The 57,671-nt window shown below is 43.4% G+C and carries 53 protein-coding genes and 1 pseudogene (2 of these 54 cut by a window edge); 27 read left to right on the plus strand and 27 right to left on the minus strand.

The window, feature by feature from the left end:
• Positions 1–3, minus strand: partial view of a YndM family protein gene (locus CW370_RS04910; RefSeq protein ID WP_024573197.1) — the beginning only. Its footprint begins 447 nt before the window's first position; only the first 3 of its 450 coding nucleotides appear in the window; the start codon lies at positions 1–3; its stop codon lies beyond the left edge, outside the window.
• A gap of 206 nt (positions 4–209) precedes the next feature.
• Here CW370_RS04910 and fosM point away from each other — a divergent pair, with 206 nt between their 5' ends.
• The gene (fosM, locus tag CW370_RS04915; protein WP_024573196.1) at positions 210–644 is read left to right on the plus strand and encodes a FosM family fosfomycin resistance protein; all 435 of its coding nucleotides are present in this window, start codon (positions 210–212) and stop codon (positions 642–644) included.
• A pseudogene (locus CW370_RS21470) lies at positions 553–895 on the plus strand (hypothetical protein). The gene fosM and the pseudogene CW370_RS21470 overlap by 92 nt, the downstream one beginning before the upstream one ends.
• A gap of 286 nt (positions 896–1,181) precedes the next feature.
• Here the strand turns inward: CW370_RS21470 and lexA are convergent.
• Entirely contained in the window at positions 1,182–1,799 is a 618-nt protein-coding gene (lexA, locus tag CW370_RS04925; RefSeq protein WP_024573195.1) for a transcriptional repressor LexA, read from the minus strand.
• Between the two features lie 149 nt (positions 1,800–1,948).
• On the opposite strand from lexA, the gene yneA reads away from it, so the two are divergent.
• The 6 genes from yneA to CW370_RS04955 all read left to right on the plus strand — a co-directional run bounded on the left by yneA (position 1,949) and on the right by CW370_RS04955 (position 6,310).
• Complete coding sequence (yneA, locus tag CW370_RS04930; protein ID WP_003231598.1) at positions 1,949–2,266, plus strand: cell division suppressor protein YneA; 318 nt, start codon at positions 1,949–1,951, stop codon at positions 2,264–2,266.
• 18 nt (positions 2,267–2,284) lie between these two features.
• Positions 2,285–2,938 carry a YneB family resolvase-like protein gene (locus CW370_RS04935; RefSeq protein ID WP_024573194.1) on the plus strand — a complete coding sequence of 218 codons (654 nt, stop codon included), beginning with the start codon at positions 2,285–2,287 and terminating at the stop codon, positions 2,936–2,938.
• A gap of 63 nt (positions 2,939–3,001) precedes the next feature.
• Positions 3,002–3,235: a DUF896 domain-containing protein gene (locus CW370_RS04940; protein ID WP_024573193.1), complete on the plus strand. Its 234-nt coding sequence runs from the start codon at positions 3,002–3,004 to the stop codon at positions 3,233–3,235.
• 168 nt (positions 3,236–3,403) lie between these two features.
• Positions 3,404–5,407 (plus strand): transketolase, encoded by a 2,004-nt coding sequence (gene tkt, locus CW370_RS04945; protein ID WP_003231593.1) that lies wholly within the window; start codon positions 3,404–3,406, stop codon positions 5,405–5,407.
• A 152-nt stretch (positions 5,408–5,559) separates the two neighbouring features.
• Positions 5,560–6,006: a sporulation inhibitor of replication protein SirA gene (sirA, locus tag CW370_RS04950; RefSeq protein WP_003231591.1), complete on the plus strand. Its 447-nt coding sequence runs from the start codon at positions 5,560–5,562 to the stop codon at positions 6,004–6,006.
• Positions 6,007–6,091: 85 nt separating this feature from the next.
• Entirely contained in the window at positions 6,092–6,310 is a 219-nt protein-coding gene (locus CW370_RS04955; protein WP_003221221.1) for a YneF family protein, read from the plus strand.
• A gap of 73 nt (positions 6,311–6,383) precedes the next feature.
• Here CW370_RS04955 and ynzD read toward each other — a convergent pair whose 3' ends face one another.
• The gene (gene ynzD, locus CW370_RS04960) at positions 6,384–6,557 is read right to left on the minus strand and encodes an aspartyl-phosphate phosphatase YnzD (RefSeq protein ID WP_010886518.1); all 174 of its coding nucleotides are present in this window, start codon (positions 6,555–6,557) and stop codon (positions 6,384–6,386) included.
• Between the two features lie 219 nt (positions 6,558–6,776).
• Between ynzD and ccdA the strand changes: the two genes are divergently transcribed.
• The 3 genes from ccdA to CW370_RS04975 all read left to right on the plus strand — a co-directional run bounded on the left by ccdA (position 6,777) and on the right by CW370_RS04975 (position 8,505).
• Positions 6,777–7,484 (plus strand): cytochrome c-type biogenesis protein CcdA, encoded by a 708-nt coding sequence (gene ccdA / locus CW370_RS04965; protein WP_024573192.1) that lies wholly within the window; start codon positions 6,777–6,779, stop codon positions 7,482–7,484.
• Positions 7,485–7,572: 88 nt separating this feature from the next.
• Positions 7,573–7,935: a response regulator gene (locus CW370_RS04970; RefSeq protein WP_003245707.1), complete on the plus strand. Its 363-nt coding sequence runs from the start codon at positions 7,573–7,575 to the stop codon at positions 7,933–7,935.
• Between the two features lie 78 nt (positions 7,936–8,013).
• Complete coding sequence (locus tag CW370_RS04975) at positions 8,014–8,505, plus strand: CcdC family protein (protein ID WP_072174017.1); 492 nt, start codon at positions 8,014–8,016, stop codon at positions 8,503–8,505.
• Positions 8,506–8,535: 30 nt separating this feature from the next.
• Here CW370_RS04975 and yneK read toward each other — a convergent pair whose 3' ends face one another.
• The 4 genes from yneK to sspO all read right to left on the minus strand — a co-directional run bounded on the left by yneK (position 8,536) and on the right by sspO (position 9,997).
• On the minus strand, positions 8,536–8,964 hold the full coding sequence (gene yneK, locus CW370_RS04980; protein WP_003231580.1) for a DynA interaction protein YneK: 429 nt from the start codon (positions 8,962–8,964) through the stop codon (positions 8,536–8,538).
• 235 nt (positions 8,965–9,199) lie between these two features.
• Positions 9,200–9,592 (minus strand): outer spore coat protein CotM, encoded by a 393-nt coding sequence (cotM, locus tag CW370_RS04985; protein ID WP_015251997.1) that lies wholly within the window; start codon positions 9,590–9,592, stop codon positions 9,200–9,202.
• 80 nt (positions 9,593–9,672) lie between these two features.
• On the minus strand, positions 9,673–9,819 hold the full coding sequence (locus CW370_RS04990; RefSeq protein ID WP_003221237.1) for a small acid-soluble spore protein P: 147 nt from the start codon (positions 9,817–9,819) through the stop codon (positions 9,673–9,675).
• Between the two features lie 31 nt (positions 9,820–9,850).
• Complete coding sequence (gene sspO, locus CW370_RS04995) at positions 9,851–9,997, minus strand: acid-soluble spore protein SspO (protein ID WP_003244839.1); 147 nt, start codon at positions 9,995–9,997, stop codon at positions 9,851–9,853.
• 227 nt (positions 9,998–10,224) lie between these two features.
• Here sspO and acnA point away from each other — a divergent pair, with 227 nt between their 5' ends.
• From acnA to CW370_RS05030, 7 genes are all read left to right on the plus strand, one after another.
• On the plus strand, positions 10,225–12,954 hold the full coding sequence (gene acnA, locus CW370_RS05000) for an aconitate hydratase AcnA (RefSeq protein ID WP_003231573.1): 2,730 nt from the start codon (positions 10,225–10,227) through the stop codon (positions 12,952–12,954).
• A gap of 71 nt (positions 12,955–13,025) precedes the next feature.
• Complete coding sequence (locus CW370_RS05005) at positions 13,026–13,538, plus strand: redoxin domain-containing protein (RefSeq protein WP_024571428.1); 513 nt, start codon at positions 13,026–13,028, stop codon at positions 13,536–13,538.
• Positions 13,539–13,618: 80 nt separating this feature from the next.
• Positions 13,619–13,744: an FbpB family small basic protein gene (locus CW370_RS05010; protein WP_003244964.1), complete on the plus strand. Its 126-nt coding sequence runs from the start codon at positions 13,619–13,621 to the stop codon at positions 13,742–13,744.
• Positions 13,745–13,808: 64 nt separating this feature from the next.
• Positions 13,809–13,955: an acid-soluble spore protein SspN gene (gene sspN / locus CW370_RS05015; RefSeq protein WP_003231569.1), complete on the plus strand. Its 147-nt coding sequence runs from the start codon at positions 13,809–13,811 to the stop codon at positions 13,953–13,955.
• A gap of 36 nt (positions 13,956–13,991) precedes the next feature.
• Positions 13,992–14,243, plus strand: coding sequence for a small acid-soluble spore protein Tlp (gene tlp / locus CW370_RS05020; protein ID WP_003231568.1), 252 nt, complete (start codon positions 13,992–13,994; stop codon positions 14,241–14,243).
• 84 nt (positions 14,244–14,327) lie between these two features.
• Positions 14,328–14,744: a YbgC/FadM family acyl-CoA thioesterase gene (locus tag CW370_RS05025; RefSeq protein WP_017696516.1), complete on the plus strand. Its 417-nt coding sequence runs from the start codon at positions 14,328–14,330 to the stop codon at positions 14,742–14,744.
• 15 nt (positions 14,745–14,759) lie between these two features.
• A complete protein-coding gene (locus tag CW370_RS05030; RefSeq protein ID WP_024571429.1) occupies positions 14,760–15,059 on the plus strand; it encodes a hypothetical protein in 300 nt (99 codons plus the stop codon).
• A 30-nt stretch (positions 15,060–15,089) separates the two neighbouring features.
• Here CW370_RS05030 and CW370_RS05035 read toward each other — a convergent pair whose 3' ends face one another.
• Positions 15,090–15,377, minus strand: coding sequence for a HesB/YadR/YfhF family protein (locus CW370_RS05035; RefSeq protein WP_003231562.1), 288 nt, complete (start codon positions 15,375–15,377; stop codon positions 15,090–15,092).
• 87 nt (positions 15,378–15,464) lie between these two features.
• Positions 15,465–16,046: a glycerol-3-phosphate 1-O-acyltransferase PlsY gene (plsY, locus tag CW370_RS05040; RefSeq protein ID WP_003231560.1), complete on the minus strand. Its 582-nt coding sequence runs from the start codon at positions 16,044–16,046 to the stop codon at positions 15,465–15,467.
• Positions 16,047–16,215: 169 nt separating this feature from the next.
• On the opposite strand from plsY, the gene CW370_RS05045 reads away from it, so the two are divergent.
• From CW370_RS05045 to parC, 3 genes are all read left to right on the plus strand, one after another.
• A complete protein-coding gene (locus CW370_RS05045) occupies positions 16,216–16,623 on the plus strand; it encodes a CoA-binding protein (protein ID WP_003245606.1) in 408 nt (135 codons plus the stop codon).
• Positions 16,624–17,021: 398 nt separating this feature from the next.
• Complete coding sequence (parE, locus tag CW370_RS05050; protein WP_003231552.1) at positions 17,022–18,989, plus strand: DNA topoisomerase IV subunit B; 1,968 nt, start codon at positions 17,022–17,024, stop codon at positions 18,987–18,989.
• 3 nt (positions 18,990–18,992) lie between these two features.
• On the plus strand, positions 18,993–21,413 hold the full coding sequence (gene parC / locus CW370_RS05055; protein ID WP_014479945.1) for a DNA topoisomerase IV subunit A: 2,421 nt from the start codon (positions 18,993–18,995) through the stop codon (positions 21,411–21,413).
• Between the two features lie 46 nt (positions 21,414–21,459).
• Here the strand turns inward: parC and CW370_RS21710 are convergent, their stop codons facing one another.
• Together CW370_RS21710 and CW370_RS05060 are read right to left on the minus strand one after the other, a co-directional pair.
• A complete protein-coding gene (locus tag CW370_RS21710) occupies positions 21,460–21,585 on the minus strand; it encodes a hypothetical protein (RefSeq protein WP_003231548.1) in 126 nt (41 codons plus the stop codon).
• A gap of 25 nt (positions 21,586–21,610) precedes the next feature.
• Entirely contained in the window at positions 21,611–21,964 is a 354-nt protein-coding gene (locus tag CW370_RS05060; protein WP_003245190.1) for a hypothetical protein, read from the minus strand.
• A gap of 509 nt (positions 21,965–22,473) precedes the next feature.
• Here CW370_RS05060 and CW370_RS05065 point away from each other — a divergent pair.
• From CW370_RS05065 to CW370_RS05075, 3 genes are all read left to right on the plus strand, one after another.
• Positions 22,474–23,871: an alanine/glycine:cation symporter family protein gene (locus tag CW370_RS05065; protein ID WP_101169511.1), complete on the plus strand. Its 1,398-nt coding sequence runs from the start codon at positions 22,474–22,476 to the stop codon at positions 23,869–23,871.
• 302 nt (positions 23,872–24,173) lie between these two features.
• Positions 24,174–25,673: an endo-1,4-beta-glucanase EglS gene (eglS, locus tag CW370_RS05070; RefSeq protein WP_024573166.1), complete on the plus strand. Its 1,500-nt coding sequence runs from the start codon at positions 24,174–24,176 to the stop codon at positions 25,671–25,673.
• Between the two features lie 66 nt (positions 25,674–25,739).
• Positions 25,740–26,003, plus strand: coding sequence for a YnfE family protein (locus CW370_RS05075; protein WP_024573167.1), 264 nt, complete (start codon positions 25,740–25,742; stop codon positions 26,001–26,003).
• Between the two features lie 266 nt (positions 26,004–26,269).
• Here CW370_RS05075 and xynC read toward each other — a convergent pair whose 3' ends face one another.
• Together xynC and xynD are read right to left on the minus strand one after the other, a co-directional pair.
• On the minus strand, positions 26,270–27,538 hold the full coding sequence (gene xynC, locus CW370_RS05080; RefSeq protein WP_101169512.1) for a glucuronoarabinoxylan endo-1,4-beta-xylanase XynC: 1,269 nt from the start codon (positions 27,536–27,538) through the stop codon (positions 26,270–26,272).
• Between the two features lie 132 nt (positions 27,539–27,670).
• Positions 27,671–29,212: an alpha-L-arabinofuranosidase gene (gene xynD, locus CW370_RS05085; protein ID WP_101169513.1), complete on the minus strand. Its 1,542-nt coding sequence runs from the start codon at positions 29,210–29,212 to the stop codon at positions 27,671–27,673.
• A 632-nt stretch (positions 29,213–29,844) separates the two neighbouring features.
• On the opposite strand from xynD, the gene CW370_RS05090 reads away from it, so the two are divergent.
• The 3 genes from CW370_RS05090 (at position 29,845) to CW370_RS05100 (ending at position 31,860) form a co-directional block, all read left to right on the plus strand.
• Complete coding sequence (locus CW370_RS05090) at positions 29,845–30,291, plus strand: GtrA family protein (RefSeq protein WP_046381058.1); 447 nt, start codon at positions 29,845–29,847, stop codon at positions 30,289–30,291.
• A gap of 6 nt (positions 30,292–30,297) precedes the next feature.
• A complete protein-coding gene (galU, locus tag CW370_RS05095; RefSeq protein ID WP_014479952.1) occupies positions 30,298–31,191 on the plus strand; it encodes a UTP--glucose-1-phosphate uridylyltransferase GalU in 894 nt (297 codons plus the stop codon).
• Positions 31,192–31,263: 72 nt separating this feature from the next.
• Complete coding sequence (locus CW370_RS05100; RefSeq protein WP_003231529.1) at positions 31,264–31,860, plus strand: DedA family protein; 597 nt, start codon at positions 31,264–31,266, stop codon at positions 31,858–31,860.
• Positions 31,861–31,908: 48 nt separating this feature from the next.
• Here CW370_RS05100 and nrnB read toward each other — a convergent pair whose 3' ends face one another.
• The 14 genes from nrnB to ppsD all read right to left on the minus strand — a co-directional run.
• The gene (gene nrnB / locus CW370_RS05105; protein WP_024573526.1) at positions 31,909–33,108 is read right to left on the minus strand and encodes an oligoribonuclease NrnB; all 1,200 of its coding nucleotides are present in this window, start codon (positions 33,106–33,108) and stop codon (positions 31,909–31,911) included.
• A gap of 169 nt (positions 33,109–33,277) precedes the next feature.
• The gene (locus tag CW370_RS05110; protein ID WP_080263048.1) at positions 33,278–34,813 is read right to left on the minus strand and encodes an acyl-CoA carboxylase subunit beta; all 1,536 of its coding nucleotides are present in this window, start codon (positions 34,811–34,813) and stop codon (positions 33,278–33,280) included.
• 10 nt (positions 34,814–34,823) lie between these two features.
• Entirely contained in the window at positions 34,824–35,606 is a 783-nt protein-coding gene (locus CW370_RS05115; RefSeq protein WP_029946364.1) for an enoyl-CoA hydratase, read from the minus strand.
• 20 nt (positions 35,607–35,626) lie between these two features.
• Positions 35,627–36,526: a hydroxymethylglutaryl-CoA lyase gene (gene ldeG / locus CW370_RS05120; protein ID WP_017696501.1), complete on the minus strand. Its 900-nt coding sequence runs from the start codon at positions 36,524–36,526 to the stop codon at positions 35,627–35,629.
• 14 nt (positions 36,527–36,540) lie between these two features.
• Positions 36,541–36,762 carry an acetyl-CoA carboxylase biotin carboxyl carrier protein subunit gene (locus tag CW370_RS05125; protein WP_014476962.1) on the minus strand — a complete coding sequence of 74 codons (222 nt, stop codon included), beginning with the start codon at positions 36,760–36,762 and terminating at the stop codon, positions 36,541–36,543.
• A 14-nt stretch (positions 36,763–36,776) separates the two neighbouring features.
• Positions 36,777–38,111, minus strand: a complete 1,335-nt coding sequence (locus CW370_RS05130) for an acetyl-CoA carboxylase biotin carboxylase subunit (RefSeq protein ID WP_024573041.1) — start codon at positions 38,109–38,111, stop codon at positions 36,777–36,779.
• 9 nt (positions 38,112–38,120) lie between these two features.
• Positions 38,121–39,770, minus strand: coding sequence for an AMP-binding protein (locus tag CW370_RS05135; protein ID WP_029946365.1), 1,650 nt, complete (start codon positions 39,768–39,770; stop codon positions 38,121–38,123).
• A 43-nt stretch (positions 39,771–39,813) separates the two neighbouring features.
• A complete protein-coding gene (locus tag CW370_RS05140; RefSeq protein ID WP_024572330.1) occupies positions 39,814–40,956 on the minus strand; it encodes an acyl-CoA dehydrogenase in 1,143 nt (380 codons plus the stop codon).
• 90 nt (positions 40,957–41,046) lie between these two features.
• Positions 41,047–41,352 (minus strand): DUF5367 family protein, encoded by a 306-nt coding sequence (locus CW370_RS05145; RefSeq protein ID WP_024572329.1) that lies wholly within the window; start codon positions 41,350–41,352, stop codon positions 41,047–41,049.
• On the minus strand, positions 41,342–41,509 hold the full coding sequence (locus tag CW370_RS21185; RefSeq protein ID WP_032680566.1) for a hypothetical protein: 168 nt from the start codon (positions 41,507–41,509) through the stop codon (positions 41,342–41,344). The genes CW370_RS05145 and CW370_RS21185 overlap by 11 nt, the downstream gene beginning before the upstream one ends.
• A 108-nt stretch (positions 41,510–41,617) precedes the next feature.
• The gene (locus tag CW370_RS05150; RefSeq protein WP_024572328.1) at positions 41,618–43,150 is read right to left on the minus strand and encodes a glycoside hydrolase family 10 protein; all 1,533 of its coding nucleotides are present in this window, start codon (positions 43,148–43,150) and stop codon (positions 41,618–41,620) included.
• Positions 43,151–43,285: 135 nt separating this feature from the next.
• Positions 43,286–43,678, minus strand: a complete 393-nt coding sequence (locus CW370_RS05155; protein WP_014476970.1) for a DUF1360 domain-containing protein — start codon at positions 43,676–43,678, stop codon at positions 43,286–43,288.
• 107 nt (positions 43,679–43,785) lie between these two features.
• A complete protein-coding gene (gene ppsE, locus CW370_RS05160) occupies positions 43,786–47,625 on the minus strand; it encodes a plipastatin non-ribosomal peptide synthetase PpsE (RefSeq protein ID WP_080262617.1) in 3,840 nt (1,279 codons plus the stop codon).
• 7 nt (positions 47,626–47,632) lie between these two features.
• Positions 47,633–57,671, minus strand: the 3' portion of a protein-coding gene (gene ppsD, locus CW370_RS05165) for a plipastatin non-ribosomal peptide synthetase PpsD (RefSeq protein WP_101169514.1). The gene runs 761 nt beyond the window's last position; only the last 10,039 of its 10,800 coding nucleotides appear in the window; its start codon lies beyond the right edge, outside the window; the stop codon is at positions 47,633–47,635.

Here is a 57,671-nt window from a genome sequence, read left to right on the forward strand (position 1 = left end):
CATTTGACCACCTAAATTGTTATTTTTTGAAGAAAATTATTGGGCGTAAACAAACGATAAATAATGCAATTCAAAACCATTCATAATGGTCATGTTACTATTTTAAACAGTCCGTTTTTGTTTACACTGGTATTTTTTTCAGCTGTATGAATCTTTTTATGAAAAAAGTCGTATATGTGGATGATCAGCTACCAAGGGGGGAATGATTTGTGGAGATAAAAGGAATCAATCACTTGCTATTTTCAGTTTCGCATTTGGATACATCGATTGATTTTTATCAAAAAGTGTTTGGTGCAAAGCTTTTGGTAAAGGGAAGAACAACTGCATATTTTGATATGAACGGCATCTGGCTAGCTCTTAATGAAGAACCAGACATCCCGAGAAATGACATTAAGCTTTCTTATACCCATATTGCTTTTACAATTGAAGATCATGAATTTGAGGAGGTATCAGCTAAATTAAAAAGACTTCATGTCAATATTCTGCCTGGCAGAGAACGAGATGAACGCGATCGAAAATCAATTTATTTTACCGACCCTGACGGCCACAAATTTGAATTTCATACCGGAACCCTTCAAGACAGGCTTCGATATTACAAACAAGAAAAAACGCATATGCACTTTTATGATGAAACGGCCTTTTGATAGCACAACCATATTTCATATAAGGTTAAATTTAAAGAAGGGTGTTGGTGGAGACTTTATGTTTGGGGAAGGTTTCTACCCGACTTGTTCAACGATGCCATATATTTTGAACTGCACAAGTGATTGGGTGAAGGTGAAATTGAAATACACATTACATTTTATATGAAGAAAGCGAGCTGTTTTATCAGAATGTTGAACTAATTAAACTATGTACTAAATTTTCAGTATATTTCAATTGCTTCGCCCCTTAATAAATATAAAACCGCATCCTTCCACGACCTAAAAAATGAAACGTTTTTAAGAAGATAGCGTCTAATATTCTAAACGTTCATATTTTGATAAAAGTTTCCTGAAGGAAAGAAAATTTCTTGACTTCAACAATCTTTTGGTGGATAATTATGGTGTAAACATGATGTTCTTTTTCCTCCTATTCAGGCTCGCACCCAAAAGTCAGGGCGAGCCTGCTTTTTTTGAACAACAAACCCCCTCTCCGTAAAGGAAGAGGGGGTTATTTTATGCATCTGATAGATCAATAGATTAATGGACGGTTCTGAACACGCCAATCACTTTCCCTAGAATGCTGACATTCTGCAAAATGATAGGTTCCATCGTTGGGTTCTCAGGCTGCAAGCGAATGTGGGTATCCTCTTTATAGAATCGTTTTACAGTTGCTTCATCCTCTTCTGTCATCGCAACTACAATTTCCCCATTGTTCGCTGTGTTTTGCTGTTTAACGATGACATAGTCCTTATCGAGAATACCAGCATCTATCATACTGTCTCCCATAATCTCCAGCATAAATACATGCTCGTCTGGAGGAACCATGCGGTCAGGGAGCGGAAAATATTCTTCAATATTTTCTACTGCTGTAATAGGAGATCCCGCCGTGACTTTCCCGATGACCGGTACATTAACGACCTGGCTTTGCGGAATGTCTACTTCTTCATCAAGAATTTCTATTGCTCTTGGTTTTGTCGGATCTCGTCTGATCAGCCCTTTTGTTTCCAAACGGGCCAAATGGCCGTGGACAGTAGAGCTGGACGCAAGCCCGACAGCCTCTCCGATCTCTCTCACGGAAGGCGGATATCCTTTTGATTTAACCTCTGCTTTAATAAAACGGAGGATATCAAGTTGCCTTTTTGATAGCTTCGTCATTTTTCGCACCTCAAAACGTCGATTTTAAGAAGATTATAGCATGATTTTCCTTACAGTACAAACATAGGTTCGAAAAAACAATTGACAGAAACGTTTGTTCGTATATACTGAAATTATAAAAATGCGAACAAACATTCCTGTTGGAGGTTATGATCATGAGTAAAGAATCTATTATTTTTGTCGGTCTGTTCACAGTGATTTTGAGCGCGGTTATCCTTATGCTGTCATATACAAGCAGCGGCCAGGAGCTTAATCAGTATGTTAAAATAGAAGTCCAGCAAGGCGACACACTTTGGTCAATTGCTGATCAGGTAGCAGATACAAAAAAGATAAACAAAAATGATTTTATTGAATGGGTAGCTGATAAAAATCAACTACAAACATCTGATATCCAGCCGGGTGATGAGTTAGTGATCCCATTGAAAAAGAAGCATCAGGATGCATATGAATTGGCAACTGTAAGATAGAGAGGAAAGAGAGATAAAATGAAAGCACTCATTTATGCCCGTGTAAGCACAAATAAAGAACAGCAGGAAACGTCATTAAAGCGGCAGGAAGAGGAGCTTACGGCCATTGCTGCGGAGAACGGCATGGAAGTCGTCAAAGTGATTTCAGAAAAAGCCAGCGGATATGAAATGGATCGGGATGGTGTATTTGAGCTGCTTGATGAGATTAAGATCGCTGGAATTGATGTCATTTTGGTTCAGGACGAGACAAGGCTCGGGCGGGGAAACGCAAAAATCGCACTGCTTCATTGTATTTACAGAGAAGGTGTGAAAGTCTATACAACGGCTCACAGAGGTGAACTGGAGTTATCGGAGGCTGACTCAATGGTCTTGGAAATCGTCAGCATTGTGGAAGAGTATCAGCGAAAGATTCACAACATGAAAATCAGACGGGGAATGAAGCGTGCAGTAAAAAACGGTTTTAAACCGCAAAAAAACTTAAAAAACCAACATGAGAACAGTGGAAAAGAAAAAATAGAGGTGCCAATCTCTGAGATCGTCCGCCTAAGAGCGAATAAACTAACGTTTGCTGAAATCGCGGCTACCCTAAGAGGGTTTGGCTATGATGTCTCTAAAGCAACCGTTCACCGGCGTTTTCAGGAATACATAGAGAATGTAGAGACAGCAGAGTGAATCAGTTGTAAAACTTTTTTTGATCTAGTACTATATAGACAAAATGCAATAAAGGAGTTTAACATGATTTCAAACGCGAAAATTGCCAGAATTAATGAGCTTGCTGCCAAAGCTAAAGCTGGCGTTATTACAGAAGAAGAAAAAGCCGAACAGCAAAAGCTCCGTCAAGAGTACTTGAAAGGTTTTCGTTCTTCTATGAAGAACACGTTAAAAAGCGTGAAAATCATTGACCCAGAAGGCAATGATGTAACACCAGAAAAGCTAAAAAGAGAAAAAAGAAATAACAAACTTCACTAATATAAGAGGAATACGGCAATATCGTATTCCTCTTTTGCATATACTATAATCAAAACTCTTATGTGACAAAATTCAACAAGTTTCTCTCAAATTTAAGCTGAAACAGTTGAGAAAAAGTCGTCAGACATTTATGATGTAAGGGTACAACACATAAGGAAGGGGATTTTTATGGATACAATTGAAAAGAAATCAGTTGCTACCATTCGCACACTGTCAATAGACGCTATTGAAAAAGCAAATTCTGGTCATCCAGGGATGCCGATGGGAGCCGCTCCAATGGCATACACGCTGTGGACAAAATTTATGAACGTAAGTCCGGCAAACCCTGGCTGGTTTAACCGTGACCGTTTTGTTTTATCTGCTGGACACGGGTCAGCACTATTATACAGCATGCTTCATTTAAGCGGGTTTGATCTTAGTATTGAAGATCTTAAGGGATTCCGCCAGTGGGGCAGCAAAACACCTGGACACCCGGAATTCGGACATACTGCCGGTGTTGATGCTACAACAGGTCCGCTTGGCCAAGGAATTGCCATGGCAGTCGGTATGGCAATTGCTGAACGCCATTTAGCGGAAACATACAACCGCGATTCATTTAACGTAGTCGATCATTATACATACAGTATTTGCGGTGATGGTGATTTAATGGAAGGTATTTCTTCTGAAGCCGCTTCACTCGCAGGCCATCTTCAGCTTGGCCGTCTGATCGTACTATACGATTCTAATGACATCTCTCTTGATGGAGACCTCGACCGTTCATTTTCTGAAAACGTGAAACAGCGTTTTGAAGCAATGAATTGGGAAGTTCTTTATGTTGAGGATGGAAACAATATTGAAGAATTAACAGCGGCTATCGAAAAAGCACGCCAAAATGAAAAGAAACCTACATTAATTGAAGTGAAAACGACAATCGGATTCGGTTCACCTAACCGTGCCGGTACATCCGGTGTTCACGGTGCGCCGCTTGGTAAAGAGGAAAGCAAATTAACAAAAGAAGCTTACGCGTGGACATATGAAGAAGACTTCTACGTTCCGTCAGAAGTTTATGAGCATTTCGCTGCAGCTGTTAAAGAATCAGGTGAGAAAAAAGAACAAGAATGGAATGCTCAATTCGCTAAGTATAAAGAAGTTTATCCTGAACTTGCTGAACAGCTTGAACTGGCAATCAAAGGAGAGCTTCCGAAGGACTGGGATCAAGAGGTTCCTGTGTATGAAAAAGGAAGCAGCCTGGCATCCCGTGCATCTTCCGGTGAAGTTCTCAACGGACTTGCGAAAAAAATTCCTTTCTTTGTCGGAGGTTCTGCTGACCTAGCGGGATCGAACAAAACGACAATTAAAAATGCCGGTGATTTTACAGCGGTTGATTACTCAGGCAAGAACTTCTGGTTTGGTGTACGTGAATTTGCGATGGGTGCAGCCTTAAACGGTATGGCGCTTCATGGCGGTCTTCGTGTATTCGGCGGAACTTTCTTTGTCTTCTCTGATTACCTGCGTCCTGCGATTCGCCTTGCAGCGTTAATGGGCCTTCCTGTGACATATGTCTTCACACATGACAGTATTGCGGTTGGTGAAGACGGTCCGACGCACGAGCCTGTTGAACAGCTTGCTTCACTCCGTGCGATGCCTAATCTTTCTTTGATCCGTCCAGCAGACGGCAATGAGACAGCAGCAGCATGGAAGCTTGCAGTTCAAAGCACTGACCACCCAACAGCGCTAGTGCTTACACGTCAAAACCTTCCTACCATCGATCAAACATCTGAAGAAGCATTGGCAGGAGTAGAAAAAGGTGCATATGTCGTTTCTAAATCTAAAAACGAAACACCTGACGCTCTTCTCATCGCTTCCGGATCAGAGGTAGGTCTTGCAATTGAAGCGCAGGCTGAATTGGCAAAAGAAAATATTGATGTTTCTGTTGTCAGCATGCCTTCAATGGACCGTTTTGAGAAACAATCTGATGAATACAAAAACGAAGTCCTTCCTGCAGATGTGAAAAAACGTCTTGCAATTGAAATGGGCTCATCATTTGGATGGGGCAAATACACGGGGCTTGAAGGTGACGTTCTCGGCATAGACCGATTCGGTGCATCTGCTCCAGGTGAAACCATCATTAACGAATACGGCTTCTCAGTTCCGAACGTAGTGAATCGAGTTAAGGCATTAATCAATAAGTAAGCTTTTGAAAGAGGATGAGCCAAATCATCCTCTTTTTCTTGTTTATCCGACAAAAATAGTATTGGCTGTTTAACAGTAATAGACAATTCTTTCTTTTCTTCTTTTGTATAATAGAGAGCAAATGAAATGCTGCTGGAAAAGGGGATGAAAAGATGGAACGTCACTACTATACGTACCTTATCAAAGAGGAATTTGCCAATCACTATTTCGGCCGGGAATCGGTTATGTTTGAGCTGTTTCAAGACTATCATTGGACAAGCCTTGAAAAGCAGCAGTATGAAATGACAGAGAAACAGATTCAATATATTACACAACCAATCCCGATTTTACATATGCATCAGCGGTTAAAAATGAATTTAAACAAGACGGATTACAGGCAGCTGGATTATATTTATAGAATAGCTTTGCCGAAAGCAAAAGGCCACGCGACGTTTATGATGAAGGAGCACATGATAGAAATTGTGGCTTCGGGAGATTACGAGGCAGAAACGATATTCTTTGAAGTGTTAAGAAAAGTTAGCCCTTGCTTTTTAGCAATGGATTTCAATTCGAAGCGTTACGGATGGCTAAATCCGGTGAAAGAAAGAAATTTTGTCTAAAACCGAAGAAAAAGAGATGTAAATGTTGTATAATAGCTTTTGGTTTAGTACACTTTAAACTAGACAACATGAAGGAGGAAATAAAATGACTTTATGGGTTGGCATCCTAGTGGGCGTTGTTGCATTGCTCATAGGTGTTGCACTCGGGTTTTTTATTGCTCGTAAATATATGATGAGCTACCTGAAAAAGAATCCGCCTATTAATGAACAAATGTTACGCATGATGATGATGCAAATGGGAATGAAACCTTCTCAAAAGAAAATCAATCAAATGATGAAAGCCATGAATAATCAAACGAAATAATACGTAAAGATTATGATATAGAGAAACATGGTTATAAAATAAAAAACCCTTATACGGGTTTTTTATTTTGCGATCATTCATCACCCGCTACTGCTCGAAGGCGCTGCTTTTGATATTGTATGAGAAGATGGTCAAGCTCCTGACTGAGCTCTATCGTAATATGAGATGTCATTCCGTTCGCCATGACAATTTGCAGCAGCTCTGCTCTTTTTTTTTCAATTTCTTTTAATAGATGCTCTCTAATCACAGGGATGTATCCTTTCATACATTAGATCTTCAAAGTGAATGTTTATATTATATCCATATTTATACTAATTTTCAAATGAGAAGGAGTATAATGTCTCAATGTCAAATTAAATTATATAAGTTTTTTCTGAAAATAGAAATCCTTCAAGTGAAAGTGTTAAAAAAATGAAATGATTTTGTCATAACTTGAAGGAATGTCAAATCATGAAGGGATGATGACATGGGAGACGTGAATTATTTTTTGACATTCGGAGCGGGGTTTTTATCCTTTATTTCGCCTTGCTGCCTGCCGCTTTACCCAGCTTTTTTGTCATATATTACAGGGGTCAGCATGGACGATGTAAAAACAGAAAAGCTGCTGCTGCAGAAAAGAAGCCTGTTTCATACTTTGTGTTTTTTGCTTGGCTTTTCAGTCATTTTTATTGCTTTAGGCTATGGAACATCTTTTATTGGCAGCCTGTTTAGGGATTATCACGATGCGATTCGGCAAATTGGCGCGTTGCTTATTATTTTGTTCGGTTTCATTACACTCGGTGTGTTCCGGCCTGAGGCTATGATGAAAGAGCGGAGAATCCATTTTAAGCATAAACCAAGCGGGTTTTTAGGGTCGGTCTTAATCGGAATGGCATTTGCAGCTGGATGGACACCATGTACCGGTCCGATATTAGGTGCTGTTATCACACTTGCAGGCACCAATCCGGGCTCAGCAGTGCCATACATGATGTTATATGTACTCGGTTTTGCGATACCGTTTCTTTTATTGTCTTTTTTTATCACAAAGCTGAAGTGGATAAGGAAGAACCAGCTTTTAATTATGAAAGCTGGCGGCGTTTTGATGATTGTGATTGGTGTGCTGTTATTCTTTAATTGGATGAGCCTGATCATTATTTTGCTGTCAGATCTTTTTGGAGGCTTTACTGGTTTTTGACGGTAAATTACTTTCGTACTACTACTAATCCTTTTGTTTTTGGTACAATAAGACTATTATCTGTGGAAATCGATTGTTGGAGGGGAATATGACAAGAGTTTTAGTTGTAGACGACGCCAAGTTCATGAGAGTGAAAATCAGAGAGATCTTGGAAGAGGCAAATTACATAATCGCAGGCGAAGCGGCGGACGGTGAACAAGCAGCGGACCTGTATAAAAAACTGCGCCCGGACCTTGTGACAATGGATATTACAATGCCGGTGAAAAACGGCATAAAAGCGCTTCGTGATATCTTAACCTTTGATCCTAAAGCGAAGGTCATCATGTGCACCGCCATGCGCCAGCAAAGAATTGTAACGGAAGCAATTGAGCTGGGGGCAAAGGATTTTATTGTTAAGCCGTTTGAGGAAACAAAAGTGCTGGAAGCTGTAAGCCGCGTTATGGGACATTAAAGTCATTTCTTTTCAAAATGGTTTTTTTTATTGTTTTGGAGTATAGTATATAGTATCAACACTCCGAGAAACAAAGGAATGATAAGTATGATGATTATAGTTTCATCGATTATTGCTGTGTTAATGGCTGTAGCTGTGATGGTGGTCAGAATAAAGTCCTCTGACAAGCCTGTTTCACCAAAAAAAATCATTCTTCCGCCGATTTTTATGAGTACGGGAGCGTTAATGTTTTTATTTCCGGTATTTTGGGTAACTGGTGCAGAGTTTTTGGAAGCATTCACTTTAGGTGTGATTTTCTCTATTTTTCTAATCAAAACTTCTAAGTTCGAAATTAAAAATAATGAAATTTACATGAAACGCTCTAAAGCATTTGTTTTTATATTAGTCGGTCTTTTGGTGATCAGAATCGTGATGAAATCGATCTTGAGCACATCAATCGATTATGGTGCACTGAGCGGAATGTTTTGGATTCTGGCTTTCGGTATGATTGTGCCTTGGAGAATCGCCATGTATTTATCATATCGAAAACTTCATAACGAGCTGCAGTCAGCTAATATTCAAATGAATTAAAAAACCTTTCCTCTTGTCAGGAAAGGTTTTTTATTTGAGAAGGGTCTGATAAGGTTCCAAATCGATTTTTTTGTCCCGCAGATGCCTTTTTAAGAAGGTATGGTCTCTTTTAGGAGTTGCGAGAATATAGCCTTTGATCATAAGTTGCTGATCAATCTTTGCTACCTTTTCTTTTAATGCAAGCTCACCGATTTTGCCTGCGATTTTGGCTTTTGCTGCATCTCTGAACAGCTCTGGCACCGGCGCAGTCAATTCATCTAGAAACTGTTTGTTTTCATCGTTCCATAAATGTCTGCTGTTTTCAATATAGTAATCCTGCCAATCAAGCTCTGATCTGCCGTCCTCTTTTGGTAAACGCTTTAAAAACTTTCGAAACATGAAAAAACCGCCGATTGATAATAAGACTACCATCATGATCACCCAAAACAGAATAAACCATAAAAACCATCCTTCCAGCATCAATCATTCCCCCTTATTCTAACCATATTGTATACGAAGAGAGATTAGAAGAACACAGTAAAAAAAGAATAGAAAAAAGTGATAGACGTCTAGTCAAAAGAGATAGTAGATCATATTCTATTGTATAGTGAATCTGCTATTTGGCCATGGGAGAGTCACTAGAGGGTATTTGACGATAAATGGACGGAAAAAAAAAGTCACTTTCATAATAGGGGATGAAAGTGACTTTTTATGTTTAGCTGAGAGGAAATTGAAGAGAAAAAGAAGAGCCATCTTCTGTTTCTTTATTGACGGCGACTGTGAGTATTTGATTTTCGCATTCGGCTTGAATGGTTTTGTCATTAAAATAAAAAGGAAGCATCATTTGTTTTTCAAAAGTCTGTCCTGACGATTTGACAGTTAAGATGAACTCGCATCCAGAAAGGGTAACTGTTACTTGTGTAGGCTGTAAAAAAGTCAGATCCGCTTCTATAATATACTGCTGACTTGTTTCATATAAATCAATAGGCAATGTTTCGTCGTACCAGGCGAAGGGGTCTTCAAAAAATTGCCGAAGCCATTCATCCATACTATCGAAATCATTCGCATCGTTGCGTTTTGAATGGTTCATGGAAGCATTCCTCCACATATCAACCTTGCTTTACATCATATGCGGTGGATTATAAATGGGTGAACGCATAAAAAAACAGACACTAAGGTCTGCTTTTCTTACATATCATGGCTTGAGTTGTGCTTTTGTCTTGTATGGTTTCGGTTCTTTACTTTTTTGCTTCCGCTTAGAGGCTCAGGTTGGCCGGGATTGTGTCCTTTAGGGGCGTTTTTATGCATATCTTTACTTGTATTCTTATTGGTCATAAAATGAGAACCTCCTTAAAAGAGTTCGGTGTTATTGATTTGTTTTTCTTTTTTTGTTATTTTGGCGTTCTGCTTCAGTCAGTACAAGCTGGTCGTTTTCAATGTAGCCGGCGCCTTTGCCTTGGCTTTTTGCGTCATTCATTCCGTTAATGACGTGATTCGCTTTTCTTTTGACCATCATTATCACCTCAATCATAATATGGCTTCTTTTATTGTGTTATATGAGAGAGCGTAAACAGTAAAAATTACCGGTACATTTTTCTCATAAGTCGAACTTATTGTATTTAATAAAAACATTGATATTTACTTATGTATGATTTTGTTTTAATATGAAATTGTGAGAAAATTGTGATGGAATGTAATGTTCATCTGAGAATGATCTGATCTGAAGGGGGATTTTGGAGAATGGCAAACGAGCAAAAAACTGCAGCAAAAGACGTTTTCCAAGCGAGAAAAACGTTTACTACAAATGGGAAAACATATCATTATTACTCTTTAAAAGCGTTAGAAGATTCAGGTATAGGAAAGGTTTCGAAGCTTCCTTATTCCATCAAAGTTCTTTTAGAATCAGTATTGCGTCAAGTTGACGGATTCGTTATCAAAAAAGAACACGTGGAAAATTTGGCAAAATGGGGAACTGCCGAATTAAAGGATATCGACGTTCCGTTCAAACCATCTCGTGTTATTTTACAAGACTTCACAGGGGTTCCGGCAGTAGTAGATCTGGCTTCACTGCGTAAAGCAATGGCAGCTGTCGGCGGTGATCCTGATAAAATCAACCCTGAAATTCCTGTTGATCTCGTTATCGACCACTCTGTACAGGTAGATAAAGCGGGTACAGAAGATGCATTAGCAGTAAATATGGACTTGGAATTCGAAAGAAATGCAGAGCGCTACAAATTTTTAAGCTGGGCAAAGAAAGCGTTTAACAATTATCAGGCAGTGCCGCCTGCAACAGGTATTGTGCACCAGGTCAACCTTGAGTTCTTGGCAAGTGTTGTCCATGCCATTGAAGAAGACGGCGAGCTTGTAACGTATCCTGATACGCTTGTCGGAACAGACTCACACACAACAATGATTAACGGTATCGGTGTTCTCGGCTGGGGTGTCGGTGGAATTGAAGCTGAAGCGGGAATGCTTGGACAGCCTTCTTACTTCCCAGTTCCAGAGGTAATCGGCGCGAAACTTGTCGGCAAGCTTCCAAACGGAACAACAGCTACTGACTTGGCGTTAAAAGTAACACAAGTGCTGCGTGAAAAAGGCGTTGTCGGTAAATTTGTTGAATTCTTCGGACCGGGAATTGCTGAACTGCCGCTTGCAGATCGCGCAACAATTGCGAATATGGCTCCGGAATACGGTGCTACATGCGGATTCTTCCCAGTAGATGAAGAAGCGCTTAACTACCTGCGCCTGACAGGCCGTGATCCTGAACATATTGATGTTGTTGAAGCATACTGCAGAAGCAATGGCTTGTTCTACACTCCAGATGCGGAAGACCCTCAATTTACTGATGTGGTTGAAATTGACCTGTCTCAAATTGAAGCAAACTTATCGGGTCCAAAGCGTCCTCAGGATTTGATCCCGCTATCTGCTATGCAGGAAACGTTTAAAAAGCAATTAGTCAGCCCTGCAGGTAACCAAGGATTCGGTTTAAATGCTGAGGAAGAAAATAAAGAAATTAAGTTTAAACTCCTTAACGGCGAAGAAACAGTTATGAAAACGGGTGCGATCGCCATTGCTGCGATTACAAGCTGTACAAATACATCAAACCCATACGTTCTGATCGGCGCCGGACTGGTAGCGAAAAAAGCGGTTGAGTTAGGGCTTAAGGTGCCTAATTACGTGAAAACGTCACTTGCACCGGGTTCTAAAGTTGTTACAGGATATCTTGTGAATTCAGGCCTTCTTCCATACATGAAAGAGCTTGGCTTTAACCTCGTTGGGTACGGCTGTACAACATGTATCGGGAACTCAGGCCCGCTTTCACCGGAAATCGAAGAAGCGGTTGCGAAAAATGATCTTCTGATTACGTCTGTCCTTTCCGGAAACCGTAACTTTGAAGGACGTATTCACCCGCTTGTTAAAGGCAACTATCTTGCTTCACCGCCGCTTGTTGTGGCATATGCGCTGGCTGGAACGGTAAACATTAACCTGAAAACCGATCCAATCGGTGTGGGCAAGGATGGTCAAAACGTATACTTTAATGATATTTGGCCGTCAATGGACGAAATCAATGCACTTGTTAAGCAAACTGTTACGCCAGAGCTATTCCGCAAAGAGTATGAAACAGTATTTGATGACAACAAGCGCTGGAACGAAATTGAAACAACAGATGAAGCATTATATAAATGGGATAGCGAGTCAACTTACATTCAAAACCCGCCATTCTTCGAAGAAATGTCTGTTGAGCCAGGCAAGGTTGAACCATTAAAAGGTTTGCGTGTTGTCGGTAAATTCGGCGATTCAGTCACAACTGACCATATTTCTCCTGCGGGGGCAATCGGAAAAGATACGCCTGCCGGAAAGTACTTGCAAGAAAAAGGTGTTTCTCCTCGCGACTTTAACTCCTACGGTTCCCGCCGCGGAAACCATGAAGTCATGATGAGAGGAACATTTGCAAACATTCGGATCAAAAACCAAATTGCACCGGGTACAGAAGGCGGATTTACGACGTACTGGCCGACTGGTGAAGTAACATCCATCTATGATGCGTGCATGAAATACAAAGAAGATAAAACTGGTCTTGTCGTATTAGCAGGAAAAGACTATGGTATGGGATCTTCACGTGACTGGGCTGCAAAAGGAACAAACCTTCTCGGCATCAGAACGGTCATTGCAGAGAGCTTTGAAAGAATCCACAGAAGCAACCTTGTATTCATGGGTGTGCTGCCGCTTCAGTTTAAACAAGGTGAAAATGCGGATACACTCGGCTTAACGGGTAAAGAAGTCATCGAGGTAGATGTTGATGAAACAGTTCGTCCTCGTGACCTTGTGACTGTAAGAGCAATCAATGAAGACGGCAATGTAACAACTTTTGAAGCAGTCGTCCGCTTTGATAGTGAAGTTGAAATTGATTACTACCGCCATGGCGGCATCCTTCAAATGGTGCTTCGTGAAAAAATGAAGCAGTCCTGATGAATCAATAGGAAGAGAAGGCATTTCGCTTTCTCTTCTTTTTATGACACAATGTGCTGCGGAGGTGGCATATGCTGAAAAAATGGCTCGCAGGGATCCTGCTTATCATGCTTGCCGGTTATACGGGATGGAATTTATATCAAACATACAGCAAAAAAGAAGTCGGAATTCAAGAGGGGAAACAAGCACCTGATTTTTCTTTGAAAACGCTGTCAGGGAAGAAAAGCTCTTTACAGGATGCAAAAGGCAAAAAAGTGCTGCTCAATTTTTGGGCAACTTGGTGTAAGCCGTGCCGTCAGGAAATGCCTGCGATGGAAAAGTTACAAAAAGAATACCCCGACAAACTTGCGGTTGTTGCGGTAAATTTCACTTCAGCTGAGAAAAGTGAGAAACAGGTCCGAGCGTTTGCTGATACGTATGACTTAACGTTCCCCATTCTGATTGATAAAAAAGGGATCAATGCTGACTATAACGTGATGTCATATCCAACGACATATATCTTAGATGAAAAAGGTGTTATCCAAGACATACACGTTGGCACCATGACAAAAAAAGAAATGGAACAAAAACTGGATCTTGATTAGATTCAGTTTTTTTTATGCTCAAATATGCTTACAAGTTTTCAGAATTGGAAAAAATAAAAGAATATGCGGAGGTGAGAAGCGTGAAGAAGATGAGAAAACGTTCTTTTCATGAGCTCGTCATGGAAAACAAAAAAGAGCTGATGACCAATACAGAGTATTTAAATCAGCTTGAGGAAAAGCTTGAACAGCGATTTAAGCAAAAATAACCTTTAATTTGTATTCATGTTTACCCCTCCTTTTGAGAAACCTATCTGTTGAGGAGGGATAAACATGGGAAACAACAAGAAAAACGGTCAGCCTCAATATGCTCCAAGCCACTTGGGTACAAAGCCTGTAAAATATAAAGCCAATAAAGGGGAAAAAATGCATGATACTTCAGGTCAGCGGCCGATCATCATGCAGACAAAAGGCGAGTAGCGAAAAATCAAGTTTATTTCTAGGAGGTACATCCGAATGACAAAGAACCAAAATCAATATCAGCAGCCTAATCCTGATGATCGTTCTGACAATGTGGAAAAATTGCAGGATATGGTTCAAAATACAATTGAAAATATAGAAGAAGCAGAAGCATCAATGGAGTTTGCTTCAGGAGAAGATAAACAGCGTATCAAAGAAAAAAATGCAAGGCGCGAACAGAGCATTGAAGCGTTTCGTAATGAAATACAGGACGAATCTGCAGCGAGACAAAACGGATACCGTTCTTAAAAAACCAGGGAAACCTGGTTTTTTTCTTTCTGATTTGATTATGGTAAAATGGGGCTAAATTGACGTTAAGGGAGCAGAGTAATCTTGCATGTATCAAAAAAAGAAATAGAAGTGCGTTATGCAGAAACAGATCAAATGGGAATTGTCTATCACGCAAATTATCTTGTGTGGATGGAGGTCGGCAGAACGGCCTTAATTAAGGACTTAGGCTTTTTATATAGTGATATGGAAAAAAGAGGCGTTCTGTCCCCAGTTGTTGATATCAATATTTCCTATAAAAAGCCGCTTCATTACGGAGAAACCGCGGTTGTACATACATGGATAGAGGAATATAACGGCTTTAAAACCGTCTATGGTTATCACATTTATAATCCGGCCGGTGAGCTTTCCATCAAAGCCACCTCATCTCATATTTGTGTGGATAAAGAAAGCTTTAAGCCAATTCAATTCCGCAAAGCTTTTCCTGATTGGCACACAGCATATGAAAAGGCCAAAAAATAGGGAAGTGAACGGGATATGGCGTTTGGTGTGAAACGGGAGGAACTTAACCGGTGGAAACAAGCAGTGAAAAGAGGAGAAATCGCATTTTTAACACATTACTGGCTGGATGACCGATTTCCAGAAGCAAGGACTGTGACAAAAGCCGGCTGTGCAGACATTGATAAGCTGGTTCAGTGGGGAGCGGCGTACGGGTTAAAAAAAGAATGGATCCATAAGAAAAGTGAATTTCCTCACTTCGATCTGCTGGGTGAAACACAAAAATATATTTTAGAACAAGAGAACCTAACCGATCATCTTATACGATTTCATTTGTAAAAAAAGAACGCACATCATGTGCGTTCTTTTTTATTGGTATTCAAAAACCGGTTCATCAGCGTCTTCTGAATAGCTGACGAGAAGGTCGTGGTTATCAAAGTACCATAAATCACTTTCTTCAATAAAGAAGGTAATGCCGTCAGCTTCTGCAGTGACTCCAGCCTCTTGTGGGGCATCTTTCGCTACACCGAGAGAAAAACCCTTTTGAACGTTGCTGCAACCTCCATAGCGGACGAAAAAGCGAACCTGGTCTCCGCTTTCCAAATCGAGTTCTTCTTTATACCAGTTCAATGCGTCTTCGTTAATTGTCATATTCATAACAGAACACCCCTTTGTTCTTCATTTGAATTTTCTCTATTATAAACGTATTAGGCTATTCTATGTCAAAAGAGAAGTTTTTTAAGCTTATAACCATTTTACTTTAGGTTCTGTTTTATTGATAATTCGTTTAATGTTCGCTCGGTGTCTGTATATCACAAAAATAGTGAGCAGGGTAACGACAATCAATAAATACGTATCATGGACAAAGAAACTATATATAACAGTATAGATCCCTGTTAACATCGATGAGAGAGAAACAAATTTAGTCAAGTATAAAAAGATGAAGAATACCGCAACCATCGTGATAAATAACAGGGGTGCGTAAAATAGCAAAACGCCTCCTGATGTCGCCACGGCTTTACCGCCTTTAAATTTGGCGAAGATGGGAAACACGTGGCCTAAAACCGCAAAGACTCCTGCAAGAAGCGGGTGAATATCAACATGCATGAGAAAAGGCAATGCAGTTGCCAGTGTCCCTTTCAAAATATCTCCGGCTATGACGACCGAACCAGCTTTTACACCCAATGTACGGAATGCATTGGTAGCGCCTAAGTTGCCGCTTCCGTGCTCCCGAATATCAATTCCCTTGGCAAGCTTGCCCACAATTAAGCCAGATGGAATGCTGCCTATCAAGTAGGCCAAAATAATCAATAAAGCAATTAACATCTACATTTCTCCTTTTTCAAATTCCCTTCTTTTTATTTTAACATGAGATGTCATGATCTGATGATAAGTTTTTTTGTAAAGTTTGCTTACAAATCCAATCAAACATGCATCATATTTTGATTTCTCCTGTTTTGATCGTGTAAAATAAGTGAAAAAGGAGTGACACACGATGCAAAACCCTTCTAAAGCGGAAATTAAAGAGATTCTTCAAAGAAGCAAACGTATAGCGGTAGTAGGGCTTTCAGACCGTCCGGATAGAACGTCACATATGGTTTCAAAAGCAATGCAGGACGCGGGTTATGAAATTATCCCTGTGAATCCTACAATTGATGAGGCGCTAGGTGTCAAAGCCGTTTCATCTTTAAAAGAGATAGACGGTCCGATTGACATCGTAAATGTATTCCGGCGCTCAGAACAGCTTCCTGGAGTGGCGGAAGAGTTTTTAGAGACAGATGCGCCAGTATTTTGGGCACAGCAAGGGCTAGTTAATGAGGAAGCATACCAGATGCTAAAAGAAAAAGGCAGAACGGTTATCATGGATCTGTGCATAAAAGTGGCACACGCTGTAACAAAATAGGTGCAGAACTGCAAAAATCCTTGTAAATTCAAGGATTTTTGCTTTTTAATTTTAAGATATTGTTTGCGTATTACGGTGAAACAGATACAATAAAGCTTGAACAGCTTTTTTTGAATACCTTGTCCAGCTGGGTTTCGGCCGTTCGATTTGCGAAGGTCTGCTGCTTTATATATAATAAACAAACATACGTTCTCATGGTGTAAAAACAGCACTAGCCGATGTTTTGAGAAGAACTGATTCGTTAGCTCTATGTTGCGATTGCAAACATATTGGTTATAATGAGGAGTCCAAGGCAGTACTGGCTCGAGGCGAGGTTTATAAAAAATATCTTATATACAAATGATGTGTAACACTGAAAAGAGAAAGACAATGTTAGTTTTTGAAAGGGGTTTGTACGTTTGGCTAGAAAACAGCAATTTGATTACAACGAAGATGCCATACAGGTGCTCGAAGGCCTTGAGGCTGTCAGGAAAAGGCCGGGTATGTATATTGGCTCTACTGACGCGCGGGGTTTGCACCACTTGGTTTATGAAATTGTAGATAACTCTGTCGACGAGGTGCTTGCCGGCCATGGAGATCACATAATCGTCAAAATACATAAAGACAATAGTATTTCTGTACAGGATAGAGGCCGCGGCATGCCGACCGGAATGCATAAGCTCGGCAAACCAACCCCTGAAGTGATTTTAACGGTGCTTCATGCCGGAGGGAAATTCGGCCAAGGCGGCTATAAGACAAGCGGCGGGCTCCACGGAGTTGGTGCATCAGTCGTGAATGCTTTATCTGAATGGCTGACGGTTACCATTGAGCGGGACGGTTTTGTCTATCAGCAGCGATTTGAAAATGGAGGAAAACCGGTTACATCTCTCGAAAAGATCGGCAAAACAAAAAAGACGGGAACTCTTACACACTTTAAGCCAGATCCAACGATGTTCAGCACAACCACTTATAATTTTGAAACGCTCTCTGAGCGCTTAAGAGAGTCTGCGTTTTTGTTAAAAGGACTGAAAATTGAGCTGATTGATGAACGCAATGACCAGCGTGAGGTCTTTTATTATGAAAACGGCATAGAAGCGTTTGTTGCTTACTTAAATGAAGAAAAAGACGTCTTGTCTGAAGTGGTCTCGTTTGAGGGTGAGCATCATTCTATAGAAGTGGACTTTGCGTTCCAGTTTAACGATGGTTATTCTGAAAATATTTTGTCGTTTGTCAACAATGTCAGAACAAAAGACGGCGGGACGCATGAGTCAGGTGCAAAAACTGCGATGACGCGTGCTTTTAATGAATATGCGCGAAAAGTGGCTTTGCTGAAAGAAAAGGATAAGAACCTTGAAGGCACCGATATAAGGGAAGGGCTTTCAGCCATTATTTCTGTCCGCATTCCTGAGGAGCTTCTTCAATTTGAGGGACAAACAAAAGGAAAGCTCGGTACCAGTGAAGCAAGATCAGCGGTGGATGCGATTGTTTCAGAGCAGCTTGCTTACTTTTTAGAGGAAAATCGGGACACCGCAACGCTTCTTGTCAAAAAAGCAATCAAGGCGAGCCAGGCGCGCGAAGCGGCACGCAAAGCCCGTGAAGAAGCAAGAAGCGGCAAAAAACGAAAAAAATCAGAAGCGACTTTAAGCGGAAAGCTGACGCCTGCGGGTTCAAGAAACCCGGCAAAAAATGAATTGTATCTCGTTGAGGGAGATTCAGCAGGCGGGTCAGCCAAGCAGGGACGAGACCGCAGATTCCAGGCGGTTCTGCCTTTACGCGGTAAAGTCATTAATACAGAAAAAGCTAAGCTTGCTGATATCTTTAAAAATGAAGAGATCAATACGATCATTCATGCGATCGGCGGAGGAGTCGGGGCAGATTTCTCAATCGATGACATCAACTACGACAAAATCATCATTATGACCGATGCCGATACTGACGGCGCCCATATTCAAGTGCTGCTTCTTACCTTTTTCTATCGCTATATGAAACCGCTCATTGAGCATGGCAAGGTGTTCATTGCGCTGCCACCTTTATATAAGGTCAGTAAAGGAAGCGGGAAAAAGGAAATCATTGAATATGCATGGTCTGATGAAGAGATGGGTGATGTCCTGAAAAAAGTCGGCAAAGGCTATACCATTCAACGATATAAGGGTCTTGGAGAGATGAACGCAGACCAGCTGTGGGAAACGACGATGAATCCGGAGTCCCGCACACTTGTTAGGGTCAAAATTGACGATGCGGCACGTGTAGAGAGACGTGTGACGACGTTAATGGGAGACAAAGTAGAGCCGCGCAGAAAGTGGATTGAGAAAAACGTCGCTTTCGGCTTAGATGAAGAAAGCAATATTTTAGAAAATGAAAACTTATCGGTCGCTGAGGAGGTTTAATTATTGTCACAGCCAGAATTATTTCATGATTTACCATTAGAAGAGGTGATCGGCGACCGTTTTGGACGCTACAGTAAATATATTATTCAAGACAGGGCGCTGCCCGATGCGAGAGACGGATTAAAGCCGGTACAGCGCAGAATTCTGTATGCAATGCATACAGATGGAAACACGTTTGATAAAAACTTCAGAAAAGCGGCCAAAACGGTCGGTAACGTCATCGGTAACTATCATCCGCACGGTGACAGCTCGGTTTATGAAGCAATGGTGCGGATGAGCCAGGATTGGAAAGTTCGTAATGTGTTAATCGAAATGCATGGAAACAATGGAAGCATCGACGGAGATCCCCCGGCAGCCATGCGTTATACAGAGGCACGATTATCTCCGATTGCATCTGAGCTTCTTCGGGATATTGACAAAAACACGGTTGAATTTGTGCCGAACTTCGATGATACAAGCAAGGAGCCTGTCGTACTCCCGGCGATGTTTCCTAACCTATTGGTCAACGGATCTACCGGGATTTCAGCAGGATACGCGACCGACATTCCCCCTCATCATCTGGGAGAAGTCATTGATGCTGTCATTAAGCGTATTCAAATGCCATCTTGTTCTGTTGATGAACTTATGGAAGTCATTAAAGGGCCTGATTTTCCGACAGGCGGTATTATTCAGGGCGTTGACGGGATAAGAAAAGCTTACGAAACCGGAAAAGGAAAAATCATTATCCGCGGAAAGGCTGAAATTGAAACAATCAGAGGCGGACGAGAACAAATTGTCATTACTGAAATTCCATTTGAAGTAAATAAAGCAAACCTTGTAAAAAAAATGGACGAGTTCCGTATTGATAAAAAGGTTGAAGGCATCTCAGAGGTTCGTGATGAAACGGATCGAACAGGGCTGAGAGTGGTCATTGAACTCAAAAAAGAAGCTGATGCCAAAGGCATTTTGAATTTCTTATACAAAAACACTGATTTGCAGATCACATATAACTTCAATATGGTGGCTATCCATAACCGCCGTCCGATGCTGATGAGCCTGCCGTCTATTTTGGATGCATATATCGGACACCAAAAGGAAGTTGTCACAAACCGGTCCGTTTACGAGCTTCAAAAAGCAAAAGACAGACATCATATCGTAGAAGGGCTCATGAAAGCTTTGTCTATTTTGGATGAAGTGATTGCAACAATCCGTTCTTCTAGCGATAAACGTGACGCTAAAAACAATTTGATCGCCAAATATGAATTTACAGAGCCTCAGGCTGAAGCCATCGTGTCATTGCAGCTATATCGTTTAACCAATACCGATATCACAGCGCTTAAGGAAGAGGCAGAAGAGCTCGGTAAAAAAATTGAAGAGCTCGAATCTATTCTGAGCAATGATAAAAAACTGCTAAAAGTGATTACAAACAGCTTAAAAGCACTGAAAAAGAAATATGCAGATACTAGACGCTCCGTGATTGAAGAAAAAATTGAAGAAATTAAAATCAATCTCGAAGTCATGGTTGCATCTGAGGATGTATATGTAACCGTAACGAAGGATGGTTACCTAAAACGGACGAGCCAGCGCTCATTTGCCGCTTCCAACGGTCAGGACTTCGGAATGAAAGATACGGACAGGATGCTGCATCAGTTTGAAATGAATACGACAGACGTGCTGCTGCTCTTTACGAACAAAGGAAGCTACATCTATTGTCCTGTTCACCAGCTGCCTGATATCAGATGGAAGGACATGGGCCAGCATTTTTCAAATCTCATCACTATTGACCGTGATGAAACGATTGTAAAGGCTATACCGATAAAAGAATTTGATCCGTCAGCATATCTTCTATTCTTTACGAAAAACGGCATGGTGAAAAAGACAGAGCTCACTCATTATAAAGCACAGCGTTATTCTAAGGCACTTGTAGCCTTAAATCTGAAGGGTGAAGATGAACTGATTGATGTACATGTCACAAATGGGGAAAGCCAGATCTTTATGGCCACTCACTTAGGGTATGGTCTATGGTTTGGAGAAGACGAAGTGAATGTAGTTGGCGCGCGTGCGGCAGGTGTCAAAGGGATTAACTTAAAAGAGGATGACTTTGTTGTCTCCGGTGAGATCCTTCAGCAATCTGATTCAATTGTCTTGTTCACACAGCGGGGAGCGGTAAAACGCATGAGTCTTTCTGAGTTCGAGAAGACATCCCGCGCAAAACGCGGTGTCGTAATGCTAAGGGAACTGAAAAAGAATCCTCACCGTGTTGTAGCACTGTTCGCTTGCGGTCTTGAACAGCGGCTAATGGCAGAAACAGAAAAAGGCGACAGAAAAGAACTGCAGGCAAAAGAGTTGCGGACAAACGACAGATACAGCAATGGCTCTTTCTTTTTTGATGAAGAGGAATCAGGTAAGGTTACAGCTGTTTGGCGCCTTCATACAGAACAATAATAAAAAACCCGCTCATACTATATGAGCGGGTTTCGTTTGTTTTTTATCAGCTTTCATGGTTGGTGAATAGATCTGTTACAGCATGAATGACTTCAATCCCCTGCCATACAAATAAATTCAGCGCTGTGAAAGAAAATAAGCCTAAAATCACCATTCTTAAGATAAACAACATGTTTAACAGCCTCCTCATATTTTCGTTACATAATCGGGTGATGTTGAACATGAAGTTTGCCGAAATAAGAGGATTGATAAAATTTGGCCAGTATAAAGCTTTTTTTCCGCTGACGTCTGCGGGAGTATCCCGTACTTTTGCTTTCAGCGGTCAGCAGCAGAACAGCCATTGCCCATAAAGCGGTCAGCGTAAATGCCCCTGTGATGGATTTCTTCTCATCATCAGCATTTTGGCCGGCTTTCATCTCATGCATTTCCTGCTGGTCGGCTACGGCTTTATAATGATGGCCGATATCAAAGGCGTGGGGAATTGAGAACAAATGAAAACTGGCAATCGCCAAGAATAAGATGGATGCTTTCAATATCGTTACTTTTTTCAAATGATCTCCCCCTCCTTTAATATTACTGAATATTTTTATAATAATACCCCAATCCATCCTGAAAGTAAACCTGATTTATTAAATTTAAAAATAAATTTAACCTTGTTAAGTATATATCTTTTTGCTTATTTTTGAAAGAGAAAACTTCTTTTATTAGCGTATGTATACCCGGTTTATGGTGTGAATAAAAACATATTTTAAATGATATGTTTGTTGTTTAGGGTTTATTACTTTATTTATGTGCCAAATCAAAGAGAAAGACAAGAGAATGGGAAGAAATGATTACATTGTTAATAGGGCACTTTTTTTAAAAGCCAGCTTGCAAGGAATGTTTTTATTCGTAGGAAAATAATAGAGAAGGGGTCGACAGAGTAACATCTGGCTATGACAATATTCTTCTCGAAAAAACTTCCTAATTCGTCATATTGTGATATAATAAAACTCGTTATGTTAAAAAATCTAACATCAAAATCGAATTCGTGTTGAATTGATGAAAACGGGAGGTAAATATGGAGTCTTTTTTCAATAGTTTAATTAATATTCCAAGTGATTTCATCTGGAATTACCTATTTTATATTTTAATAGGGCTTGGATTATTTTTTACCATACGTTTTGGTTTTATCCAATTCCGTTATTTTATTGAAATGTTCAGAATAGTAGGGGAGAAGCCGGAAGGAAATAAAGGTGTTTCATCTATGCAGGCATTCTTTATTTCGGCCGCATCCCGAGTCGGCACAGGGAATTTGACTGGTGTAGCCTTAGCAATTGCGACAGGCGGACCAGGCGCTGTATTTTGGATGTGGGTAGTGGCTGCAGTAGGTATGGCTTCAAGCTTTGTTGAGAGTACGTTAGCGCAGCTTTATAAGGTGAGAGACGGGGAGGATTTCCGCGGAGGCCCGGCTTACTACATTCAAAAGGGTCTTGGAGCGAGATGGCTTGGCATCGTTTTTGCTGTCTTAATTACCGTCTCATTCGGCTTGATTTTTAACGCTGTTCAAACAAATACAATTGCTGGAGCATTGGATGGCGCATTCCATGTGAATAAAATAGTTGTAGCCATAGTTCTGGCGGTTTTAACTGCGTTTATCATTTTCGGCGGTTTAAAACGTGTTGTCGCTGTTTCACAGTTAATTGTGCCGGTTATGGCAGGCATTTATATCCTTATCGCTTTATTTGTTGTTATCACGAATATTACGGCTTTCCCTGGCGTTATCGCTACAATTGTTAAAAATGCTTTAGGTTTTGAACAAGTCGTCGGCGGCGGAATAGGCGGCATCATCGTTATCGGTGCGCAGCGCGGACTTTTTTCAAACGAAGCAGGAATGGGAAGCGCACCAAACGCGGCTGCGACGGCTCATGTATCCCATCCGGCAAAGCAAGGCTTTATTCAAACATTAGGCGTATTTTTCGATACATTTATCATATGTACGTCCACAGCATTTATTATTTTGCTGTACAGTGTAACACCAAAAGGCGACGGCATCCAAGTAACACAGGCTGCTCTTAACCATCATATTGGAGGCTGGGCGCCGACTTTCATCGCAGTCGCAATGTTCTTGTTTGCATTCAGTTCAGTTGTCGGCAACTATTATTATGGCGAGACAAACATTGAATTTATTAAAACAAGCAAAACATGGCTGAACATTTACCGTATCGCTGTTATTGCTATGGTTGTGTATGGATCTTTATCAGGCTTCCAAATCGTTTGGGATATGGCGGACCTCTTTATGGGTATCATGGCGCTGATCAACTTAATTGTGATTGCGCTGCTGTCAAACGTTGCTTACAAAGTGTATAAAGATTACGCGAAACAGCGTAAGCAAGGACTTGATCCTGTGTTTAAAGCGAAAAACATCCCAGGGCTGAAAAACGCTGAAACATGGGAAGATAAGAAACAAGAAGCATAATATAAATATAAAACAAAGCTGCATTCAATAGTTGAATGCAGCTTTTTCATTATTGGAAATAAATTTAATTTTTCGACTCGAATGAAAAATGACGTGTAAAGTCCCAATTCAGTCCAGTTTTCTTTGTTCTATATGTGTCATGTGTGTCTTATTCAATGGAGATAGAGTAAATTGACAGGCTTTTAAACCTCCCAAAAACAAGAAATTAGGTTGATAGACAATCATGAGAAAGATTTTTACAATGAGTTCGTGCTCATAAGAAGTGAAGAGCCAAAATGATGCGAAGGAGGAAAAGATCAGATATGAAACGGTCAATCTCTATTTTTATTACGTGTTTATTGATTACGTTATTGACAATGGGCGGCATGATGGCTTCGCCGGCATCAGCAGCAGGGACAAAAACGCCAGTAGCCAAGAATGGCCAGCTTAGCATAAAAGGTACACAGCTCGTTAACCGAGACGGTAAAGCGGTACAGCTGAAGGGGATCAGTTCACACGGATTGCAATGGTATGGAGAATATGTCAATAAAGACAGCTTAAAATGGCTGAGGGACGATTGGGGTATCACCGTTTTCCGTGCAGCGATGTATACGGCAGATGGCGGTTATATTGACAACCCGTCCGTGAAAAATAAAGTAAAAGAAGCGGTTGAAGCGGCAAAAGAGCTTGGGATATATGTCATCATTGACTGGCATATCTTAAATGACGGTAATCCAAACCAAAATAAAGAGAAGGCAAAAGAATTCTTCAAGGAAATGTCAAGTCTTTACGGAAACACGCCAAACGTCATTTATGAAATTGCAAACGAACCAAACGGTGATGTGAACTGGAAGCGTGATATTAAACCGTATGCGGAAGAAGTGATTTCCGTTATCCGCAAAAATGATCCAGACAACATCATCATTGTCGGAACCGGTACATGGAGCCAGGATGTAAATGATGCTGCTGATGACCAGCTAAAAGATGCAAACGTTATGTACGCACTTCATTTTTACGCCGGTACTCACGGCCAGTTTTTACGGGATAAAGCAAACTATGCACTCAGCAAAGGAGCACCTATTTTTGTGACGGAATGGGGAACAAGCGACGCGTCTGGCAATGGCGGTGTATTCCTAGATCAATCGAGGGAATGGCTGAAATATCTCGACAGCAAGACCATCAGCTGGGTGAACTGGAATCTTTCTGATAAGCAGGAATCATCCTCAGCTTTAAAGCCGGGGGCATCTAAAACAGGCGGCTGGCGGTTGTCAGATTTATCTGCTTCAGGAACATTCGTTAGAGAAAACATTCTCGGCACCAAAGATTCGACGAGGGATATTCCTGAAACGCCAGCAAAAGATAAACCCACACAGGAAAATGGTATTTCTGTACAATACAGAGCAGGGGATGGGAGTATGAACAGCAACCAAATCCGTCCGCAGCTTCAAATAAAAAATAACGGCAATACCACGGTTGATTTAAAAGATGTCACTGCCCGTTACTGGTATAAAGCGAAAAACAAAGGCCAAAACTTTGACTGTGACTACGCGCAGATTGGATGCGGCAATGTGACACACAAGTTTGTGAGGTTGCATAAGCCAAAGCAAGGTGCAGATACCTATCTGGAACTTGGATTTAAAAACGGAACGTTGGCACCGGGAGCAAGCACAGGGAATATTCAGCTTCGTCTTCACAATGATGACTGGAGCAATTATGCACAAAGCGGCGATTATTCCTTTTTCAAATCAAATACGTTTAAAACAACGAAAAAAATCACATTATATGATCAAGGAAAACTGATTTGGGGAACAGAACCAAATTAGTTAAGCTTTTTTTGGCGGACATCAGTAACGATGTCCGTTTTTATCATCTAATAGGAGGTTTGCGTTGTGGATGAAATACTGAAACAGTATATGGTGCTGTACAAAAAAATGAGAAATATGATAAATGGTCCGGACTATCCAGGTAAGGAAAAAGACATCCAGCATCAAAAAGATCAGATCGAAGTTTACGAAAAACAGCTGCAGCAAGGTTTTTCTACAGATTATGACTATGATGTGTTTGCTGATTCTGTTATCAAATGCGCATATGGCGATATGACGCTGGAGGATTTAGAAGCAGTTTATTATGGATTGACAACACCATTTTTTTGATTTGTCATTCAGCAGTAAAATTTCAAATTTTCAATTTCTGTCTCACTAACTTAAGTATACTTTGATATTGAGACAGGAATTTATTTATTTTGCTTACTTCCTAGAATATATATTATGTAAACTAGGAAAGATGAAGATTAAAGCTTTGCTGTTTTTATGTACATCCTTTCTTCTTCCTGTAATTCAGCAACAAAATAAAAAAGCGATTTCCCAATCGGAAAATCGCCAATTCAGACACTCTATTATTTATGTGTGTCTTTGTGCTCTTAACGATTTACAACAAATGTTGTCACGCTTTGAGCTGGAAGATGGGCCCAAAAATGATTGCCTGATACAGTGAGATTCGTTCCAGGTTGTAGATTGCTGCTGCTGCTCGTGATCCATCTAGATACGTTTGAAGCAGATCCATTCTGCAAAACAAAGTTTTGGTTGACTCCTGTGTTGCTTTTATTGATGGCAACAATAACGACCTTGTTGTCACCTTTATAGGCTGACACGTAAACGTTCGCATTAGGGTTTTTCGTTGCATCAATCCTTACATAGCCGGGACGCACAAACTTTGAGAAATGAGCCATATTGTAGCCGCGTTTGCTGATCGTACCGTCTTCTTTCATAGGACCGTATGATCTTCGGATGTACCACCAAACATAAGCTTGAAAATCTCCCTCTACCATCGAACTGTGAATATGATGTGAAACATCCAATGCCTCAGGCCATCGATCCGCCGAGTTGTTATCACTGTTCGGATAGTATACTTCCGTCATCCAAAGATCCTTCCCTGCTCCTTTTTGTTTGAAAAGAGGATAAGGGAATTGGCTGACCTGAGTGCCGTACAGGTGAGTTCCGAGAATATCCATATTGCCAAGAGCCTGCGGATCGTTCAAAATTGGGTCCGACAAATTCTTCAAGTATTGAAATGACTCAGGCGCAATGACGCGGGCATTGATCGAGCCGGCGTTTTCTCTCATAAAGCGAAGTATTTCTTGCGGCGTCCACCACGTCCACTCGTGAGCGTAATCAGGCTCGTTTTGTACCGAAATCGCGTAAAGATTCACACCATTATTCTTCATGAAGGTAACAAAATCGTTAAGATGCTGCGCGTATGCTGCGTACTTGTTGTATTTCAGCCGTTTAGCCGATGTGTCACCATTACGATTAAAGGTCTCAACCATATCACTTGGAGGATTCCAAGGAGAAGCAAAAACGATTGCTCCATGTTTGACCGCACTCTTTGCAGTCTCCACCTCTTTATACCAATTATTTCGATCTTCATCTACATGAATTCTTAAGATTGAAAATCCTAACTGGTTCTGTCCATTGCCAAAAGCAGTTTCTCTTTGAGCTGCTGTAAGATCGCCAGCCCAAGCCGGATGATTCATCCCTCCAAAACCGCGAATCACTTGTTTCTCTGCAGATACATTAACTGTTACATCACTTGCTGCCAAAACTTCAGTAGCGCCTGGCCCTAACATGACTGACAGCATAGTGAAACATACTAATAGTACACAAATTGTTTTTTTTATGCGTGGAATCATTTATTCCTCTCCTTCGTAATGTGTCTTTTACTGTATTAGAAAATCTGACCGGCATATCCATAATGGCGGGCTGTTCCGGTATGTTGGCCGGTGCATCAACCCGTCTGTTTTTAAACGGTCCCATTATCCGTGCTATCGTTGCGTAAACTGCCAGTAATCGAAATTAAGCAAGTTTCCTGTACCTGTTCCGGTAAATACAAAGAATACTTTGTGCACGCCGGTTGCCCCGCTTACCGCAGTTTCTATTTCCCTCCACGTTTGCGCTCCACCTGTTGAAGGTACATTTAGGGTTCCTACAAGTTTACCGTCTGCACTGTCGAGGCGCACTTCTATTTTCCCGCCTATAGTGGATGCTACATTTGCTTTAAATGTCCTGGCACCGCCCGCTCCGAAGTCTGCATTTCCTACAGCAATCCAGTCTCCATTTTGAATGCTTGTTACATGCTGATTATTTACTGGCCCGCCGGGTGCTGTCGATTTCTCTGTCAAAATGCGTCCATTCCAAGCAAACGTTTCAGCTTCTACCCGGTTATATGGGTTTAAATTGGAAAGCTGTGTTACACCTGCATAATTTGCCGCTACCTCTTGAATAGATCCATCTGCATTATGCACCAGCTTATTAATATGTGGAGAACGGTATCCTTTGCCGGCCCCGAACAAAGCGGAACTGACAGTTTGAGCATGGTACACTGCATACCACTCGTTTTTAAAATTGAAAACAGCATGATGGTTGTTTCCGCCGCCTCCGAAAAATGCACCCGGATTTTTCAGGAAATGCCCTCTATATGTAAAGGGGCCCATGGGACTTGAACTTGTCATGTAGCCGATCTCACCCGGGGGTTTATCGGCCGGATGCGTGCCGCCGAAATTGATGCAATAGGAATAGTAATATGTTCCGTTATACTTGTGCAATCCCGAATCTTCAAACATGAAAGGCGCATCAATTGTAGATGCACTTCCAACAACACTCGTCATATCAGGCCCTAATTTTATGACTCTAGCCGTTTTAGGATTGGCCCATTGTGCCTGCGTTGGATTTGAACCGCCAGGAACGCCTCCCCCGGCATACAGGTAACCGGTTCCGTCATCATCTACAAATACTGCCGGATCAAAAAGCCATACAACACCAGATATTCCTGGCGTACTTGGCGTTACGAGCGGTTTTCCGATTGGGTCGGTCCATGGACCAATCGGGCTGTCTGCGGTGAGAACCCCGATACCTCCGCCGCTGTTTGCGAAATAAAGGAAGAATTTATCCTTGCCATTGATTTTTTTAACTGCGATTGACGGTGCCCAGGATGCACCTGCCCATTTTGCAATTCCACGGCCTCCATTAGCTCCATTGGCACCTGCTACTGGAATGGCTCCGTGGTCTGTCCAGTTCACCATATCCGCTGAAGATATGACGAATACTCTATTCAAATTGGCAAATGAATTATCTTTAATTGTTCCGTTGCTATTATATTCATAGTCATCACTTGACATATAGATGTAGACTCTTCCGTTATAGGTCAGCGCAATCGGATCCGCTCCCAAATGATGGTCGATAAGCGGGTTTGAATTCCCTATATGTTTTGCAATTGTAGTACTTGTGGCAGCATACGCAGACTTCCCAGCTAAGCAGCTCAAAAGTAAAGCAAGAACCCATAAACATACGCTATACTTTTTGCTCATCACTTCACATCCTCCCTTTTCCCAAATAGGGTATTTTTTTGAAATTTGATGACAACAGGTCACGAAGAACGCACGCATAAAGTAGCCGGAAGCTGTTTAGCCTGGAAAATTAATTTTGCATACATGGATCGAAAGTTCCCAGTTCCTGTTCTGAAAGCTCATCTTCATGTGTCTCCATTCTCTCCTTTCTTCGAGGAGATCGCACCACTCCTTCAAAATTGTTCAAAAAAACTTCCACATTCCTAGCGACCATTGTCCAGAAAATAAAAAGACAGGATTGTTCATGGCCTCCCACTAATCACATTGAACGGAAATTACATCATTATCCAAGATATCCCTTTATCTAACATCCTACATCATTAAAAAAATTGTGTATAGAAACTTTTGGAGGAGTTAGTGTTCGATTCTACAAAGGAACTGGATACATTTATTCATTGATAAGATGGGGCTAACACTCCGTTTATATTTGTATGTAAAGATAGTTTTCAGACACAAAAAAACAGCCGTCAATGCGGCTGTTTTTTCAAGAGTATAAGAACTATTGAGCGGTATACCCGCTTTTTCATGTTTTGTTCATATTTTATTAATTGTTTATTCAACACTGTCCGCTATAGTAATCCATATCAACAAATATGACTGCCACTCGCATCTTTTATGAAGGGAGGTTCGTTACGCTGAAAGAAAAAATAAAGACATTAGGCCGTTTTTGCACCGTAGGCGTCGGCAATACGCTGATAGATTTTGGTGTCTTCTTTCTTCTTACCGCTTGTCATGTCTCTTATCTGCCGGCGCAGATCTGCTCCTATACTGCAGGTATCGTCAACAGCTATGTGTGGAACCGGAATTGGACGTTTTGTGTGAAAGGTAAGGCTGACGGGAAAGAGATCGTGCGTTTTCTCATGATTAATATTGCCGCGTCGGGGATCACCTTTTTGCTGCTTTATTTGTTTCAAAATTGCGGCTGCTCGCTTTTGGTGAGTAAGCTCGCCGCCACTATCGGCGGAATGATGATGAATTTTATCGGAAACCGAATCTGGGTATTTGGAGATTCGCTGAAAAACATACAGGATCAGGAGTGAAGATGAATGAGAAAAAAAGTGAGAAAAGCGGTTATACCCGCAGCGGGATTAGGAACGAGATTTCTGCCGGCGACAAAGGCGCAGCCTAAAGAAATGCTCCCAATCGTCGACAAACCAGCAATCCAATATATTGTAGAAGAGGCCGCAGAGTCAGGAATTGAAGATATACTGATTATTACAGGGAGAAACAAACGCTCGATTGAAGATCATTTTGATCGGTCGGCGGAATTGGAATTCAATCTCCGGGAAAAAGGCAAGACGGAGACACTTAAGGAAATGCAGCAGATTGCCGATTTGGCCAACATTCATTACATCCGCCAGAAAGAACCGCTCGGATTAGGCCATGCGGTGCTGTGTGCGGAGCATTTTATCGGAGATGAGCCTTTTGCCGTTCTCTTAGGTGATGATATTATGGTGTCTGAAACACCGGCTCTTCGGCAATTAATGGATGTATATGACGTTTATGGCACAGAGGTTGTCGGTGTACAGTCAGTTCTCCCTGAGGATGTCAGCAAATATGGTATTATAAATACATCAGGGTCTCAAGGGCATGTATACGAAGTGAACGATTTAGTGGAAAAGCCTTCTCCTGAAGAAGCACCTTCGGAAATCGCAGTAATGGGACGTTATGTGCTGAATTCTTCGATCTTCTCCGTTTTGAAGACAATTGGCAGAGGCGCGGGCAACGAAATTCAGCTGACAGATGCGCTTCGTGAGGTTTGCCGTAAGGAGCCGATCCACGCCCGGCTGCTGGAAGGAAATCGATATGACATTGGCGATAAGCTAGGCTGTTTTAAAGCGAGCACCGAAATCGGCTTAATGCGTTCCGAAATGAGATCTCAGCTTTTGGCCTATTTAGAAGATGTGATCAAACGGGAAACGAAAGAAATGCTGCGGTAAAAAAATTGTAACCATCTTGCTCGTCAATCAGTCATATAATAGTGAAAAAGATTAGGACAGGTTGTGAAGAATGTGGGCAGTTTGATAAGCGAAATTTTAACATGGCTGACGAACATGGGATATGCGGGTATTGCGATTGGGTTAATGATTGAAATCATTCCGAGTGAGATTGTATTAGCTTATGGCGGCTATATGGTATCGGAAGGCACGATTGGATTTATTGGCGCAATTATTGCGGGTGTTATCGGGGGTACCATTGCCCAGATCTTTATTTACTGGATCGGCCGCTATGGCGGCAGGCCATTTCTGGACAAATACGGGAAGTATTTATTGATTAAAAAGCATCATATCGACATGTCGGAAAACTGGTTTCAGAAATACGGCGCCGGAGTTGTCTTCTCGGCTCGTTTTATACCGGTTGTCAGACATGCCATATCCATTCCGGCAGGTATTGCCAGAATGCCTTTTCTCAAATTTGTGGTACTGACTGTGCTTGCTATCATTCCATGGTCTATTCTGTTTGTTTATTTAGGCATACAGCTAGGAAGCCAGTGGGATGATGTTGAGAATATAGCGGGCACTTATACAACACCGATTATGATATTGGCTGTTGTCGTGATAGCCCTTTATTTTGTGATTAAGAAACGTACAGCCATATTTAAACGATAGTTAGCGGATATGCATAGGGGTGACTGACGCTCCCCTATGCATATTTTTTTACTTCCGATGTTGATTTGCCAGCTTCAGATTCTCCGCTAAAAATGCGACAAACACTTCATCCCGCACGAGCGATGCGGCATAATTTCTCTTAATAAACCATTCTGCCTCTTCAAACGCTGCGAATGTTTCGTCTTGGGTTTCTCCGTTAATTTGAATATTCCATTCGTTGTCTAAAGGGAAAAGAAAAAATCTCATTTGTGCGCGATTTTCATATAATGATCCATTCGCAGATCCCTTTAGATTATAGATGTTACGGAAGGCATCCGGCCGTACAGGATCAATACGGAAAGCTTCAGCTACAAACAACTCGTATACTTCATCGGTTATTGAACAGCCGGACGCTTTTGCATGCCCTCCGCCGCCATATCGGCCGGCGATTTCTGACACATCGATGTAATCATGAATGGTGCGGAGACTGACTCGTTTTGACCCCATGCTCAAAATCGCAATGTAATCGAGGTGCGGATTATCTTTCCCTAGCCTGTTCCCCAGCTCTGAATGGTACGATTCAGCGTGAACGATGCCTACACAGTGTTCGTGAACAAAGGTTTGTACCATTTCCCTTTTCTTTCTGCGGAGGTAGCGCTCGATTTTTTCGTCTTCTAAATCAAGCAGTTTTTCTTCAAAATCATCGAAGAAAAATTCGTCATGCGCGGAAAGGCGCTGGATCATTTTTGCTTCAAATTCATCGATTGACAGCAAAAAGAAAAGATCATTAAGCCGCTTCGCCTGTTTTTGATCGTACCGCTCCCACTCCCATGTATCGTATTGGCGGACGAGCTCTGTGAATTGATCTAAGGCATTTGTCGGTTTCATGAAGCCATTTTCAACGAGATAACCATATAAAAGCGATGTCGCGGATGTGAGCCTTCCATCATCGTATTCCACCTGGACAAATCCCCATTCATGCTTATTCAAATGAAGAGCTGTTTTATGATGGTCAATGAGCTTCACTTTGCCCCCTGCATGAACATACTCATTCAATCTCTCTTCGTTTTCTTCATTGACGGCGAGATCGGTGATGAATAACGCGTCCTGTCTGTTGCTCTCCTTCGCTTTTTCTAAAAAGTACTGCACCTGTGCGTTTAAGCCGTTGACAGAGTTATACCGGACCTCTACGTCTTTTCCGAACGCCAATTTTGCTACGATTCCGCATCCTACTCCGTCCAAGTCGTTATGTGAATATAAATGATACATAATGTAGGCCCCTTTTTATGATAAACTGACAATTGCCGCTAGAGGTGCGGCAGCCTTTATTTACTATTCTAAAAAACAAAGCGTTTTATGCAAAGGTAATTAGTTGACATAATGTTGTTATTGTAAATATATAAAGGAGCGCTTTTTTTGCGCTCCTAAGTTCTTGCTTTTACACTGGATAAACCGGATGCTTTCGATTGGTAAATGTCATTTCCTTTGTCATGTATGCCTTGAGCCGTTTGGCCAGCTCATCACGCAGCGAATTGGCTGGGATAACAGCATCAATGATCATTTCTGAAGCCAGACGGTAGATATTGATGTCCTCTTTGTATTCCTCCCGTTTGCTGCTGATAAATGCGGCTCTCTCTTCTTCTGGCAGCTCGGCGATTTTTTTAGCGTAGACAGCGTTTACAGCTGCCTCAGGGCCCATGACGGCGATTTGGGCGGTTGGGAGCGCTAGACAGCAATCCGGTTCAAATGCCGGCCCTGCCATTGCATACAACCCCGCCCCGTAAGCTTTTCGGACAATGACAGAGAGTTTTGGAACAGTTGCCTCTGACATCGCAGAAATCATTTTCGCTCCGTGTCTGATAATCCCAGCCTGTTCTACTTTTGTGCCAATCATAAAACCCGGGATATCGGCTAAGAACAGCAATGGGATATGAAAAGCGTCACATAAGGTAATAAACTTAGCCGCTTTGTCTGCTGAATCGTGGAATAAGACGCCTCCTTTTACCTTCGGCTGGTTTGCAACAATGCCGACAGGCTGTCCGTGGATTCGTGCGAGGCCCGTCAATAATTCCGGTGCAAATAAGGCTTTGATCTCAAAAAATGAGTCTTCATCTATGACCCGCTCAATCAGCTCATGCATATCAAAAGGTGCGTTTTGATTTTGCGGAATGACGTCGGCAAGCGGAGTTTCGAAGTGTTTTGGCGGGCGTTTCTCATGAATAGGCGCTTTTTCTTGAAAATTTGTCGGAAAGTAGGACAAATAAGCCCGCGCCAGCTGTATGGCTTCTACTTCAGTTTCTGCAAGAATATCTCCGCAGCCGGAGATTGAGCAATGCATACGGGCGCCACCCATTTCTTCGAGAGACACTTTTTCGCCAATAACCATTTCCGCCATCCTTGGCGAGCCTAAATACATGGAGGCGTTACCGTCTACCATAACGACGATATCACAGAAGGCCGGAATATAAGCGCCACCTGCCGCAGATGGTCCGAAAAGCAGACAGATTTGCGGAATGCGTCCCGATAATTTGACTTGATTGTAAAAAATTCTTCCTGCACCGCGTCTCCCTGGAAAGACATTGATTTGGTCGGTAATTCGGGCGCCTGCCGAATCGACTAAATAAATGAGCGGACAGTTTAATTTTTCGGCGGTTTCTTGAATTCTGATGATTTTTTCAACTGTTTTTGCTCCCCATGACCCCGCTTTCACTGTTGAATCATTCGCCATGACGCAAACGGTTTGGCCGCCGATTTTGCCGATAGCGGTTACAACTCCGTCAGCTGGAAGCCCGTCTGACATACATTCCGCAAAAAAAGCGTCTTCTAGCTCAATGTCATCGTCAAAGAGAAGGGAAAGCCGCTCTCTGACAAAGAGCTTGCCTTTTTCCCGATTGCTTTGATGATACTTTTCCGCTCCGCCTTTTCGAATCCGTTCAGCCCGTTCTGTTCGTTCCTTTTCATAATCCATGAGCATTGCCTCCCTTTTATATTCCCTTGTATACGGCCCGTCTTTTTTCTTGAAAGGCCTGAAGCCCTTCTCTCCTGTCTTTTGTCGGGATGGTTTGTTCATACGCTTTTTGTTCAATCGCAAGGCCTGTAGCGAGATCTGTCTCCAATCCTTTATTGATTGCAAATTTAGCCTGACGGACAGCGACCGGCCCGTTGGCAGAAATGGCTGCGGCCAGTTCCTCTGCTTTTGGCATAAGGTCATAAGGAGCCGTGACATGCTCTACAAGGCCGATTTCCTTTGCTTCATGTGTGGTCATGCGTCTGCCTGTATAAATGAATTCTTTTGCTTTTCCTCTGCCAATCAGCCGGGGCAGCCTTTGGGTCCCTCCAGCGCCAGGGATAATAGCTAACCCTGTTTCCGGAAGTCCCAGCACAGCTGATTCAGTTGCGATTCGAAGGTCGCATGCCAATGCCAATTCTAGTCCGCCGCCTAATGCGCTTCCATTTATCGCAGCTATGACCGGCTGCGGCAAGGCATCAAGTAAAGCCGCCGTTCTTTGAATGAGAGATACACTTTCCAGAACCTGATCTTCTTTCAGTTTTATCCGTTCCTTCAGGTCTGCCCCTGCACAAAACGCTTTTTCACCGGTGCCTGTGAGGATGACGCAACGGATGTTTGAGTTGAATTCAATTTCCTGAAGAATCATTTGCAGGTTTCTAAGCATTTCCGCTGAAAGAGCATTTGCTGCTTGAGGCCTGTTTAAGGTGATCAACGCAATATGTTCATTTTTAACAGTAAAAAGAATAGAGTCTCCCATTGTATGCGTCCTCCCTTTTATCAAGATGATTTAAACACCTGTAAATTTCTGCTCGGCAGCGGTTTGCCCATTTTTTCTTCTATCCATTTGGCCGCAGATAGCAGTTTTTCTAGCTTTACATTTGTTTTGATATCCATCTGTTCAAGCATGTACACGATATCCTCAGTTGCGGCGTTTCCTGATGAACCTGGCGCATATGGGCATCCCCCAAGCCCGCCTGCCGAGCCGTCGAACACCGTGATGCCCATTTGGAGTGCTGTGACCATGTTGGCCAGAGCTGTTCCTCTCGTATCATGAAAATGCAGGGCAATTTGATTAGCCGGGAATCGTGCTAAAAGAGCTTCAAGTACAGTTTCCACTTGGGCGGGATTAGCCGCTCCAATCGTATCTCCAAGCGACAGTTCAGAAATTCCAAATTCAAATAGAGCTTCTGAAAGGCGAATGACTTGTTCAATGGGGACATCTTTTTCGTACGGACAGCCGAATACAGTCGAGAGGTAGGCTCTTGTTGTGAGGTTTGCTTTTTGTGCGTCGTTGTTTACTTGTTTGAGTATATGAAGGGACTCAGAAGTGGATTTATTGATGTTTTTTCTGTTGTGCGTCTCGCTGGCGGACATAAAAACGCAAGCTTCGTCAATGCCTCCTTCAAGCGCATTCTCCAGTCCTCTTTGATTCGGGACAAGTGCCGCGTACGTTACCCCTTTTTCACGGTTGATGCCCTTTGCTACGTCGATAGCATCTCGAAGCGCCGGAATCCATTTCGGGTGAACGAAGGATGTGATTTCAATATACGAAAGCCCTGTCCGGGAAAGCTGGTTGATCCAGGTTATTTTATCCTCTGTTGCGATCCATACGGGCTCGTTTTGTAAGCCGTCACGCGGGCCGACTTCTTTGATTGTCACTTTTTTAGGATATGACATGGTCTTCCTCCAAATTATTGAGTGGAATCGCTCAGTTCGAGCAGTACGTCTCCTTCATTTACAAAGTCGCCTTCATTTTTTTTGACTTCTTTTACGATTCCGCTTCTATCTGCAACGATCGGGATTTCCATTTTCATCGATTCCAAAATGGCTACCTCCTGGCCCTTTTCGATTTGGTCGCCGGCTTTGACGTGGACTTTCCACAGGTTTCCTGCCATTTGTATGCTAACCGTCATGACAACTGCCTCCTTTATAGGTGTTGTTTCAAAAAGTCAGTCGTGACATCCCCTTCTTTAAATGCCTTTGTTGCCGCAGCCTGTATGAGAAGCGGAAGATTTGTTTTGATTCCCTCTACACGATAGTCGCGAAGCGCTGTCTCTAGTTTTTCAATTGCTTCTGTTCTGGTTTGGCCTTTGACAATCATCTTAGCGATCATCGGGTCATAAAAAGGGGTAACGGTGCTGTCTTTTGCTACCGCACATTCGTGTCTGACTCCTTTTTGGTCAGGAAGTGAAAACGCAGTGATCGTACCTGGTGACGGGAAGAAGGTCTTGGGATCTTCCGCGTATATTCGAACCTCTATCGCATGCCCGTTCCGTTGGATGTCTTTTTGGGAGAATGTGAGTGTATGGCCCGCAGCAATTCGCAGCTGCTGCTCAACTAAGTCCAGGCCTGTTATTTCTTCAGTCACGGGGTGTTCAACTTGCAGTCTCGTATTCATTTCGAGGAAATAAAAATTTTGCTTCTGGTCAACTATAAATTCGATGGTGCCTGCGTTCGTATAGCCGATTGCCTTCGCTGCTTTTACCGCTGTTTGCCCGATCTTCATTCTTAGTTCATCGTCTACAAATGGAGACGGTGCTTCTTCAATGACTTTTTGGTGGCGCCTCTGAACAGAGCAATCACGTTCAAACAGATGTACTGTATGGCCGTGTTGATCGGCCAAAAGCTGAACCTCGATGTGACGCGCATGTTCAATAACTTTTTCTATATACATCGACCCGTCACCGAAAAAATCTGCTGCGCGCTTTTTGTTTCCCTCGTACGCTTTTTTTAATGCTTCTTCATTTTCAACACGCTGCATTCCGATGCCCCCTCCGCCCGCTGAAGCTTTCAGCATGACAGGATAGCCGATTTGACTTGCGGTGCGGCAGGCTGCCTCTATATCTCCGAGGGATTCAGAAACGCCCGGCACCACAGGGACACCTGCAGCCTCCATTGCTTTTCGCGCTTCAATTTTGCTGCCCATCTTTGCGATGATATCAGGGGAAGGTCCGATAAACACGATGTTTTCTTGCTTGCAGCGTTCAGCGAATCGGCTGTTTTCTGATAACAATCCATATCCAGGGTGGATCGCGTCGGCATTTGCTTTTTTCGCCGTCTTTATGATTCTCTCTATATTTAAATAACTTTCACTGACTCTCGATTCCCCGATCAAATAAGCCTCTGTAGCGGCTTTTGTATGGAGCGCGTCCTTGTCTGCTTCTGAATAAACCGCGACCGTTTTAATGCCGAGACGGCTGCATGTTCGGATAATTCTCATTGCAATTTCTCCGCGGTTGGCGATCAGTACTTTTGTAAACATGATTTCACCTCATTGACTTGATGATAGGTTGAACATTTCAATCGTTTTTTCTCGCAGTTTATATTTTTGAATTTTGCCTGAGGCCGTCATCGGATAGTCATCCGTAAAAATAACATAACGCGGAATTTTGTGGCGGGCGATTTTCCCTTTGCAATAGACTTTAAGCTCATCAGGTGAAACGCTTTTACCGTCTTTCAGTTTAATCCAGGCTGCAGCTTCCTCCCCGAATTTGGCGTCAGGCACACCAACGACCTGTACATCTAAAACAGCGGGATGCCGGTATAAAAATTCTTCAATTTCCCGCGGATAAATGTTCTCGCCGCCTCTGATGAGCATATCTTTTAATCTTCCGGTAATGCGGCAGTACCCGTCTTCATCCATGACAGCAAGATCTCCGGTAAACAGCCATTCGTCGTGATTGATTGCTTTTCTGGTCGCTTCTTTGTCTTTATAATAGCCTTTCATGACGTGATAGCCGCGGGTGCACAGTTCTCCCTGCATGCCTCTTTGAACTTCTTGACATGTCCCGGGTTCTACAATTTTCACTTCAGTATGTGGCAGGGCGCGGCCGGTTGTTTCGACTCTTCTTATGAAGGAATCATTTGCTCTCGTTTGCGTAATGACTGGCGAGGCTTCGGTTTGTCCATAGGCGATCGTAATGTCTTTCATGCCCATCCTTTCAATCACAGCTTTCATCACTTCACTTGGACAAGGAGAGCCGGCCATGATTCCTGTTCGGAGCGTCGATAGATCATATGCATCAAAATCCGGATGATGCAGCTCGGCGATAAACATGGTAGGCACACCATGGAGCGCTGTGCATTTCTCTTTTTCTACCGTTTTAAGGACGGTAACGGGATCAAATTCTTGCACGGGTATCATGGCTGCCCCGACCGATACACATGCCAAAACCCCAAGCACGCATCCAAAGCAGTGAAAAAACGGAACCGGGATGCACATGCGGTCTTGAGAGGTTAAAACCATACATTCAGCGATATTGGCAGCGTTATTGATGACATTAAAATGGGTCAGCATCACGCCTTTTGGAAACCCTGTCGTTCCTGATGTGTATTGCATATTAATCACATCGTCTTTATCCAGGCTGTTCATTCTCTCTTCAAGCTCAGCATCTGTCACTGTTTTCGCCAATATCTCTGTATCGTCCCAATGATACATGCCAGGCAACCGTTTATTGCCAATATAGATCAGCGTTTTTAAAAAGGGATAGCGTTCAGATTTCAGTTGGCCGGGCTTTGCTTCTTGCAGTTCTGGTATTAAACTGTTCACGATGTCTGGATAAGAAGTGCCCCTGTATGAATCCATGATAATAAGCGCGGCGGCATCCGATTGCTTTAACAAGTAGTCCAGTTCGTGTGCTTGATAATTGGTATTGACGGTTACGAGCACGGCTCCGATCTTCGCAGTTGCGAACTGGACGGCAAGCCATTCAGGGATATTAGAAGCCCATATGGCGACGTGGTCTCCTTTCCCAATCCCCATCCGCATGAGACCTTTAGCGGTTTGACGGCAAAGATTGTCAAATTGGGCGTACGTATAGCGGATATTTAGGTCTGGATAAACAACCGCTTCTCGATCGGGATACGCATCAGCTGTTTGTTCCAGCAGCCTGCCGATTGTAGAATGGATGAGTTCAGCCATTCATTGTTCCTCCTTTCTTAATGATGGGAAAGCGTTTACATTTTTATTTTAAAAGCTGTCTGGCGATCACGAGACGCTGAATTTCAGATGTGCCTTCACCGATTTCCATTAATTTTGCGTCCCGCAGCATCCGTTCCACCCCATACTCTTTCATATAGCCTGAACCTCCGTGGATTTGAATGGCTTGATTGCAAGCTCTTGTCGCCATTTCAGATGCGAATAGCTTGGCGTACGCCGCTTCTTTGGTGAACGGGCGGTTATGGTCTTTCAGCCAGGCGGCTTTTAACACCATTTGCCGTGCCAGATCAATTTCCATCGCCATGTCAGCAAGCTTAAATTGAATCGCTTGAAAGGAAGAAATCGGCTGTCCAAACTGCTTTCGTTCTTTCGCATATGCCAATGATGCGTCAAGGGCCGCTTGAGCAATGCCGACTGCAAGAGCAGCGATGGAGATTCGACCACCGTCCAGCGTATATAGAAACTGTTTAAACCCTTTTGTTGGATCGCCGAGTAAGTTGGCCGCAGGCACTCTTACATCCTCAAGCAAAATTTCCGCTGTATTCGAACCGCGGACGCCCATTTTATCGTACGGGCTCGTAATCGTAAGTCCTGGTGTGTCAGTTGGCACGATTAATGCGGAGATGATGTTTTTTCCATCTTTGTTTTTGCCTGTTACTGCAGTCACAATAACTGTGCGTGCGTAGCTTGCATTAGTGATCCAGCACTTTTCGCCGTTGATTACATACTCGTCACCATTTGAAATCGCTTTTGTTTGAGTGCCTCCTGCATCTGAGCCTGCATTTGGCTCCGTCAGGCCGAATGATCCGAGTGCTGTGCCTGAAGCCAGCGGCGTCAAATGCGTCCGTTTTTGCTCTTCTGTTCCGAAGTAGTATAGAGGGCTTGCGCCTAGCGAGACCGCTGCAGCATAGCTTAATCCAGTACTGCCGCAGGCTTTGCCGACTTCTTCAACCGCTAAGGCATATGAAATCGTATCACCGCCAGATCCGCCGTATTCTTCTGGAAATGGAATACCCATCAGACCGAGTTCACCCATTTTTTTAAATGTTTGCATCGGGAACTCGCCTGTTTGATCTACATGTTCAGCGTGAGGAGCAATTTCTTTTTTCGCAAAATCTTTTACCATTTCACGCACCATTTGTTGTTCTTTTGTCAGCTCAAAATTCACATCGTTTCCTCCTTCACATCTTTGTAACATCCTATTAGGCGAGTTCTATAATCATTCCCTGACAAGAAAAGTCTGAAAATTAAAACTGAATCATTTTTTATGTGATAATTTCAGCGGAATGAGCAAATACATGCAGTAGGCGCATACCATCCATATCGCAAACGCAATAACTTGGCCCTTTGATAAAGCCGGGACGATGAGGGGATGATTCCAAAGGGAAATCGTATCCATCAATAAACCGACCGCTGATCCCCATATACCTAGCTTGATCACCGCGAACTGTGATTGATCGAGTTTTTGATAGAGAAAGAACACAAGGCATAAAACAAGAGCGGTGCCCGCTCCAAAGAGAAGAAAGTTCGGCAAAAAGGCTTCTTCAGCCGGATCAGTCAACACAGCATCTCCGAACAGCACAAAAAATAATGTGGCACCTAACCAGACGAGAAATGAAAACGTAAAACACGTCCTGTACGTGTTTCTCTTCGATTTTATTTAGTACTAGTTTCTCAGATTCCAATACTGGAAAAAGTCCAAAAACCGCCTCCATATTCATGTGAATCTCTCCTTTGTTTTTTAAAAAATTCAGCGGTTTACCATCGTTTCCTGTCTCCAAAATCACTTTTAAAAAAAAGACGACTTAGAAAGCCGTCCTTCTCATTTCTTATTTTGTTGTTCGTTTGGAAGCCTTGCTTTCGTTATGAAGCCGGTCTGCTGAAGTGACATAATACGTATATTTCTTGTTAGGATCTGCCGTGTTATCTAAGAAGGTTTGCTGCTCATGTGTTTTTCTTTGCGTTGCCAGCAATGTTCTCTGCTTTTTCCCTTCGGCTCTGTATATCGCATAATAGGCTGTTTCTTTCGTTTTTTGATTTGATGGGTGATCTTTAATCTGCAGAAGATTGCCGTTTTTGTCTTCGGTGACTTTCGTAAGCTTCGGTTTTTTTGGGGCGGTATTGTCAAGCCAAGGCATTTGCGGAACCAGTGCCGGCTTGCTGTAAAGATCGGCGATGAGCCTGTCTTTGATGCCAAGCGGATTTTTGTTGAGATCCTTGAGACTGAAATGCATGCTTCCTTTCACCAGTTCAAGCTGGCGGTTCAAAGTGATTTGCCGCACATATTCCTCAGGGTCGGACCAAGGCGGATCAAAATTGTTATTGATTTTATATGCTGCCTGGCCAATATATAAGTGAACAGGCCTATTTTTGACTTCATTGCTCCACCAATCAGCCAGCACGTCGTAAGCCGCTGCGTTAAAGCCGATACTCCAATAAATTTGCGGAGCAATATAATCGATGTCGCCTTCTTGGATCCAATGTCTTGTGTCTGCATATAGATCGTCATAATTTCTGACGCCTGCTTTTGTATTCGATCCGGTCGGGTCATCTGCTGCGTTTCTCCATACTCCAAAGGGACTGATGCCGAATTTGACATACGGTTTTGCAGCTTTAATTGTTTGGTTGATTTGTTTGACAAGCTGGTTCACATTGTCCCGCCGCCAGTCATCGATATTAGAAAAAGCGTTTTTTCCGTATTGTTCATACTGTGCTTGATCAGGAAATTCCTGTCCTGCTATTTTATAAGGGTAAAAATAATCATCCATATGAACAGCATCGATATCATAATGTTTTACGACTTCTTCAATGCCTTTGACGATAAAATCTCTCGCTTCTGGAATGCCTGGATGATAATACAGCTGGTTTCCGTAGGCGGCAACCCAATCTGGATGTTTTCTTGCCGGGTGATCCTCAGACAATTTATTAAGATCTGTATGATTCATTGTAATACGGTAAGGATTAAACCACGCGTGAAATTCCAAATTTCGTTTATGGGTTTCTTCAATCATAAATGCAAGAGGATCATAGCCCGGGTCCTTCCCTTGGACACCGGTTAAGTATTCCGACCAAGGCCCGTAAGCTGACGGATAAAAGGCATCAGCCGTCGGTTTTATCTGAACGATAACGGCATTCATTCCCATTTTTTGCACATCGTCCAGCAGTTTGATATACTCCTGTTTTTGCTCTTTCACAGATAACCCTTTTTTGGACGGCCAATCAATATTTAATACGGAAGCAATCCATACGGCTCTCAGCTCCCTGTCAGACTGCGCATTGGCCATAAACGGAACGGAAATGACAAACGTTCCGATGATCAAGCTGACAAGGAAACGGACAATCGACTTTTGGCAAACCTTCATTCTGTTTCTTCTCCCCCATTACATCACTTTCACTATTCGCTATTACGGTATTCCCGGGCTATAAAAGGGTGATTAACAGAATGTCTATCTCACTAAATAAACGAAAAAAGTCCTAAAGCATGTTGTGAACCGCTTTTAGGACTTTTTATCATTCATCATGGTTTGCAGACTTTTTAACACGTCAATAAGTTTTACGCCGACACCGACAGCCGTTTCAAGGATCGCTTGTGCTCCGGCAATGGCTAAAATAAAGATCAGCGGTATTGCAATACGAGGCAAAAAAAGATAGCCAAGTCCGATCAAGATGGCACACCAAACACCGGCACACCAGTAGCAATTGAGCATGTATCCAAAGTTAGAAGCCGGCACGCTTTTTTCATCTACATGCCCGTTTTGATCAACAATCCTTTTCTTTTTCATAAAAGGTTTTCGGATAAATTCTGTGATTTTGTCGAATACAATCAAATGTGTCAGCCTGTAACTGGCTAGAATCAGCATGATAAACGTAAGAAAAGATAAATGATCCATGACAAGCCTCCAAGAAAAAGGATGATGTTATCATTCCCTAGTGTCATCGATCCATTCTTTGATACAAAAAGAAGCGGACAGAGAATGCTTTTGTCCGCGAATCCGCTCTATTGTTTGTGCGGGATTGCTTTATTTGAAGTGATCTTTTCTAAAATGTCGAGGATGATGTCAGCATTCTTTTCAGCATATGTTCCTTCCAGCATGTCTTTATGAGCGCCAAAACCCGTGTACTCACTATAATTTCCACAGGCGCCTTCCCATTTCGTTAAGCCTGTATTCTCGCTGGTTTCGGGGTGGATTCCAGCTTCGATGAAATGAATGCTTGCTTTGATGTGCCCTTCATTCAGCAATTGTGCCCAATATTCCTGATAGTTTCTTTTTTTCTTCATCACCTTTTCTCTGACTGCTTCAGGCAGATATGCTGCAGATTCGTCATTCCCGGTATCGATAGGCAAAGGCTGTTCTTTTAGATAAGCGTCCACGATAATGAAGTCACTGACTTCTAATCCTTTGTGCTCCATAGCCTGTGCCACTTCAAAAGCCAGGTTTCCGCCTGCAGAGTAGCCTAATAAAACGTATGGGCCCTCAGGCTGTATGTCCGTCATGCAATTAACATATTGTTCAATGCGGGTGTCTTGTTCAATAAAATGAAATCCGTATACGGCTGCCTTCTCATTCAGTAATAAAGCAAGGTCTTTGAAATAAATTCCAAATCCTGATATCGGCGGGAAGCAGAAAAGATTTTGCGCGCCGTGCTGGTTCAGTTTGATCACATGCTGTTCATTTGCCGCTGTCAGCTGTTTAGAATAAAGTTTCTCGGCAAGCTGAGCAATTGTCGGATGTTCGAACAAGAAATCAATCGGTATGTCAATGTTCTGCTGATGTTTTAGTGTATGTATGACTTGCAGTGCTTTTAGTGAATGTCCGCCAATAGCAAAGAAGTCATCATCAATACTGATTGTGTTAACACCGAGAACTTGCTTCCAAATGTTCGCTAATTCTTCTTCAACCAAGTTTCTTGGCAATATGATGTCCTGTCGTTTGGCAGGCTTATTTTCTGGAATAGGCAGCGCGCTGCGGTCTATTTTTCCGTTTCCGGTAAGCGGCATCCGCTCCACACGCACCCAGTGTTGCGGGATCATATAGTCTGGAAGCACACGCGCCAAATCGGCGCGAAAATCCGTATCTGTTTTTTTGTGATCGCCGACGTAATGAGTGTACAGCTGCGCCTCTCCATCTTTTTCTCTCAATGTCACTGCTGCTTCTTGAACGCCTTCCATTTCTAACAGGCGCGCTTCTATTTCGGCAGGCTCAATTCGTTTTCCGCGGATTTTCATTTGCCTGTCAATTCTGCTGATGTATTCTAAGTTTCCATCAGGTAGCCAGCGCGCCAAATCACCGGTACGGTATATTCTTTCTCCAGGCAAGAAAGGATGAGGAGAAAAAACAGCATTTGTCAGGTCATCTCTGTTCAAATAGCCTTTAGCGACACCATCACCGCCAACACAAAGCTCGCCGGGAACGCCTATTGGCAAAAGACGTCCTTTTGTATCTAAGATGTAAGCGGTGCTATTGCTGATTGGTTTTCCAATCGGAATCGGCCCCGCATAGTCTCTCTTCATTTCAAAAAAGGTTGAAAAAGTCGTGTTTTCCGTAGGCCCGTAAATATTATGAAGCGCGAGATCTGGACAGGCGTGCCTGACAGCATTCATCAGAGCAGGAGAGAGTGCTTCTCCTCCGACATATAACATATGGAGTCCGCGAAACATGTCAGCTCGTACCTGTGCCAGCTGATTAAAAAGAGCTGTCGTTAAAAATAGCACTGTAATGTCATTTTCAAGCAAATACGCTCCAAACCGATCAGGTGCCAGCATTGTCGATTTATCAATGATATGAAGGCTTGCGCCATTTAAAAGTGCCCCGAACATTTCAAAGGTGACGGCGTCAAAGCTGATAGATCCAGTCATAATAAACCGGTCATCACCGGACGCAGACGTGTAATTGCTGTTGCTGACAAGGGACACGACATTGCGATTCGTGATCATGACCCCTTTCGGCCGGCCTGTTGATCCTGAGGTATACATGATGTACGCAAGATCATCCGGGCTGGAGCTGATATTAATAGGGATATCGTTCTCTTCCATCAATCCCTGCGCATCTGAAATGATACATGTTCCTGAGAACGTAGCGTTTTGCTCCAATCCCTTTTGAACAATCAGCATTTTTGCTTGCGTTTCCTCAAGCATAAAGCTGACTCGTTCAGGCGGAAGCTCCGCATCAAGCGGGAGGTATGCTCCCCCTGCTTTTAATACGGCAAGCACACTGATCATGAATTCGGGAGAATGTGCAGCCAATATTCCGGCTGTCTCGTTTTGCCGAAATCCCTTTTGAATTAACTCTCTGGCGAGCGCATTAGAGCGTTTATCAAGCTCTTTATACGAAATAGACATATTGCCATACACAAGTGCGGTATGGTCTGGCGTTTTTTCTGCTTGTTCGCGAAATAAATCGATAATTGTATGATTCTTTGGATACTCCGTTTTTGTATTGTTGAACTGTGTGACAATCTGCTCTTTTTCTGTTGCATCAAGAAAAGAAAAATCAGCAATTGGCATATGAGGGTGCTGTGCAGCTGTGCTAAGCGCTTGCGTAAATTGCCTCTTAATACAGCTGATCCAGGCAGCATCGTAAACGAACGCATTATAGCTGAACTTGATGACAAGCTCTTCACCGGGAGCAACGACAAGATTAAAATTATATCCTGATTGCTCGGATACTTGAACTTGATCGATTTGCAGCGGTGAATCGGTTTGATCAGTGGAATCGGCGATTTTCTGCTGTAACGGATAGTTTTCAAAGACGATAATGTGATCAATCAGTTCCTGTTTCAATGCGGTGTTTGCCTGAATATCAAATAAAGGCTGGCAGGTAAACGGCTCAGCTTCCAGCATTTCTTTCTGGCAGCGTATGAGCAGCTCGTGAAACGTTTCGTCTTGATGTGTTTTAATGCGAATCGGTATGGTATTGATAAACAACCCTATCATTTGCTCCACGCCTGGGATTTCTGACGGTCTTCCTGATACAACTGCGCCAAACACAACGTCGTCTGTGCGGTTATATTGCTGCAGCATTACACCCCAGACAGCCTGAATAAGGGTAGCGAGCGTGACGCCGTGTTGTTTGGCAGTCTCTTTCAGCTTGTCTGTCAGTGGTTTATTTAATGAAAATATCAAATCTTCACGGTGATAACCTTCTTTTGTTTCTTTATCAGACACACGAGGCAGAGGTGATGGAGTGCTGTAGTTTTTTAAATAGGTATCCCAGTAGGCCGCTGCTTTTTCTTTGTCTCGGTTTGTCAGCCAGGAAATATAGGTGCTGTACGGACGGACAGGGTCTAATGAAAGCGGCTTTCCTGCATGAATCGATTGATAAATTTGCATAAATTCCTGCATAACAATACCTAGGCACCATCCGTCCATTAAAATATGATGGTGACTCCAGATACAGACATGCTCATCTTTAGCTGTTTTGAATAGAGAAATCCGCATCAGCATGTCTTTTTGCAGATCAAAGCCTTTTTGCTTGTCCTTCTCTTTAAAGCGTTCAATATACTCATTCTGGTCGTTTGTTGACAGATGAGAAATGTCTTCGCTGTTCAAATGGAATTCACGTTCTGTCATCACGACTTGCCGAGGTCCCGACAAATGCGGGACGTGCGGCAAAAACACGGTTCTGAAAATATCATGGCGGTCGATAATGGCTTGAATGCTGCGCTGAAACCATTCATAGCTGAGGCTTCCTTTAATGGTGAAGAGCGACTGCTCAACGTATGCCCCCTCCTCTTTACGGAGGAAGGAATGAAACAGCATCCCCTCCTGCATGTGACTCAGAGGATAAATGTTCTTGATTTTTTTAATGTTATCCATAGTGTCTGCACCTTTCTTCACGGATTCATTAGTGAAAACTGAGCATATCAGCGATCTCTTGCAGCGCGTCCTCGGTCAGTTCTTGATCATCATAATCGCTGATCGTCTTTTCTGTTTCTCTTTTGTTCTGGCAGTGTTCGATCAGCTGTAATAAAAATTGACGGCATGTTTCGCTAAGCTGTTCGATGGTTTTGCGCTGAAAGCGGGCATTGTCATAAGTCATATTGACAGTCAATTTTCCTTCTGCAGCGATTGCGCTGATATCCAGCGACTGTTCACGGTTCCATGTTGTGCTGATATCACCTCCGGCACCCAGCGGAGAGAATGAGAAGGCGTCCTCCTCAGGTACTTCAGCTGTGCGGCCGCTTTCAAATTGACCAAGATAATTAAAGCTGATTTCTGGTGCACCTGTGAAATTGATGTCTTTTTTGCCAGGCGGAGTCAAATATTTGATGACACCGTAGCCGAATCCTTTGTCAGGTACACGTCTCAGTGTATCTTTTGTTGTTTTTAGCACATGAACCATGTATTCTTCCGAAACTGGCAAGTCTGCGTTCAATTTAACCAATAACGGATAAATGGCGGTAAACCATCCAACCGTCCGGCTCACATCTATTCCTTCTAATACATCCTCTCGCCCGTGGCCCTCTAATGATAGTTTGAAGGCGGATTGATTGGTCCAATGGCGCAGCGCAAGAATGACAGAAGCGAGCAGCATGTCCTGCGTATCAGTGTTGTATGCGCTGTTGGCGTCTTTTAAGAGTGCTGCTGTCTCTTTCTCGTTTAAGGTAAACGAAATCGTGGACCGTTGTCCCTCGTGTGCTCTAGTTCCATCGATGTGATCAAAAGGCAATGCCTCTGTTTGATACTCTTCGGCTTCGCGCCAATACTTGAGCTGTTTCATTAGCTGCTGGCTTTCAGCGTAGTCAGAGAGCTTTTTCGCATACGCTTTAAACGAGCTTGTTTTAGGCGGCAGTTTGATATCCTCCCCGCCAGCAGCTTGGCGATACCCTAAAGCCAAATCTTCAAGCAGAACCCGCCATGAGATGCCGTCAACGACGAGGTGATGAGCCGATAAAAATAAGAAATCACCGTCAATTGTGTGGAAAAGACCGGCTTGCAGCAGCGGACCATTCTTCAAATCCATTTTCTGCTGAATATCAAGTACATGGCGTTTGATAATAGGCTCATACGCTCTATTTCCATCAGTGCATAAATCAATCATCTGAAGGCCGTACAACGCGTCGTCCGAATGACTGAGCGGCCGATTATATTGATCCCACTTTCCTTGTTCATTCTGTGTAAACACCATTCGCAGCGCATCATGATGACACGTTATTGCTTTTAACGTTTTTCTCAGTGCGTCTTCTTGTACAGAGGTGCTTCGATGCAGCATTACGGACTGATTAAAATGGTGTTTTTCTCTTATATCTTGAGAAAGAAACCATTTTTGAACAGGCGACCATTGTACGTCTCCCTCAACCGCAGCTTGGCTGGAACTTGTATCTGAATCTCGGATATAAGCTGCCAATTCTTGAATGGTCGGATGGCTAAACAAATCTTTCACTGCCATTTGCTTGCCTATCCGGTGAAGCCGCGCAGATACCTGTAACGCTTTGATCGAATCTCCTCCAAGCTCAAAGAACGAATCAGCTGTTCCGATTTTTTCTGCACCCAGTACATCCTTCCATATATCTGCCAGTATTTGTTCCATTTTGCTGGCTGGCGGGAGGAATGGACGTTCACCTTCGCGATTGTGTACAGGTCTTGGAAGTGCTCCGCGATCCAGCTTGCCGTTTGGTGACAATGGAAGTGAGTCCAGTTTTTCAATAAACGCAGGGTGCATAAACACCGGCAGCTTGTTTTGTAATTCTGAGCGTACAGCATTTGTGCTCAACTCTGGTTTTGTCACCACATAAGCACTTAATTCGGTTTGTCCTGACGCTGTTACATGAGCAACTACTGCGGCGTCTTTTACACCATTTATACACCGGATGACCGATTCAATTTCTTTCGTTTCTACACGGTATCCTCTGATTTTGACTTGATCATCGATTCTTCCGAGATATTCGAGTGTACCGTCGGCCATCCATCTGGCGGCGTCTCCTGTTCGGTACATTCGTGCTTCGGGTTTAAATGGATTCTGCGTGAATGCTCTCTCTGTCAGTTCTGGAAGATTAACGTACCCTCTTGCAAGCCCTGTTCCTGCTATACAAAGCTCTCCCGCAACACCGATTGGCTGAAGCTGATGATTGCTATTTAAAATCAGCACTTGAGTCCCGTCAATCGGCTGGCCGATGCTTACGTATGCCTGCTTTTCCATATGCCTCATGACGGTAGTCGCCACGCTGTTTTCTGTCGGTCCATATTCGTTGGCGAGTTCGGTATGCGGACATATAGCTAAGCTGAGGTCGATCAATTCGCGGTCAGCCGCTTCTCCCGCCAGTGTGACGACTCTAAGCGTCTTTACATCTTCCAGCTGCACTACGTCCAAAAGCGCTCGATATAAAACAGGCACAATAATCATATGTGTAATCCGTTGACGAGACAGCTGATGCTTAATGGCCAGAATATCCTTCGCTTCCTCTTCATGAAGCAAAACGGCTTTTGCACCTGACAAAAGCGGTGTAAACATACTAGTTATAAAGCCGTCAAATGAGAAAGAAAAGAGCTGCAGAATGGTATCTGTCTCGTTGAATGCATAAGCGTTTCGCCGCCACTGAAGAGTGTTGGCAATACCTTTATGCTCGACCATTACCCCTTTTGGACGGCCCGTCGTTCCAGAAGTATAAATGATATAAGCCAAATGATGGGCAGACGACATTTGCGGCAGCGGCGATTTGTCGTCTGCCTCTACGCTTTCTATCGTCAAGATCTCTCCTTTAAAGTCAGCAAGTACTCCCCGATCCGCTTCATTTATTGTCATCAGCAGTTTCGTTCCGCTGTCGCTGAGGATATAGCGTTTCCGTTCTGTCGGGTATTCAGGATCAATGGGAACGTAACAGCCTCCGGCTTTCCACACGCCAAGTATGGCTGCTATCATGCTGAACGAACGATGCATCATGATGCCTACTGGTGTGTCCGGCTTAACACCTCGGCTGCGCAATGCACGTGCGATTCCATTGGACCACTCGTCCAACTCTTGATACGTCAGTGTTTTGTCTCCGCTGACAAGTGCAGAAGCTTTTGGTGTTCGTGCAGCTTGCTGCTCAAACAATTGACTGATTGTTTGAACTCCGTATTGATTCGCTTGCCTGGTGTTAAACTCATTAAGCAGCTGGTGCCGCTCTTCTTGGGTCAGGATGTCGATATGGTTGAGTGTCACCTCCGGGTTTTTGCCGATGATGCTAAGTACATTTGTTAAATGCGATGCCCAGCGTTCAATGGTGGTTTTCTCGAACAATGCGGTTGAATATTCAAAAAGGAAATGAATGTTTCCGTCGCCCTCAGATGCCTGTAGTGTCAAATCGAATTTAGAAACGAGATGAGAAACTTGTGCCGGCTTCATTTGCAAATCATGAAGATCCAATGGCTCGTAATCATTATTTTGAACAACTAACATCGCATCAAACACTGGATTTCGGCTCATATCTCGTGTCAATTCAAGCTTATCGACAAGCTCTTCGAATGGGTAATCCTGATGCTCAAAGGCTTCCAATGCTGTCTCACGCACTTCCTGCAAGTACTGTACAAACGGCTTCCCGCCCTCCGGGCGCGTCCGAAGCGCGAGCGTGTTCACAAACATGCCGAGTATCGGCTCAAGATCCTTGTGCGGCCGGCCGGCAATTGGCGAGCCGACGATGATATCTTCCTGTCCGCTTAAGCGTGACAAGAACGCGGTGTAAGCCGCAAGAAGCACCATGTACAGTGTGCTTCCGTTTTCTCGTGCCAGCTTGTGAAGGCCTGATGTAACCTCTTGTTCCAGCGTAAATGAGACCTTGTCACCCGCGAAGCTTAGCACAGGCGGGCGGACATGATCAGCCGGAAGATCCAGCACAGGCAGCTCGCCCTCGAGCTGCTTCAGCCAGTACGCCTCTTGCGTTTTGTACGCGTCTCCTGTTTTGAATCCTTCTTGCCATACGGCATAGTCTTTATATTGAATGCGCAGTGCCGGAAGCTTCCGATTATTGTACAGCTCGCCGAATTCCCGAATCAGAATGTTGACGGAAACACCGTCTGAAATGATGTGATGCATATCAACCAGCAACAGGTGCCGCTCATCTGATACCTTTACGATTTGGGCACGGAACAGCGGCGCTTGGCTGAGATCAAACGGTTTGATAAATGCGGCTGCGGCCTCCTGTTCGGTTCGTTCGCCGAGAACTGTAGTCTGTAACGTAAACGGCACCTCGTCATGGATGCGCTGCACCGGATCGCCTCCTGCGTCCTGTTCGAAGGAGGTCCGAAGCGACTCGTGGCGCTTGATCAGTTCTTTGAAAGCTCTGTCCATCCTTTCAGGGTTGAGCTTTCCTTCGAGCTCTAACACAGCCGGCATATTGTAGCCTGTCCCTCCGTCCTCCAGCTGCTGAAGGACATAAATCCGCTTTTGGGCAGAGGAAACCGGATAGGTTTCCTGTTTTTCAGCGGGCTTAATCGCTTCATATGGACTGTCCGTTCCTTCACGGATAACGGTAGCCAGCCCTTCTACTGTCGGATGGGCAAACACCTCTTTTAGCGGCACCTGTACATCGAATTCTTTTGAGATCCGTGAGACAAGCGCCGTTGCTTTTAAGGAATGTCCCCCGCGGTCAAAAAAGTTGTCGTGAATCCCGACAGGGCCATTTTTCAGCACGTCCTCCCACAGCTGAGAAAGCTTCATCTCAGTCACGTTTCTCGGCGCTGTGTAGGTCTCCGCATCTGCCGCTCCGTCAGGAGCTGGCAGGGCGTTTCGGTCGAGCTTTCCGCTTGGCGTAACCGGCCACTGTTCCATCTCTATCATATAGGCTGGGACCATGTAGCCCGGCAACAGTCTCTCAAGCTGCGCTCGGATTTCGTTTCTTTGGAGCCCTTCTACATAAGCGCATAATTCCGGCTCGCCGCTGTCTGTCCGTACGGTAACGGCCGCCTCCCTTACGCCTTCTATGCTTCCTAGTGCCGCTTCAATCTCTCCCGGCTCAATCCGGTAGCCGCGAATTTTTACCTGATCATCCAACCGTCCCAGGAATTCAATATTCCCGTCAGGGAGCCAGCGCGCCACGTCTCCTGTTTTGTACATGCGTTCCCCCGGGTAAAACGGGTCTTCAAGAAAACGCTCCTCCGTTAATGCCGGCCGATTCAAATAACCTCTGGCAACACCCGCTCCGGCAATGTACAGTTCGCCGATACATCTAGCAGGCAGCATCCGCTGATTCTGATTCAGGATATATAATCTGACATGATGAACAGGTTTTCCAATTGGGATCCGTTCAAGTTTTTCATGCGGCGGACAATCAAAGAATGCAGCTTCTACGGTTGCTTCCGTTGGCCCATAGGAATTGGTTATTGAAACATTTGGAAGCAACTCGTAAAATCGGGAGACAAGATGGGTCCCCAGCTGTTCTCCCCCAGAAAACACTCGCTTGAGTCTGTTTGTCTTAATCGGTACAGAGCGATATTTTATATGTTCTAAAAATGCATGGAGCATTGAAGGCACAAAATGCATAGCTGTGATCTTTTGTTCTTCTATGGCCTTCGCGATCACTTCAGGTTCTTTTTCGCCTCCCTGAGGAAGCAGATAAACAGAAGCTCCGGCATAAGGCCACCAAAACAGCTCCCATATTGAAGCATCGAATGAATATGATGTTTTGTGCATAATCATATCTGAATGCTTTAGCTGATAGCGGGACTGTAGGGAATTCAAAAAATTCACCGCTGATCGATGTTCAATTTCAACACCCTTAGGCATCCCGGTAGAGCCGGATGTATAGATGACATAGGCTAAAGATTGCGGGAGAACATCCACATTCGGATTGGACAAACGATGTGCCAGTCCGCTATTTGTCTGATTGAGATAGACAATCTCTCCTGTAAATGCCGGAATATGAAGGCTGGCAGACTGAAGCAGGAGAATGTTTGTACCGCTGTCCTCCAGCAGAAAGCTGATTCGTTCTTCCGGATAATCCGGGTCGATGGGCAGATAAGCGCCGCCAGCTTTAAGAATGCCATAAATGCCAAGCAGCATTTCAGGTGAACGCTTTCCTATAATGGCAACAGTCGTTTCGGGTTTTACCCCCCGTCCAATTAGCTCCCAGGCGATACGGTTAGCCTGTTCGTTCAATTCTTTATAGGTCATCACTCCATCTTCGAAGATAACGGCCGCCTGATCAGGCGTTTTTGCTGCCTGCTGTTCGAGTGCATAGTGGAGCGTTTGATTCATTGAATAGCCCGTCTCCTCATACGGATGGCATGATTCAATGAAATCTCTCTCTTCTTCTTTTGTTAAGATTGGAATATCGTCCAATTCTGTTTCAGGGCTGGCAGCCGTATGTTCCACAAGCGTGGTGAAAAGGCTGGCCCACCTTTGGATGGTTTCTTTCTCAAACAAAGCTGTACTGTATTCAAACTGACAGAAAAGCTCGGAATCATGCTCTGTAACGTATAGGGAAATATCAAATTTTGATATTGGATGCTCCAAGTCGTTCCACTGAAGCTGTACATCATTCATTTTTAGCTTTTGCTGTTCCATATTCTGAAGGACTAGCGTTGTGTCAAACAAAGGATTCCGGCTCATTTCCCGCTGCACACCGAGTTTGTCCACAAGCTCTTCAAACGGGTAATCCTGATGCTCATACGCTTCTAGTGCCGTCTGTCTGACTTCTTTTAGAAATTCCTCAAATGTCTTATTACCCGCCGGGCGTGTGCGGAGAGCCAATGTATTGACGAACATCCCAAGAACAGCTTCAAGGTCGGCATGGGGCCGCCCGGCGATAGGTGAACCAATCACGATATCATCCTGACCGCTTAACCGAGACAAAAAGGCTGAATACAAAGCGAGAAGCGTCATATAAAGCGTGCTTCTGTTTTTATGGGCGAGCCGCTTTATGCGGGCCGTGATCTCTTTGTCCAATTGAAAGGTTACTTTTCCGCCTATGAATTGCCGTTCTGCCGGACGTCGTTTATCTGTTGGAAGCTCCAGTATAGGAAGGTCCCCGCTAAACTGCTGCTGCCAGTAAGTCTCCTGCTTTTGGTACGAGTCTCCCTTTTTAAATTTCTGTTGCCATACGGCGTAATCTTTATATTGGATCCGCAATGGCTTAAGCTGCCGGTTTGCATAAAGATCGGTAAATTCTCGGATTAGGAGCTGAACGGATACGCCATCTGAAATGATATGGTGCATATCGACCAGCAATACATGCTTTTCGTTTGACACTTCTATAAGGCCTGCTCTAAATAATGGTGCCTGGCTGAGATCAAAGGGACGGACAAATCCCTCGATAGTGGTCTCTTTACTTAACGTAAACGGCACTTCGGTGTGGATACGCTGAACCGGCTCGTCATCGGCTCCGGATACAAAGGAAGTTCGAAGCGGCTCATGCCGACTGATCAGTTCTTTACATACAGCAGACAGTTTGGCGACATCCAGTGCACCTTCCAGTTCTAAGACCGCAGGCATGTTATAGGCGACACCCTCATCAAGCTGTTGAAGCACATACATTCGTTTTTGGGCCGAAGATACAGGATATGTACCCCTTTCTTCTGCTGGTTCAATTGCTGCATACGGATTTTGTTCTGCCTCTCGAATGATTGAAGCTAATCCTTCAACAGTCGGATGAGCAAAGATGTCCTTAAGCGAAACTTGCACATGGAATTCCTTTGCGATCCGTGACATAAGCACTGTTGCTTTTAACGAGTGGCCGCCATGGTCAAAAAAGTTGTCTTGGATGCCTATATGGCCATTATTCAGTACATCTTCAAATAGTTGTGAAAGCTTTGCCTCTAACAGATTTCGAGGGGCAGTATATGGGTTTCCGCTGATTGAAGCATCTGGCCCCGGAAGTGCTGCGCGATCTACTTTTCCATTTGGGGTAAGAGGTATGCTGTCAACCCATATCCATTTCGCCGGAATCATGTATTCTGGGAGCTCACTAGCCATATAACTGCGTAAATCTATTGCGTTCAGCTTTTGTACACTGCAATAGTAAGCGCATAATTCATGTTCACCGTTTTGATCTTGCCAGATGAGAATGGCAGCCTCACTAATGTCCGGGTGATTCATTAACGTGACTTCGATTTCTTGCGGCTCAATTCGATAACCTCTGATTTTCACTTGATTGTCTGCCCGTCCGATATATTCGATGTTGCCGTCTTCAAGCCGTCTGGCCAAATCACCTGTCCGGTACATGATCACACCAGGCTTGAATGGATCGGATGAAAATTTGTCGCTTGTCAGTTTATCGTGATTGACATATCCTCTGGCAACACTTGCGCCGGAAATATAGAGTTCGCCTGGTACGCCGCATGGCTGAAGCTGTTTTTGATGATTCAAAATATATAGATCAGTACAGCCTATCGGTTTACCGATTGGCGGAAGCTCAGGAATAGGGTCTCCAGGATGAATGGTATACGTAGATACCACATGAGTTTCTGAAGGTCCGTAATGATTGTGCAGGTGTATGCCGCGTTCACGCAACACATCTTGGAAAAGGTCTGAAATCATTAATTGTTCCCCGGCTGCGATCAGGTGTTTGACGCCATCAGGAAACGAGTTCGCAAGTTCTCGCTCGCTGAAAATCATTTTGATAAAAGCAGTTGGGAGAAACACAATATTCGTCTGATGCTTGTTTATAAATGCAAACAGCTGAGGCACATCTCTTTTTATGGCTTCTGGCACGATGTGGAGTGTGCCGCCTTTCAGAAGCGCAGAAAATATTTCTTGATAGCAGACGTCGAAGGAAGGTGTAGCAAATTGCAGAACATCTGCTTCAAAGTCAATGCCGGAGTGAGTATATTCGAACTTCAGCAAGTTAGCCATGTTTCGATGCTCAAATTGAACACCCTTTGGTTTACCTGTTGTGCCTGATGTATAAATCATATACAGCAGATCGTCAGCATTGTTGACTGACTTTATGTTACTGCCGTCTACTTTGCTTTCGATATCTTCTGGATGAGTGATAATGTAATTGTCTTCTAACGATGAGGAAAGGTGCGCTTGTGAAACAACATGCGAACAGCCGCAATCATGCAGAATATAACGGATTCTGTCAGCCGGGTAATGCGGATCAACCGGAACAATGGCGCCGCCTGCCTTTAAGATTCCAAGAACGCCGGTGATAAACGCCGCAGAGCGTTCCATCATAATCGCAACGGGTTCCTGTCTCACAACGCCTTTCATTCGTAAATGCCGTGCCAATCTGTTAGCCGCTTTATTCAGTTCTCTGTATGTTAATGAGCAGGCTTGATCAATTACAGCATGAGCATCTGGTGTCTTTTCCGCTTGCTTTTCAAACATGGCATGGATGGTTTCGTAAACTGGTGTTCGATCTGTGATTTCTCCAATCAGCTGCCGCTTTTCAGTATCTGTCGTGATATCGATTTCTTCAGGTGGAAGATTCGGATTATTTAAGATTTGCGATACAGCATTCAGAAGATGCTCTTTGACAGAGAGCACAAAAGACCGATCGTGCTGCTCCGCATCATAGTTCATTTTGATATGAATTTCTTCCCCTGGCGCCACCATAAGATAAAAGCTGTAGTTGGTTTCATCTGCGACAGTGAAATTATGAATCTGAAAAAGATCAGAAGCATGTTCCTGTTTGTTCAGCATTTGAATCTCTTGCTGCACCGGATAGTTTTCAAATACGAGAATATGATCAATCAGCCCTTGTTTAACAGCTGAGCGGGATTGAATCTCATATAAAGGGTGGTAGCTGTACGCTTCAGCAGCAAGACGGTCTTTTTGCATATCTTTTATAAGTTGAAGAAATGGCGTTTTTGCCCCCTGCACCCGAACCGGCATCGTATTAATGAAAAGACCTACCATATGTTCAATGCCTTCGATTTCCGCAGGCCTTCCTGAAATGACGGAACCGAATACGGCGTCATCGTTATTATTATATTTTTGCAGCAGAATGCCCCAAATGGTATGAAAA

It is taken from the genome of Bacillus sp. SN32 (genome assembly GCF_002837495.1).
GTDB classification, from domain to species: domain Bacteria; phylum Bacillota; class Bacilli; order Bacillales; family Bacillaceae; genus Bacillus; species Bacillus subtilis.

Bases quoted from the DNA above. Each gene is read 5' to 3' on its own strand.
- lexA (WP_024573195.1), bottom strand. From the start codon at position 1,799: ATGACGAAGCTATCAAAAAGGCAACTTGATATCCTCCGTTTTATTAAA.
- yneA (WP_003231598.1), top strand. From the start codon at position 1,949: ATGATCATGAGTAAAGAATCTATTATTTTTGTCGGTCTGTTCACAGTG.
- CW370_RS04935 (WP_024573194.1), top strand. From the start codon at position 2,285: ATGAAAGCACTCATTTATGCCCGTGTAAGCACAAATAAAGAACAGCAG.
- CW370_RS04940 (WP_024573193.1), top strand. From the start codon at position 3,002: ATGATTTCAAACGCGAAAATTGCCAGAATTAATGAGCTTGCTGCCAAA.
- tkt (WP_003231593.1), top strand. From the start codon at position 3,404: ATGGATACAATTGAAAAGAAATCAGTTGCTACCATTCGCACACTGTCA.
- sirA (WP_003231591.1), top strand. From the start codon at position 5,560: ATGGAACGTCACTACTATACGTACCTTATCAAAGAGGAATTTGCCAAT.
- CW370_RS04955 (WP_003221221.1), top strand. From the start codon at position 6,092: ATGACTTTATGGGTTGGCATCCTAGTGGGCGTTGTTGCATTGCTCATA.
- ccdA (WP_024573192.1), top strand. From the start codon at position 6,777: ATGGGAGACGTGAATTATTTTTTGACATTCGGAGCGGGGTTTTTATCC.
- CW370_RS04970 (WP_003245707.1), top strand. From the start codon at position 7,573: ATGACAAGAGTTTTAGTTGTAGACGACGCCAAGTTCATGAGAGTGAAA.
- CW370_RS04975 (WP_072174017.1), top strand. From the start codon at position 8,014: ATGATAAGTATGATGATTATAGTTTCATCGATTATTGCTGTGTTAATG.
- yneK (WP_003231580.1), bottom strand. From the start codon at position 8,964: ATGCTGGAAGGATGGTTTTTATGGTTTATTCTGTTTTGGGTGATCATG.
- cotM (WP_015251997.1), bottom strand. From the start codon at position 9,592: ATGTGGAGGAATGCTTCCATGAACCATTCAAAACGCAACGATGCGAAT.
- CW370_RS04990 (WP_003221237.1), bottom strand. From the start codon at position 9,819: ATGACCAATAAGAATACAAGTAAAGATATGCATAAAAACGCCCCTAAA.
- sspO (WP_003244839.1), bottom strand. From the start codon at position 9,997: ATGGTCAAAAGAAAAGCGAATCACGTCATTAACGGAATGAATGACGCA.
- acnA (WP_003231573.1), top strand. From the start codon at position 10,225: ATGGCAAACGAGCAAAAAACTGCAGCAAAAGACGTTTTCCAAGCGAGA.
- CW370_RS05005 (WP_024571428.1), top strand. From the start codon at position 13,026: ATGCTGAAAAAATGGCTCGCAGGGATCCTGCTTATCATGCTTGCCGGT.
- sspN (WP_003231569.1), top strand. From the start codon at position 13,809: ATGGGAAACAACAAGAAAAACGGTCAGCCTCAATATGCTCCAAGCCAC.
- tlp (WP_003231568.1), top strand. From the start codon at position 13,992: ATGACAAAGAACCAAAATCAATATCAGCAGCCTAATCCTGATGATCGT.
- CW370_RS05030 (WP_024571429.1), top strand. From the start codon at position 14,760: ATGGCGTTTGGTGTGAAACGGGAGGAACTTAACCGGTGGAAACAAGCA.
- CW370_RS05035 (WP_003231562.1), bottom strand. From the start codon at position 15,377: ATGAATATGACAATTAACGAAGACGCATTGAACTGGTATAAAGAAGAA.
- plsY (WP_003231560.1), bottom strand. From the start codon at position 16,046: ATGTTAATTGCTTTATTGATTATTTTGGCCTACTTGATAGGCAGCATT.
- CW370_RS05045 (WP_003245606.1), top strand. From the start codon at position 16,216: ATGCAAAACCCTTCTAAAGCGGAAATTAAAGAGATTCTTCAAAGAAGC.
- CW370_RS21710 (WP_003231548.1), bottom strand. From the start codon at position 21,585: ATGTTGTTTATCTTAAGAATGGTGATTTTAGGCTTATTTTCTTTCACA.
- CW370_RS05065 (WP_101169511.1), top strand. From the start codon at position 22,474: ATGGAGTCTTTTTTCAATAGTTTAATTAATATTCCAAGTGATTTCATC.
- eglS (WP_024573166.1), top strand. From the start codon at position 24,174: ATGAAACGGTCAATCTCTATTTTTATTACGTGTTTATTGATTACGTTA.
- xynC (WP_101169512.1), bottom strand. From the start codon at position 27,538: ATGATTCCACGCATAAAAAAAACAATTTGTGTACTATTAGTATGTTTC.
- xynD (WP_101169513.1), bottom strand. From the start codon at position 29,212: ATGAGCAAAAAGTATAGCGTATGTTTATGGGTTCTTGCTTTACTTTTG.
- CW370_RS05090 (WP_046381058.1), top strand. From the start codon at position 29,845: ATGACTGCCACTCGCATCTTTTATGAAGGGAGGTTCGTTACGCTGAAA.
- galU (WP_014479952.1), top strand. From the start codon at position 30,298: ATGAGAAAAAAAGTGAGAAAAGCGGTTATACCCGCAGCGGGATTAGGA.
- nrnB (WP_024573526.1), bottom strand. From the start codon at position 33,108: ATGTATCATTTATATTCACATAACGACTTGGACGGAGTAGGATGCGGA.
- CW370_RS05110 (WP_080263048.1), bottom strand. From the start codon at position 34,813: ATGCTCATGGATTATGAAAAGGAACGAACAGAACGGGCTGAACGGATT.
- CW370_RS05115 (WP_029946364.1), bottom strand. From the start codon at position 35,606: ATGGGAGACTCTATTCTTTTTACTGTTAAAAATGAACATATTGCGTTG.
- ldeG (WP_017696501.1), bottom strand. From the start codon at position 36,526: ATGTCATATCCTAAAAAAGTGACAATCAAAGAAGTCGGCCCGCGTGAC.
- CW370_RS05125 (WP_014476962.1), bottom strand. From the start codon at position 36,762: ATGACGGTTAGCATACAAATGGCAGGAAACCTGTGGAAAGTCCACGTC.
- CW370_RS05130 (WP_024573041.1), bottom strand. From the start codon at position 38,111: ATGTTTACAAAAGTACTGATCGCCAACCGCGGAGAAATTGCAATGAGA.
- CW370_RS05135 (WP_029946365.1), bottom strand. From the start codon at position 39,770: ATGGCTGAACTCATCCATTCTACAATCGGCAGGCTGCTGGAACAAACA.
- CW370_RS21185 (WP_032680566.1), bottom strand. From the start codon at position 41,509: ATGAATATGGAGGCGGTTTTTGGACTTTTTCCAGTATTGGAATCTGAG.
- CW370_RS05150 (WP_024572328.1), bottom strand. From the start codon at position 43,150: ATGAAGGTTTGCCAAAAGTCGATTGTCCGTTTCCTTGTCAGCTTGATC.
- CW370_RS05155 (WP_014476970.1), bottom strand. From the start codon at position 43,678: ATGGATCATTTATCTTTTCTTACGTTTATCATGCTGATTCTAGCCAGT.